Here is a 57,671-nt window from a genome sequence, read left to right as displayed (position 1 = left end):
CCAACACCGAACCGGTGGTGCGGTTGAATGTGGAATCGCGCGGTGATGTGCCGCTGATGGAAGCGCGAACACGAACTCTGCTGACGTTGCTGAACGAGTAATGTCGGATCTTCCCTTACCCCATTGCGGGTAAGGGGCAAATAACAGGAACAACGATGACAAATCTAAAAAAGCGCGAGCGAGCGAAAACCAATGCATCGTTAATCTCTATGGTGCAACGCTTTTCAGATATCACCATCATGTTTGCCGGGCTATGGCTGGTTTGCGAAGTGAGCGGACTGTCATTCCTCTACATGCACCTGTTGGTGGCGCTGATTACGCTGGTGGTGTTCCAGATGCTGGGCGGCATCACCGATTTTTATCGCTCATGGCGCGGTGTTCGGGCAGCGACAGAATTTGCTCTGTTGCTACAAAACTGGACCTTAAGCGTGATTTTCAGCGCAGGACTGGTGGCGTTCAACAATGATTTCGACACGCAACTGAAAATCTGGCTGGCGTGGTATGGGCTGACCAGTATCGGACTGGTGGTTTGCCGTTCGTGTATTCGCATTGGGGCGGGCTGGCTGCGTAATCATGGCTATAACAAGCGCATGGTCGCGGTGGCGGGGGATTTAGCCGCCGGGCAAATGCTGATGGAGAGCTTCCGTAACCAGCCGTGGTTAGGGTTTGAAGTGGTGGGCGTTTACCACGACCCGAAACCGGGCGGCGTTTCTAACGACTGGGCGGGTAACTTGCAACAGCTGGTCGAGGATGCAAAAGCGGGCAAGATTCATAACGTCTATATCGCGATGCAAATGTGCGACGGCGCGCGAGTGAAAAAACTGGTCCATCAATTGGCGGACACCACCTGTTCGGTGCTGCTGATCCCCGATGTCTTTACCTTCAACATTCTCCATTCACGTCTTGAAGAGATGAACGGCGTTCCGGTGGTGCCGCTTTACGACACGCCGCTTTCCGGGGTTAACCGCCTGCTCAAACGTGCGGAAGACATTGTGCTGGCGACGCTTATCCTGCTGCTGATCTCCCCGGTGCTGTGCTGCATTGCGCTGGCGGTGAAACTCAGTTCACCTGGGCCGGTTATTTTCCGCCAGACTCGCTATGGCATGGATGGCAAGCCGATCAAAGTGTGGAAGTTTCGTTCCATGAAAGTGATGGAGAACGACAAAGTAGTGACCCAGGCGACGCAGAACGATCCGCGCGTCACCAAAGTGGGGAACTTTCTGCGCCGCACCTCGCTGGATGAATTGCCGCAGTTTATCAATGTGCTGACCGGCGGGATGTCGATTGTCGGGCCACGTCCGCACGCGGTGGCGCATAACGAACAGTATCGCCAGCTCATTGAAGGCTACATGCTGCGCCATAAGGTGAAACCGGGCATTACCGGCTGGGCGCAGATTAACGGCTGGCGCGGCGAAACCGACACACTGGAGAAAATGGAAAAACGCGTCGAGTTCGACCTTGAGTACATCCGCGAATGGAGCGTCTGGTTCGATATCAAAATCGTTTTCCTGACGGTATTCAAAGGCTTCGTTAACAAAGCGGCATATTGATATGAGCTTACGTGAAAAAACCATCAGCGGCGCGAAGTGGTCGGCGATTGCCACGGTGATCATCATCGGCCTCGGGCTGGTGCAGATGACCGTGCTGGCGCGGATTATCGACAACCACCAGTTCGGTTTGCTTACCGTGTCGCTGGTGATCATCGCGCTGGCAGATACGCTTTCTGACTTCGGTATCGCTAACTCGATTATTCAGCGAAAAGAAATCAGCCACCTTGAACTCACCACGCTGTACTGGCTGAACGTCGGGCTGGGGCTTGTGGTGTGCGTGGCGGTGTTTTTGTTGAGTGATGCCATTGGTGACGTGCTGAATAACCCAGACCTGGCACCGTTGATTAAAACATTGTCGCTGGCGTTTGTGGTGATCCCCCACGGGCAACAATTTCGTGCGTTGATGCAGAAGGAGCTGGAGTTCAACAAAATCGGCATGATCGAAACCAGCGCGGTGCTGGCGGGCTTCACTTTTACGGTGGTTAGCGCCCATTTCTGGCCGCTGGCGATGACCGCGATCTTCGGTTATCTGGTCAATAGTGCGGTGAGAACGCTGCTGTTTGGCTACTTTGGTCGCAAAATTTATCGCCCCGGTCTGCATTTCTCGCTGGCGTCGGTGGCACCAAACTTACGTTTTGGTGCCTGGCTGACGGCGGACAGCATCATCAACTATCTCAACACCAACCTTTCAACGCTGGTGCTGGCGCGTATTCTCGGCGCGGGCGTGGCAGGGGGATACAACCTGGCGTACAACGTGGCCGTTGTGCCACCGATGAAGCTGAACCCAATCATCACCCGCGTGTTGTTTCCGGCATTCGCCAAAATTCAGGACGACACCGAAAAGCTGCGCGTTAACTTCTACAAGCTGCTGTCGGTAGTGGGGATTATCAACTTTCCGGCTCTGCTGGGGCTGATGGTGGTGTCGAATAACTTTGTACCGCTGGTCTTTGGTGAGAAGTGGAACAGCATTATTCCGGTGCTGCAATTGCTGTGTGTGGTGGGTCTGCTGCGCTCCGTAGGTAACCCGATTGGTTCGCTGCTGATGGCGAAAGCGCGGGTCGATATCAGCTTTAAATTCAACGTATTCAAAACATTTCTGTTTATTCCGGCGATTGTTATTGGTGGGCAGATGGCGGGCGCAATCGGCGTCACGCTCGGTTTCCTGCTGGTGCAGATTATCAACACCATTCTGAGTTACTTCGTGATGATTAAACCGGTTCTTGGTTCCAGTTATCGCCAGTACATCCTGAGTTTATGGCTGCCGTTTTATCTCTCGCTGCCGACGCTGGTGGTCAGTTATGCGCTGGGCATTGTGCTGAAAGGGCAACTGGCGCTGGGGATGCTACTGGCGGTGCAAATAGCCGCGGGCGTGCTGGCGTTTGTGGTGATGATTGTGCTGTCGCGCCATCCGCTGGTGGTGGAAGTGAAGCGCCAGTTTTGTCGCAGCGAAAAAATGAAAATGCTTTTACGGGCGGGGTGAGTTGTTGTTTTCGGTTCCGACAACGGTTGCCGGGGGCAGCGTAAAACGCCTTATCCATCCTACGGTTCTGTGCTCGGGACCTGTAGGCCTGATAAGACGCGTCAGCGTCGCATCAGGCACTGAATGCCGGATGCGGCGTGAACGCCTTATCCGGCCTACGGTTCTGTGCTCGGGTCTTGTAGGCCTGATAAGACGCGCCAGCGTCGCATCAGGCAAAAAACGGCAACGAACACAACAAACACAGCCTCACTTGGCATCAAATTTATGAGGAAAAAATGAAATTACTTATTTTGGGCAACCACACTTGCGGCAATCGTGGCGACAGCGCCATCTTGCGCGGCTTACTTGATGCCATCAACATCCTCAATCCACATACCGAAGTGGACGTGATGAGCCGCTATCCGGTCAGTTCTTCCTGGCTGCTCAACCGCCCGGTAATGGGTGATCCGCTGTTCCTGCAAATGAAACAACACAACAGCGCGGCGGGCGTTGTCGGGCGCGTTAAAAAAGTCCTCCGTCGCCGCTACCAGCATCAGGTACTGCTCTCGCGCGTCACCGACACTGGCAAGTTGCGTAATATCGCCATCGCCCAGGGATTCACTGACTTCGTGCGCCTGCTGTCAGGTTACGACGCCATTATTCAGGTCGGCGGATCGTTTTTTGTCGATCTCTACGGCGTGCCACAGTTTGAACATGCACTTTGCACGTTTATGGCGAAAAAGCCGCTGTTTATGATTGGTCACAGTGTTGGCCCGTTCCAGGATGAGCAATTTAACCAACTGGCGAACTATGTTTTTGGTCACTGTGACGCGCTGATCCTGCGCGAATCGGTCAGCCTTGATTTGATGAAACGCAGCAATATCACCACTGCAAAAGTGGAACATGGCGTCGATACTGCGTGGCTGGTCGATCACCACACCGAAGATTTCACCGCCAGCTATGCCGTCCAACACTGGCTGGACGTTGCCGCACAACAGAAAACGGTGGCAATTACCCTGCGCGAACTGGCACCGTTCGACAAACGTCTCGGCACCACTCAACAAGCGTATGAAAAAGCCTTTGCCGGGGTGGTCAATCGCATTCTCGACGAAGGCTATCAGGTTATTGCGCTCTCCACCTGTACGGGTATCGACAGCTATAACAAAGACGACCGCATGGTGGCGCTCAACCTGCGCCAGCACATCAGTGATCCTGCCCGTTATCACGTAGTGATGGATGAACTTAACGATCTGGAAATGGGCAAAATTCTCGGTGCCTGTGAACTCACCGTCGGTACGCGCCTGCACTCCGCCATTATCTCAATGAACTTTGCTACTCCGGCGATTGCCATCAACTATGAACATAAATCCGCCGGGATTATGCAGCAGCTGGGACTACCGGAGATGGCAATTGATATCCGTCATTTATTAGACGGCAGCCTGCAAGCGATGGTTGCGGATACCTTAGGCCAGCTTCCGGCGCTGAACGCACGACTTAACGAAGCCGTCAGTCGTGAACGTCAGACGGGAATGCAGATGGTGCAATCTGTGCTTGAGCGCATCGGGGAGGTGAAATGAAGGTCGGCTTCTTTTTACTGAAATTTCCGCTGTCGTCGGAAACCTTCGTCCTCAATCAAATTACCGCGTTTATTGATATGGGCTTTGAGGTGGAGATTGTCGCGCTGCAAAAAGGCGACACACAAAACACCCACGCGGCATGGACGAAATACAACCTTGCTGCCAGAACCCGCTGGTTACAGGATGAACCTACGGGCAAAGTGGCGAAGCTGCGCCACCGCGCCAGCCAGACCTTACGCGGCATTCATCGTAAAAATACCTGGCAGGCGCTCAACCTCAAACGCTATGGTGCCGAGTCGCGGAACCTGATTTTGTCTGCCATTTGCGGCCAGGTCGCAACACCGTTTCATGCCGATGTGTTCATCGCTCATTTTGGCCCTGCGGGGGTAACCGCAGCAAAACTACGGGAACTGGGTGTCATTCGCGGCAAAATTGCCACCATTTTCCACGGCATTGATATCTCCAGTCGGGAAGTGCTCAACCACTACACTCCCGAATATCAGCAACTGTTTCGCCGTGGCGACCTGATGTTACCGATAAGCGATCTGTGGGCCGGAAGGCTGCAAAAAATGGGCTGCCCGAGGGAAAAAATCGCCGTATCGCGCATGGGCGTAGATATGACGCGCTTTAGCCCGCGTCCCGTGAAAGCGCCCGCAACGCCGCTGGAGATTATTTCCGTCGCACGCTTAACCGAGAAAAAAGGCCTGCATGTGGCGATCGAAGCCTGCCGTCAGTTGAAAGAGCAGGGCGTGGCATTTCGCTATCGCATCCTCGGCATTGGCCCGTGGGAACGACGCCTGCGCACGCTCATCGAACAATATCAACTGGAAGATGTGGTAGAGATGCCGGGCTTTAAACCGAGCCATGAAGTGAAAGCGATGCTCGACGACGCGGATGTCTTCCTGTTGCCATCGATAACGGGTGCGGATGGCGATATGGAAGGTATTCCGGTGGCGCTAATGGAAGCAATGGCGGTCGGCATTCCGGTTGTTTCAACTCTGCATAGCGGAATACCAGAACTGGTTGAGGCCGATAAATCCGGCTGGCTGGTGCCTGAGAACGATGCTCGCGCACTGGCACAACGTCTGGCGGCGTTTAGCCAACTGGATACCGACGAACTGGCTCCGGTCGTCAAACGTGCGCGCGAAAAAGTCGAACACGATTTTAACCAGCAGGTGATTAATCGAGAACTCGCCAGCTTGCTGCAAGCTTTATAGAGGAGAACGTATGCCATTTAAAAAACTCTCCCGACGCACCTTCCTGACGGCAAGCTCGGCGCTTGCCTTCCTCCATACCCCTTTCGCCCGCGCGCTTCCCGCCCGACAAAGCGTTAACATTAACGACTACAACCCTCACGACTGGATCGCCTCATTTAAACAAGCCTTCAGCGAAGGGCAAACAGTCGTCGTGCCTGGCGGATTCGTTTGTGACAATATCAACACCGGCATCTTCATTCCTGCTGGCAAAACGTTACACATTCTTGGAAGCCTGCGCGGCAACGGCAGAGGGCGATTTGTCTTACAGGACGGCAGCCAGGTGACAGGGGAGAAGGGCGGCAGTATGCATAACATCACCCTGGATGTGCGTGGCTCTGACTGCACCATCAAAGGGCTGACTATGAGCGGCTTTGGCCCGGTAACGCAGATTTATATCGGCGGCAAAAACAAACGGGTCATGCGCAACCTGACCATCGATAACCTCACTGTCAGCCACGCTAATTACGCCATCTTACGCCAGGGATTTCATAACCAGATTATCGGTGCCAACATCACCAATTGTAAGTTCAGCGACTTACAGGGGGACGCTATTGAATGGAACGTGGCGATTAACGACAGTGATATTTTGATCTCCGACCACATCATCGAGCGCATCAACTGTACTAACGACAAAATCAACTGGGGCATCGGCATAGGTCTTTCGGGTAGTACCTACGATAACAACTACCCGGAAGACCAGGCAGTGAAAAACTTTGTCGTGGCGAATATCACGGGATCGGATTGTCGGCAGTTGATCCATGTTGAAAATGGTAAACATTTTGTTATTCGTAATATCAAAGCCCGCAATATCACGCCGGATTTCAGTAAGAAAGCAGGTATTGATAACGCCACAGTCGCTATTTACGGTTGTGACAATTTCGTGATTGATAATATTGAAATGATTAATAGCGCCGGGATGTTAATCGGCTATGGGGTAATTAAAGGCAAATATCTCTCGATACCGCAAAATTTCCGAGTGAATAATATTCAACTGGATAATACCCACCTTGCTTATAAATTGCGCGGCATCCAAATCTCTGCCGGGAATGCTGTCTCCTTTGTGGCACTGACTAACATTGAGATGAAGCGTGCCTCGTTGGAGTTACACAACAAACCGCAACACCTTTTTATGCGTAATATCAAAGTGATGCAGGAATCCTCTGTTGGACCAGCATTGAGCATGAACTTCGACATGCGTAAAGACGTTCGCGGCGTCTTTATGGCGAAAAAAGAAACACTGCTGTCACTTGCATATGTTCATGCGGTGAATGAAAAAGGGCAAAGCTCCGTCGATATCGACAGGATAAATCACCATATTGTTAATGTGGAAAAGATTAACTTTAGATTGCCGGAACGGAGGGAGTAGATTTGCGACAATTCCTGGAAAAATGGAGCCATACTTAGGAACAATGCTACTGCAATCCACAACGAAGCGGCGTAACATCACAAGTAATTCAGTAATCAATTCAGGGTAATTGATGCTGGCGAAAAAAATCGAACACGCTATAATTCAGCAACCATTTTACAGGTGGATGAAATAATGACGAATTTAAAAGCAGTTATTCCTGTAGCGGGTCTTGGGATGCATATGTTGCCTGCCACTAAGGCGATTCCCAAAGAGATGCTACCGATCGTCGACAAGCCAATGATTCAGTACATTGTTGACGAGATTGTGGCTGCAGGGATCAAAGAAATCCTCCTGGTAACTCACGCGTCCAAGAACGCGGTCGAAAACCACTTCGACACCTCTTATGAATTAGAATCTCTCCTTGAACTGCGCGTGAAGCGTCAACTACTGGCGGAAGTACAGTCCATTTGCCCGCCGGGTGTGACTATTATGAACGTGCGTCAGGGTGAACCTTTAGGTTTAGGCCACTCCATTTTATGTGCACGACCTGCCATTGGTGACAATCCGTTTGTCGTGGTACTGCCGGACGTTGTGATCGACGATGCCAGCGCCGACCCGCTGCGCTACAACCTTGCTGCCATGATTGCGCGCTTCAACGAAACGGGCCGCAGCCAGGTGCTGGCAAAACGTATGCCGGGTGACCTCTCTGAATACTCTGTCATCCAGACCAAAGAGCCGCTGGACCGCGAAGGTAAAGTCAGCCGCATTGTTGAATTCATCGAAAAACCGGATCAGCCGCAGACGCTGGACTCAGACATCATGGCCGTGGGCCGTTATGTGCTTTCTGCCGATATTTGGCCGGAACTGGAACGCACTCAGCCAGGTGCATGGGGACGTATCCAACTGACTGATGCCATTGCCGAACTGGCGAAAAAACAGTCTGTTGATGCCATGCTGATGACCGGCGACAGTTACGACTGTGGTAAAAAAATGGGTTATATGCAGGCATTTGTGAAGTATGGACTGCGCAACCTCAAAGAAGGGGCGAAGTTCCGTAAAGGGATTGAGAAGCTGTTAAGCGAATAATGAAAATCTGACCGGATGTAACGGTTGATAAGAAAATTGTAACGGCAGTGAAGATTCGTGGCGAAAGTAATTTGTTGCGAATATTCCTGCCGTTGTTTTATATAAACAATCAGAATAACAACGAGTTAGCAATAGGATTTTAGTCAAAGTTTTCCAGGATTTTCCTTGTTTCCAGAGCGGATTGGTAAGACAATTAGCGTTTGAATTTTTCGGGTTTAGCGCGAGTGGGTAACGCTCGTCACATCGTAGACATGCATGCAGTGCTCTGGTAGCTGTAAAGCCAGGGGCGGTAGCGTGGGTAATTAGATTGAGACAATCCGTTGAATGCGAGATTATTAGGTTCTGTTGTAATCCTTTAATCGTATTCAACTATAATTAAAGAGATAACAAAAGTGATTAAAAAGATAATGGTTGTTTTTGGTACAAGACCAGAAGCAATCAAAATGGCTCCTCTTGTGCATGAAATAAAAAAGAATCCCGAATTAGAACTGAAAGTATGTGTAACAGCGCAGCATCGTGAAATGTTGGATCAAGTTCTTGATTTGTTTAATATTAAACCAGATTACGATCTGAATCTTATGAAGACGGGTCAAACATTAAATGATATTACTTCCTCTATTTTAATTCACATCAAATCAATTCTAAAGAACTATAATCCTGATATTGTGCTTGTTCACGGTGATACAGCAACTACATTTGCAGTTAGCTTGGCTGCATATTATGAACAAATAGTCATTGGGCATATAGAGGCTGGGTTGCGGACAGGAAATATCTATTCACCTTGGCCAGAGGAAGCGAATCGTAAGTTAACATCAGTGTTAGCAGAATATCATTTCGCTCCAACGGAAACAGCAAAAATAAATTTATTAAGAGAAGGGTGTCCTGAGTATAAAATTACTGTTACTGGGAATACTGTTATTGATGCTCTACATATGGTAAAAGACAAAATAGATAAAAATTTAAGTCTTAGAGCAAAATTAGATAATCAATTTTCTTTTCTAAAGAACGATAAAAAAATAATTCTTGTCACAGGTCATCGTCGTGAAAGTTTTGGCAGAGGATTTGAAAACATTTGTGAAGCATTAGCATTAATTGCAAAAAATCATGACGATGTACAGATAGTTTATCCTGTACATATGAATCCTAATGTACAAGAACCTGTGAATAGAATTCTTTCGGGAATTGAAAATATTCACTTGATTGAACCGCAGCAGTACCTGCAGTTTATATATTTAATGGACCGTTCTTATCTGATTATAACTGATTCGGGAGGTATTCAGGAAGAAGCTCCATCTTTAGGTAAACCTGTTTTGGTTATGCGGGAAACCACAGAACGTCCCGAAGCTATTAAGGCGGGCACAGTTAAACTGGTCGGTGCGAATAAAGAAAACATCGTTCGCGAAGTAAATGAGCTGTTGGATTGCAAAGAAGCTTATAATGCAATGAGTTTTGCACATAACCCATATGGCAATGGTACATCATCTAAAATAATCATCTCTAAATTGATATCTTCATAAATTATGAAAATACTTGTTACTGGTGGCGCAGGATTTATTGGTTCTGCTGTAGTTCGTCACATTATAAAAAATACGCAGGATAGTGTTGTTAATGTCGATAAATTAACGTACGCCGGAAACCTGGAATCGCTTGCTGATGTTTCTGATTCTAAACGCTATGTTCTTGAACATGCAGATATTTGCGATGCAGCTGCAATGGCACGGATTTTTGCTCAGCATCAGGCGGATGCAGTGATGCACTTGGCTGCTGAAAGCCATGTGGATCGTTCCATTACAGGCCCTGCGACATTTATTGAAACCAATATAGTTGGTACTTATGTCCTTTTAGAAGCCGCTCGCAATTACTGGTCTGCTCTTGATAGCGACAAGAAAAATAGCTTCCGTTTTCATCATATTTCTACTGACGAAGTATATGGTGATTTGCCTCATCCAGATGAAGTAAATAATAACGAAGAATTACCCTTATTTACTGAGAGGACAGCTTACGCGCCAAGCAGCCCTTATTCCGCATCAAAAGCATCCAGCGATCATTTAGTCCGTGCGTGGAAACGTACCTATGGTTTACCGACCATTGTGACTAACTGTTCGAATAACTACGGTCCTTATCACTTTCCGGAAAAATTGATTCCACTAGTAATTCTTAATGCTCTGGAAGGTAAGGCATTGCCTATTTATGGTAAAGGGGATCAAATTCGCGACTGGCTGTATGTTGAAGATCATGCACGTGCGTTATATACCGTCGTAACCGAAGGTAAAGCGGGTGAAACTTATAACATTGGTGGACACAACGAAAAGAAAAACATCGATGTAGTGCTCACTATTTGTGATTTGTTGGATGAGATTGTACCGAAAGAGAAATCTTACCGCGAGCAAATTACTTATGTTGCCGATCGTCCGGGACACGATCGCCGTTATGCCATTGATGCTGAGAAGATTGGTCGCGAATTGGGATGGAAACCACAGGAAACGTTTGAGAGCGGGATTCGGAAGACAGTGGAATGGTACCTGTCCAATACAAAATGGGTTGATAATGTGAAAAGTGGTGCCTATCAATCGTGGATTGAACAGAACTATGAGGGCCGCCAGTAATGAATATTCTCCTTTTCGGCAAAACAGGGCAGGTAGGTTGGGAACTACAGCGTGCTCTGGCACCTTTGGGTAATTTGATTGCTCTTGATGTTCACTCCACTGATTATTGTGGTGATTTCAGCAACCCCGAAGGTGTGGCTGAAACCGTAAAAAAAATTCGTCCTGACGTTATTGTTAATGCTGCTGCTCATACCGCAGTAGATAAGGCTGAGTCAGAACCCAAATTTGCACAATTACTCAATGCGACAAGTGTTGAAGCGATTGCGAAAGCAGCCAATGAGGTCAGTGCCTGGGTTATTCACTACTCTACTGACTACGTATTTCCGGGAACAGGTGAAATACCATGGCAGGAGGCGGATGCAACCGCACCGCTGAACGTTTATGGAGAAACCAAGTTAGCCGGAGAAAAAGCATTACAAGAGCATTGTGCGAAGCACCTTATTTTTCGGACCAGCTGGGTCTATGCAGGTAAAGGAAATAACTTCGCCAAAACGATGTTGCGTCTGGCAAAAGAGCGCGAAGAACTAGCCGTTATTAATGATCAGTTTGGCGCGCCAACGGGCGCAGAGTTGCTAGCTGATTGTACGGCACATGCTATTCGTGTTGCATTAAATAAACCGGAAGTTGCAGGCTTGTACCATCTGGTTGCTAGTGGTACGACAACTTGGTATGAATATGCTTCTCTTATTTTTTCCGAGGCAAGAAAAGCAGGTATCCAATTGGCAATCAAAAAATTAAATGCTATTCCGACCACCTGCTATCCGACACCAGCACTGCGTCCTCTTAATTCCCGCTTAAATACGGAAAAATTTCAGCAATGTTTCGACTTGACATTACCTATGTGGAATATCGGTGTTAAACGAATGATTAACGAATTATTCACTATAGAGAAGATTTAACTTACTGGTGTTTTAAGATTAAAAAAACAATTCACCACATAAAGAGTATATAAATGACAATTCGTAAAGGTATTATTCTTGCTGGTGGTTCGGGTACTCGTCTGTATCCTGTAACCATGGCGGTAAGCAAACAGCTCTTGCCAATATATGATAAACCAATGATTTATTATCCGCTATCAACATTAATGTTAGCAGGGATTAGAGATATCTTAATTATAAGTACCCCACAAGACACGCCTCGCTTTGAACAATTATTAGGTGATGGTAGTCAATGGGGATTAAATCTTCAGTATAAAGTACAGCCAAGCCCAAATGGATTAGCTCAGGCGTTTATCATAGGCGAAGAGTTTATTGATGGTGACAGTTGTGCACTGATTCTTGGCGATAATATTTTTTATGGCCACGATTTGCCAAAACAGCTTGAAAATGCTGTAGCTAAAGATACGGGGGCAACGGTTTTTGCTTATCATGTGACTGACCCAGAGCGCTATGGTGTCGTTGAGTTTGATAAATCTGGGACAGCTATTAGCTTAGAAGAAAAACCATTAATACCTAAAAGTAACTATGCTGTTACTGGCCTATATTTTTACGATAGAGGCGTAGTAGAGATAGCTAAGAGTTTAAAACCATCAGTTCGTGGTGAATATGAAATAACAGATCTTAATCGAATCTACCTTGAGCAAGGTCGTCTTTCTGTAACGATGATGGGACGCGGTTATGCATGGCTGGATACCGGGACACATCAAAGTTTAATTGAAGCAAGTAACTTTATTTCTACAATCGAAGAACGTCAGGGGTTGAAAGTTTCTTGCCCGGAAGAAATTGCCTACAGAAAAGGTTTTATTGATGCGGAGCAGGTTAAACTCCTTGCGAAGCCGCTAAAAAAAAATACATATGGGAAATATTTATTGAATATGGTTAAAGAACTATGAGCATGAATGTTATAAAAACTGAAATTCCTGAAGTACTCATTATTGAGCCACAGATATTTAGTGACGAGCGTGGGTACTTTTTTGAAAGCTTCAATCAGAAGTTATTTGACGATGTTGTGAATCGCCACGTTGAATTTGTACAGGATAATCATTCAAGATCGAGTAAGGGAGTGCTTAGAGGCTTACATTATCAATTGCCACCGTTCGCGCAAGCGAAACTAGTTCGCTGTATTGTTGGCGAAGTATTTGATGTCGCTGTTGATATTCGAACTATGTCCCCTACGTTTGGGCATTGGGTTGGTGTACGGTTGTCAGCAGAAAATAAACGTCAACTTTGGATCCCAGAGGGTTTTGCTCATGGTTTTCTAACTTTAAGTGAAAATGCAGAGTTTGCATATAAAACAACGAACTTTTATTGTAAAGAAGCTGAGGCTGGTATAATCTGGAATGATCCACAAATTAATATTAAATGGCCAGAAAATAACATGGAATTCATTCTCTCGACTAAGGATGTAATCCTGCCATGCTTGACTGATGCTCGCCATTTCTAACATAAAAATGAATAAATCCATATTAATAACATTTGCCGGTGGCTTGTTATCTGCAGTATTAACTTTTTTTGTAAATATTATTGCAGCTAAATATCTAATAGTAAGAGAATTTACTCAGTTTGCAGTTTTTATCAACAGTACAGTCATACTTAGTGCTGTGTTTGAATTTGGTCTTTCTTCCTCATTAGTTGTGTTATACAAGAAGAAAGGCAGACATTACTGCGAAGTTCTTTCCTCACATGCAATATTTTTGATGTGTATATTATTTATTGTAATATCTCCTATCTTATATGCATATTGGAGTATTGGTGGTGTAATTTGTTTACTTGCTTCATTTTTGATTACAGTCCACAAAATATTAAATGTTTTTAATCAAATTGATGAGCTTTGGGGGCGATATTCATTTAACAATATACTTTGCAATTTCGTTAAGCTAAATTTTGTTCTGTTTGCTGTCATTCTTCATCCCGAAAATGTTATTTATGCATTGTGGGCTTTAGCTATTGCTTACATAGTCTCTATTATTTATATGATTTCTGGACGAAATATTAAGCTCAGACTCTATAAGGATGGTGTAAATTTTAGAACAGAGTTTAATTTACTGTTTAAGTTTTATCTCATTACTGCAATTGTCGCATTGTTAATGCGCGTTGATGTGCTTATTATTAATTATGTAGGGCTAAACGCAGCTGATTATTTTATAGCTAGTACATTATGTATGTTAATTCCCCTACTCAATTCATCTGTCACGTCAGTTTTGGTAAAAGTGGGTACGAATCATGTACGAAATAAACATAAGATTAGATTGATTATTTTTATAATATTAGGTTATCTTTTATGTTCAAAATATGTAATTACAATACTCTATGATGAGCAATATAAAGATGCCACAAACATTATGTACATTTTAGCTGTTGCGTATGCCATTGGCCTCTACTTTACCGACAAAGAAAGTGAGTTATATCATCAATCTAATAATAGATTACTCTATTTAAAAATATCCCAACTTTCCGTTCTTGCATTTGGTTCTTTCCCACTTCTATTTTACATGGGGGAAACAGGAATGGCATGTGCTGTCCTCTTGTCAAGACTTTCAGGCTGGGTTTATCTTATTACGATGTGCAAAAATGAACAAAAAAAATGAAATTACTCTATGGGGTTACTACGGCTTCAATAATCTCGGTGATGATGTAATGCTTGATGTCTGTCTTAAGGAGATTAAATCAACTAAAAAATATGAAACTATAAATGTATATGGTAACTATCAAGAAATAGACAAAATTGATGGTGTAGTTTTTCACCCATTAGCAGGGATAAAGAATAAGGTGGAGTTTCTGAAATCTATTCTTAAATCTGATAAATTAATATGGGGAGGGGGTACCTGTTTTTATAAAGATAATAACACTGGATATTCTGGTTTGTTTCTTCTATTCGTAATTTCTTTATTTTGTGTGTTGTTCCGTAAAAAGAATTTTTTCCTCGGTATTGGCTTAGGAAAATTAAATTCATCCTTATCTAGAGTATTGACCATAATAACTTTATCATTGAGCACATTATCAATATTTCGTGATGTAAATTCTTACAATAAAGCACTGAGTTTAGTAAACCCCAAAAAGGTTGGTTTTGGTGGTGATCTGGTATTATTATATGATATTTTAGAAAGAAGTAATAAGTTTTATGGAATAGAACGGAGATATATTTCTGTTTCGGGTCATTATGCCTATGCTAATGATGTTGGATATATTGAAAATTTCACGTGTGCAATAATTAAAATAGCTAAACATCATAACATTAAAGATATAGTTTTTGTTTCAATGCACCAAATGCCTGAAAGTAACGATCATATTTTTCATAAGAAATTAAAGACTAAGCTTCCTGATAATTTCAATTTATTATTTTCTGATTATGTTGATTCAGTTAACTTGCTTAAAAATTCTACCTTTCATATTGGCATGCGTTTGCACTCAATAGTATTCGCTTCGATCAATTCTGTACCTATTGTACCTTTTAGCTATTCGCCAAAGATAAACTCTTTCATCAATACTATGTTTCTTGACGCTAAAGTATTTGATGGTTATTCCAATATATTTAACTTGTCGATTGATGATCTTATTTGTAAAGAAATTAATAATGAAAACCTGAATGCTGAAAAAGACAGGGCATTAATCACTATAAAGCATGTATTATCTTTTTAGATAAATGGATGAAATATGACACTGAAAGACTGGCGTTATATAGTTTTTTGGGCGGTATTTTCCTTTGTATGGATTACCTTCTGTGCTGATAATGTATTAGGATTTATTATATCAGTATTAATGTTTGTTATATTGTTATGGTACGGGGTTTTCAGGAAGGAAACAATTTTACAAGTAATACTTCTGTTGCTATTTCTTATTCCAGAGTATCCTCGTGATATCTTATTTTTATATGATGCGCTTGATGCAAAAGAGATTTTTTATAATACGATTAATACTGTTAAGATTGGTCCTTTAACTCTTTATTATTGGGCAATGATAAGTTTACCAATAGTAATCATTGTTAAAAGTGGGCTTAAAATAAGTTATGCTTCGGGAGTCGCTGTTTCTATATTAATTGGTGTGATTATATATTTATTTCTTGTAACACTTGCCAGTTCGCAATCATTCAATTTATCAACTGCAATTACAAATGTAAAAATATATACTATATTATTATGTACATTCTTACTTCTGTCGAATTGGAAAGAACAGGAGTTAAAAGCTGTCTTAAATAACTTTCTAATTTTTTTGCCAGTTATTATTGGTCTTCGTGTGATATTATTTATCACATATGACTTTACGCTTGGAACACCTTCTTGGGATTATTTTACACAACCACTTATTACCGTTATTGCCTTTATATATTTGCTACAGAACAATAATAAGACCATTATCGAAAAATCATTAACATACCGTATTCTATTCTACATTTCTCTGTTTTCATTAAGCCGTGCATTAATTGCTATTGTCGTAATTTCTTTCATTGTGGCAATGTTTCTTTCAAAAAAGAGGGTGCTAAAAATGAAAGTACTCATTGAAGTCGTTCCTTTTATTACGATACTATGCTTTACAGTTCTGGTTACTAATCCTAATTTATATAATTTTTTACTCTGGAAAGTTTCAGATTTGAATGTTTTTGAAAGTAAAAAAGAAATTTCAGGTTCTGGAAAAGTAAGGCAATACGAAATACTTAATATACTCGATGGCACTGATAGTAGCGATAAAACTATTTTGATCGGGTTTGGGTTATCTGGTCACTTCAATTTTGATAAACACAAATTACCAATACAAGAAGCTTTAGACAGTAAAAGCTTCTCTGAAGTTGAACGATTAGAAAATAGATTTTATTTCCCACATTCATTTTTGGCTGCAAATCTTTTACGTGGAGGAATTCTCCTGACTTTAATTTATGTCTTCGTGCATCTAGCCCTTGCAATTCATTTTTATCGAAGGCGTGATTTCTATTTATCAATGCTTTCTATATTCTTAATTTATAATTCTTATGTCCGTGTTGAATATGCGATACTATTATCAATACTGATATTACTTGCCTTATTTACACACAAGGGACGTTCTATAAATATTGATATGATAAGGCAACAACCAAATGAGTAAAGTGACATTAATTTCAACTGTTTTTAATGAGGCTGGTTCAATCCAACGTTTTTGTGATTCTATATTGATTCAAACTGTTATTCCCGACGAAATAGTCATTGTTGATGGTGGCTCGACTGATGACACGGTATCTCTAATTCAGAATGCTTTAAGCTGCATTGGAAAACAATGTAGTCTAAATGTAATTGTTGATCCGCTTTGTTCCAAAAAATACTCAAGTGGGCCTATAGCTCGCGGCAGAAATGTTGCTATACAAAATGCATCCTATAACCAAATTCTTGTCACTGATGCTGGCTGCATAGTTGACAAAAATTGGGTTAAAAATATGAAAGCGTGTTTTGATTCAGGAGCTGAGATAGTTTCAGGAACGTATAAAGCTCGAGTTACGAATAAATTCCAAGCATATATTGCTGATGTTTTCTGTCCAGAGCTTCCCGAATATATATCCATAAAACAGTTTCTCCCAAGCTCCCGTTCTTTAGGCTTTACAAAGGATATATGGAAAAAGACGGGGGGATATCCAGAAGATTCATATACAGCAGAAGATACCGTATTTATTCTTCGCGCATTTGAATTGACTGACAAAATTAAAATAGCCTATGATGCATTTGTTTATTGGGATCTACCGAAAGATTTTTTTGAGTTTAAAACAAAACTAATTAGTTATGGTATTGGCGATGGATTTCATCGGTTGGATAAAAAAAAATATTTTTTAAGATTTGTAGCACTTGTTGCATTCCCATTAACGATCCTAATTATGCTTCTGAAAAGAAAAAAATTGATAGCACTACCAATGTATTATTATATGTTAAGAGGTTATTGCAAGGGCCTCAGGGGTAGAAGCTTATGAACATGATTCATGAAGAAAACTGTATTATTCCAGTTATTATGGCGGGTGGCTCAGGAGCTCGTTAGTGGCCCTTTCAAGGTCTGCTTATCCCAAGCAATTTTTGAAATTGATGAGTGATAAAATTTATTGCAAGATACACTAAGTAGACTAGTTGATATAACGTCCCGTAAAATTATAGTTATGAGTAATGAGGGCTATCGTTTTATTGTTACCGGGCAATTATAATATATTAACTATAATAATGTCGATATTTTACTCGAACCTGAAGCTAAAAATACAGCGCTAGCAATTGCATAATCCGCTTTTCATGCTTTAAGTTTTGATGCTGATGCAATTCTAATCGTTTGGGCCGCAGACCATTATATTAGTGATACGAATAAATTTACTTATATATTTAATAAGGGTATTAAAGTCGTATCTGAAGGATATATTGTAACATTCGGTGTATTATCTGATAAAGCTGAAACCGGTTACGGTTATATTCGTTCGGGAGATAAAATAGGCAGTAATCTCTATAAGATTGATTCATTTGTTGAAAAAAACTCTATTGAGAAAGCTACCCATTATCTTTTGAAGGGGCTTATCTATGTAACAGTGTAATGTTTGTATGCAAAGCATCTACTTATCTTAATGAGCTAAAGCGATATGCTCCGGACATATATTTTGCATGTGAACAATCAATTGCTAATTCAGCCATGGATATGGATTTTAACCGGGTTGATGGCAAGGTGTTTTCACAATCGCCACAAAATTCTATTGATTATGCAGGGATGGGGCATACTTCACTAAGTGCTGTTATACCCTTTGATTCTACATGGAGTGACATAGGTTTATGGTCAGGGAAAGATCACGTAACGCTGCTTTTTTGTACTAAATAATTCGCATTTTATGTTTAAAAATTGAGATATTCCTCATTACTTAAAGCTGTTTTTTATTACTTAGACATGATCAAATACTCCTTATATAATTAAGGAGAACAAAATGGAACTTAAAAAATTGATGGAGCATATTTCTATTATCCCCGATTACAGACAAGCCTGGAAAGTGGAACATAAATTATCGGATATTCTACTGTTGACTATTTGTGCCGTTATTTCTGGTGCAGAGGGTTGGGAAGATATAGAGGATTTTGGGGAAACTCATCTCGATTTTTTGAAGCAATATGGTGATTTTGAAAATGGTATTCCTGTTCACGATACCATTGCCAGAGTTGTATCCTGTATCAGTCCTGCAAAATTTCACGAGTGCTTTATTAACTGGATGCGTGACTGCCATTCTTCAGATGATAAAGACGTCATTGCAATTGATGGAAAAACGCTCCGGCACTCTTATGACAAGAGTCGCCGCAGGGGAGCGATTCATGTCATTAGTGCATTCTCAACAATGCACAGTCTGGTCATCGGACAGATCAGGACGGATGAGAAATCTAATGAGATTACAGCTATCCCAGAACTTCTTAACATGCTGGATATTAAAGGAAAAATCATCACAACTGATGCGATGGGTTGACAGAAAGATATTGCAGAGAAGATACAAAAACAGGGCGGTGATTATTTATTCGCGGTAAAAGGAAACCAGGGGCGGCTAAATAAAGCCTTCGAGGAAAAATTTCCGCTGAAAGAATTAAATAATCCAGAGCATGACAGTTACGCAATTAGTGAAAAGAGTCACGGCAGAGAAGAAATCCGTCTTCATATTGTTTGCGATGTCCCTGATGAACTTATTGATTTCACGTTTGAATGGAAAGGACTGAAAAAATTATGCGTGGCAGTCTCCTTTCGGTCAATAATAGCAGAACAAAAGAAAGAGCCCGAAATGACGGTCAGATATTATATCAGTTCTGCTGATTTAACCGCAGAGAAGTTCGCCACAGCAATCCGAAACCACTGGCATGTGGAGAATAAGCTGCACTGGCGTCTGGACGTGGTAATGAATGAAGACGACTGCAAAATAAGAAGAGGAAATGCAGCAGAATTATTTTCAGGGATACGGCACATTGCTATTAATATTTTGACGAATGATAAGGTATTCAAGGCAGGGTTAAGACGTAAGATGCGAAAAGCAGCCATGGACAGAAACTATCTCGCGTCAGTCCTTGCGGGGAGCGGGCTTTCGTAATCTTGCCCTGGAGAACCTCATAAGTTGATGAATAATCTTGATATATCAATAAATATGGGTAACAGAGATTATACTGATGATGTTAGATTGACCTTGGTTGATTCATCTATTATTCAAATTCGTTCATCAGTAAATACACCTGAATTAAGAATTTATTCAGAATCTTCTAGCCAAGAAAAGTCAATGTATTACGTTTTTTCGTGTATGTAACGATTAATAGATTTTGTTAAGTGCTGAATATTATCTGGGGTAAGAATCTATGCTGAAAGTTTTGTTTGTTTCTCGACCTACATTGTTTAGTGGGCCTGGAGGTGACACCATACAATTATTAAAGACAAAACAATATCTTGAGAATATTGGTGTGGAAATTGATATCTTCGATGGAAAGGATGTCGATATCAAGGAGTATGATTTGGTTCATTTCTTTAATCTAAGAAATCCGCAAGATATTCTTCATCTTGTTAGAAAAACAAAAAAATTTAATAAACCCATGGCGCTGTCAACTATATGGGGAACTTACTATGAATGTGATCAAAAGGCAAGGGTTGGGGTGCAGCGTTGGGTCGCTAATACTTTTCCTGAAAGTTTTGTTGAATATTTGAAAACTGCTGCGAGAATCTTTAAAAATAGAAATTTTCATGCAGGTACTATTGAATATATCTTAAAAGGGCATAAGTCCTCCCAAAAAGAAATAGCGTCTATTGTGGACGTATTGCTTCCAAATAGTCCAACGGAACTTGCTCGTGTTCGTCGCGATATGGGATTGTCCGGAAAAAGAGGAATATCTGTTGCTAACGCTGTTGATTTAAAAGTTTTTGATTACAATAAGGTTGATACCTCAAAATATCAACACTTCGAAGGATGCTTGCTGAGCGCTGCTCGAATCGAGATTAGAAAGTGTCAACTTGATCTTATCCGAGCTTGTCAAGGCTTACCCTATAAATTAGTCTTAGTTGGAAAGCCTAGTCCTAATAGTATACAGTACTATGAACAGTGTAAGAAAGAAGCCGGAGATAATGTTACGTTCATAGAGCATGTTTCGCAGGAAGAGTTAGCGGCCTTATACAAGGTAGCCAAAGCTCATGCATTAATTTCTTGGATGGAAACTCCGGGGCTTTCAACACTTGAAGCTGCCGTAATGAATTGTAATGTGCTCGTTACCGATCGCGGTGACACAGAATACTATTTCCAGAATATGGCTGTTTATTGTGAACCAGGGGATGTGGCATCTATTCGTACAGGTGTTATAAATGTTATGGAAAAGGAATTTAATGATGAACTGAAAAATCGAGTTGTTACCAATTTTACTTGGGAGCACACAGCTCAACAAACGCTCGAAGGCTATAAACTAGCAATTCAACTCCATCAGGAATGATTAATAGTATGAAGAAGATAGCAATTATTGGTACAGTAGGCATTCCTGCTTGTTATGGAGGTTTCGAATCTTTAGTTCAGAATCTCGTTGATTATCAATCTAGTGATGTTAGCTACACAGTATTTTGCTCATCAAAATCTTACCACTTAAAACAAAATACTTATAAATCAGCTCAACTCAAATACATACCTCTTAAGGCTAACGGTATTTCCAGTATACCTTATGATATTATTAGTTTAGTGCGTTGCCTTCGAATAAAATACGATGTGATTCTTATCTTGGGAGTTTCTGGATGCATGGTACTACCTTTGTTTCGTCTGTTTTCAAGGTCCCGGGTGGTTACAAATATAGATGGGCTGGAGTGGCGCCGTGATAAGTGGGGGAAGGTCACTAAAGCCTTTCTCAAATTTTCTGAAAGAATTGCTGTTAAGTTCTCTGATGTTATAATTGCAGATAACCAAGCTATCAGTGATTATGTGAAGTCTGAATACAACAAGGATAGTATTGTTATTGCCTATGGCGGTGAGCATGCAGTAATTAATGACGCTGTCATATCGGATGAAAAATCGGATTATTATCTTTCACTTTGTCGTATTGAGCCTGAAAATAATGTCTCTATGATTCTAGCTGCCTTTGCTAATTCGCGTTACAAACTTAAATTTGTTGGCAATTGGAATAATAGTGAGTATGGTCTTTTGTTGAAAGATAAATATAGTAAATTTGACAATATTGAAATCATTGATTCTATATATGACATTGAACAGCTATTTATACTTAGGAATATGTGTAAAGGATATATTCATGGGCATAGTGCTGGGGGAACTAATCCATCTCTAGTGGAAGCTATGCAATTTGGTATGGATATTTTCGCTTATGATTGTAGTTTTAATAGATACACAACAGAACAAAATGCACACTACTTTTCCAGTTCGTCGGAGCTATGCAAAATTATAGATGAAATGGAAATTGGTAATATCCCAAAAAATGGTAAAATCATGTCGGAAATTGCTCAATGTAGATACCAGTGGTCAATAATTAGTCGCATGTATGAAGATACCTATAAATAGTGTCTTTTAAAAGGCTGGCCTACCATCAATACTGCATCGTTCTTTCCTTAATTCGTATCTTCCGCTATCCATATTTATAGATCCTGAGTTAACATCAGTGAAAACAAGCGTGTATTAGTGCGCGGTGACCCCCCTGACAGGAGTAAACAATGTCAAAGCAACAGATCGGCGTCGTAGGTATGGCAGTGATGGGGCGCAACCTTGCGCTCAACATCGAAAGCCGTGGTTATACCGTCTCTATTTTCAACCGTTCCCGTGAGAAGACGGAAGAAGTGATTGCCGAAAATCCAGGCAAGAAACTGGTTCCTTACTATACGGTGAAAGAGTTTGTTGAATCTCTGGAAACGCCTCGTCGCATCCTGTTAATGGTGAAAGCAGGTGCAGGCACGGATGCTGCTATTGATTCCCTTAAGCCATACCTCGATAAAGGTGACATCATCATTGATGGTGGTAATACCTTCTTCCAGGACACCATTCGCCGTAATCGTGAGCTTTCTGCAGAAGGCTTTAACTTCATTGGTACCGGTGTTTCCGGAGGCGAAGAAGGTGCGTTGAAAGGTCCTTCCATTATGCCTGGTGGGCAGAAAGAAGCCTATGAGCTTGTTGCGCCGATCCTGACCAAAATCGCCGCAGTGGCTGAAGACGGTGAGCCATGCATTACCTATATCGGTGCCGATGGTGCAGGTCACTATGTGAAGATGGTTCACAACGGTATTGAATATGGTGATATGCAACTGATTGCTGAAGCCTATTCTCTGCTTAAAGGTGGCCTGAACCTAACCAACAAAGAACTAGCTCAGACCTTTACTGAGTGGAATAACAGTGAACTGAGCAGCTACCTGATCGACATCACCAAAGATATCTTCACCAAAAAAGATGAAGACGGTAACTACCTGGTTGATGTGATTCTGGATGAAGCGGCTAACAAAGGTACCGGTAAATGGACTAGCCAGAGTGCGCTGGATCTCGGCGAACCGCTGTCGCTGATTACCGAGTCTGTGTTTGCACGTTATATCTCTTCTCTGAAAGATCAGCGTGTAGCCGCGTCTAAAGTTCTCTCTGGCCCGCAAGCGCAGCCAGCAGGCGACAAAGGTGAGTTCATCGAAAAAGTTCGTCGTGCGCTGTATCTGGGTAAAATCGTTTCTTACGCTCAGGGCTTCTCTCAGCTGCGTGCTGCGTCTGAAGAGTACAACTGGGATCTGAACTACGGTGAAATCGCGAAGATTTTCCGTGCTGGCTGCATCATCCGTGCGCAGTTCCTGCAGAAAATCACCGATGCATATGCCGAAAATCCGCAGATCGCTAACCTGCTGTTGGCTCCGTACTTCAAGCAAATTGCCGATGACTACCAGCAGGCGCTGCGTGATGTCGTTGCTTATGCAGTACAGAACGGTATCCCGGTTCCTACCTTCGCCGCTGCGGTTGCTTATTATGATAGCTACCGTGCCGCTGTTTTGCCTGCGAACCTGATCCAGGCACAGCGTGACTATTTCGGTGCGCATACTTATAAGCGCATTGATAAAGAAGGTGTGTTCCATACCGAATGGCTGGATTAATCTGATTTAACCAACAATAAAATTGAGGCCCGGCGTATATTGCGTCGGGCTTTTTGTGCACAGAAAACCCCCAGCTAGGCTGGGGGTTCCGGAAAGCTTTCAGCTTTGAGCCAGTTATTAAAACCCCTTTTGATTTGTTAAAACACCTTGCGGTCTGGCAACTGCAAGTGTCAAACAAGAAATCAAAAGGGGGTCCCAATGGGGAACGAAAAGAGCTTAGCGCACACCCGATGGAACTGTAAATATCACATAGTTTTTGCGCCAAAATACCGAAGACAGGTGTTCTACAGAGAGAAGCGTAGAGCAATAGGCAGTAAAAGCTGTGTGAGTGGAAAAGCGTACGGATTCTGGAAGCTGAATGCTGTGCAGATCATATCCATATGCTTGTGGAGATCCCGCCCAAAATGAGCGTATCCGGGTTTATGGGATATCTGAAAGGGAAAAGCAGTCTGATGCTTTACGAGCAGTTTGGTGATTTGAAATTCAAATACAGGAACAGGGAGTTCTGGTGCAGAGGGTACTACGTCGATACAGTGGGTAAGAACACGGCGAATATACAGGATTACATAAAGCACCAGCTTGAAGAGGATAAAATGGGAGAGCAGTTATCGATTCCCTATCCGGGCAGCCCGTTTACGGGCCGTAAGTAACGAAGTTGGATGCAAATGTCAGATCGTGTGCGCCTGTTAGGGCGCGGCTGGTAAGAGAGCCTTATAGGCGCATTTGAAAAACCTCCGGCTATGCCGGAGGATATTTATTTGCCATTTATCTTATAGACTAAATTTCACTGCTTAATATTAACTTAATAAATATCAGCTATTCTTATAAAGAAAATCTGAATTGTTTTTCGTTGCGTTGACCATCGAACAACGTAGCGTTAAAACTTTTAGCTCTTATCAGGATGCTAAAAACATCATGATTCACAGTTAAGTTAATTCTGAGAGCATGAAATGAAAATCACCATTTCCGGTACTGGCTATGTAGGCTTGTCAAACGGGCTTCTAATCGCACAAAATCATGAGGTTGTGGCATTAGATATTTTACCGTCACGCGTTGCTATGCTGAATGATCGGATATCTCCTATTGTTGATAAGGAAATTCAGCAGTTTTTGCAATCAGATAAAATACACTTTAATGCCACATTAGATAAAAATGAAGCCTACTGGGATGCTGATTATGTCATCATCGCCACTCCAACAGACTATGATCCTAAAAATAATTATTTCAATACATCCAGTGTAGAATCAGTAATTAAAGACGTAGTTGAGATAAATCCTTATGCGGTTATGGTCATCAAATCAACGGTTCCCGTTGGTTTTACCGCAGCGATGCATAAGAAATATCGCACTGAAAATATTATATTCTCACCCGAATTCCTCCGCGAAGGTAAAGCCCTTTACGATAACCTTCATCCGTCACGTATTGTCATTGGTGAGCGTTCAGAACGCGCAGAACGTTTTGCTGCGTTGTTACAGGAAGGCGCGATTAAGCAAAATATCCCGACCCTGTTTACCGACTCCACTGAAGCAGAAGCGATTAAACTTTTTGCTAATACCTATCTGGCGATGCGCGTAGCGTACTTTAATGAGCTGGATAGCTATGCAGAAAGTTTAGGTCTGAATACTCGCCAGATTATCGAAGGCGTTTGTCTCGATCCGCGTATTGGCAACCATTACAACAATCCGTCGTTTGGTTATGGTGGTTATTGTCTGCCGAAAGATACCAAGCAGTTACTGGCGAACTACCAGTCTGTGCCGAATAACCTGATCTCGGCAATTGTCGATGCAAACCGCACGCGTAAAGATTTTATTGCCGATGCCATTTTGTCACGCAAGCCGCAAGTGGTGGGTATTTATCGTCTGATTATGAAGAGCGGTTCAGATAACTTCCGTGCGTCTTCCATTCAGGGGATTATGAAACGTATCAAGGCGAAAGGCGTTGAAGTTATCATTTACGAGCCGGTGATGAAAGAAGACTCATTCTTCAACTCTCGCCTGGAACGTGATCTCGCGACCTTCAAACAACAAGCCGACGTTATTATCTCCAACCGTATGGCAGAAGAACTTAAGGATGTGGCAGACAAAGTCTACACACGAGATCTCTTTGGCAGCGACTAATCTTCTTTGATCAGGGCGGTTTCGCCCTGATTGTCTTTTGTAACCCGTGCAATAATTCATTGTTTTTATCATTTATCCTATAGTATTCACTAAGATTATCACTACACTATGCAGACCTAAAATTATAACGTCCGTTAGGGTAATGATGAGAGTAGAAAATAATAATGTTTCTGGGCAAAACCTTGACCCGGAACAGATTGATTTGATTGATTTACTGGTGCAACTATGGCGTGGCAAGATGACAATCATCATTTCTGTCATTGTCGCTATTGCCCTGGCAATAGGATATCTGGTCGTTGCCAAAGAAAAATGGACTTCCACAGCTATCGTTACTCAACCTGATGTGGGGCAAATCGCTGGTTATAACAATGCCATAAATGTGATTTATGGTTCAGCCGCGCCGAAAGTGTCTGAGATCCAGTCGATTTTAATTGGTCGCTTCAGCACGACATTTTCTGCATTAGCAGAAACGCTTGATAATCAGGAAGAACCTGAAAAACTGACCATTGAACCTACTGTTAAAAATCAGTCATTACCTTTAGCGGTGTCTTATGTTGGGCAATCGCCTGAAGCTGCGCAGAAACAGCTGGCTCAATATATCCAGCAAGTTGACGACCAGGTAAATGAAGAACTTGAAAAAGATCTGAAAGACAACATCGCGCTGCGTATGAAAAACTTGCAGGATTCTCTGAAGACCCAGGAAGTGGTCGCTCAGGAGCAAAAAGAGCTGCGTATTCGTCAAATTCAGGAAGCGTTGCAGTATGCGAATCAGGCGCAGGTGACAAAGCCGCAGATTCAGCAGACACAGGACGTGACCCAGGATACCATGTTCCTTTTGGGGAGTGATGCACTGGAGTCGATGGTTAAGCACGAAGCGAGCCGTCCGTTGGTGTTCTCGTCAACCTACTATCAGACTCGTCAAAACCTGCTGGATATCGAAAGCTTAAAGGTTGATGATCTTGATATTCACGCTTACCGCTATGTGATGAAACCTACGTTACCCATTCGTCGTGATAGCCCTAAGAAGGCAATCACCTTGATTCTGGCGGTGCTGCTGGGTGGCATAGTCGGCGCTGGTATTGTGCTGGGGCGTAACGCGCTGCGTAATTACAACGCGAAGTGATTTTTTGAGCTAAAAGAAAGCGGGCAGGGTGGTCACACCGTGCCCGTTTTTTTGTCGGATGCGATGCCGGCGTATCTTATCCAGCTTACATATGTTGAGAAAATTTGTAGGCACGATAAACCTGCACACCGGGCAATGACGGATGAGTTGTTGCCGGAAGTGACAGCAACATCACATCCGCCTACCCCGCAACTCACTGATGCGCGTGCGCAGAATCACTATCACTGTTGTTAAATCCAGAATTTGAACCTGCAACAGCACCAGAAGGTGATACATTAAATCAGGCACCTCATTGGTTAGTATGTACCATTGCAAAACGGGGGTACTCACAGCGAACATGGCGTAATTTTGTACAAATCTGTTTTTTTTATCAGCAGATTATTTAGCAACCAGGCAAAAAATGTCATGCCTTTCTTCATTTTTACTTATATATCAATTGATTATAATTAATTGGTTTGGTAAATGTTTAATATGTGTATTATTTGAGTAATCCATTAATTAGTCGGCTTTTATATTTTTTTTTCCCAGCATGCAACGCTATAATCTTCGAAGATTTTTTTGTGGAATGTGCAGTGTAGAGGCATGAGTCGTTTATCCCACCATTCGCAACATAACGCCGTCGTCGTGTGCAAAGAGCTGTCAAGCCCGAACGCGCGCTGCTTCTCTGGCGGCGAATACGATGTCTCTTCTTATCTTTCCTCGTATCGTAAATGCCCCTTTCTGATGGTTGCCGGCATCGGTAAATCACTTGATTCGTTTTTGTTGATGGCGGTGAGAGCATGTGTTTTGCCCCGCGTAAATGAGAAGGTCCTGATGGTTAATCTGGCGGCAAATGTGGAAATTGTGGGGCGTTTCGTGGCCTGGTGAGGAACAGATACATATTAAAAGCAGAGATATGCCCTGAGACATATCTCTGCTTTTAGGTTTTCAGGATGCCCGTTCCGTAAGGATGGTTTTTGAGACCGCTGAGTGAAGGGGCTGCCGACATTCTGAAGCGAAAGAGGGTGGCGTTTAGCCTGGAGCACTACGCATTTTGGTTGCGATAGCCAATGGCGGTAGCGTACCTGAAAAAGGCCATTCAACCCGTTGGTCGATTGATTGATAGTAAAATAAAACAATTATTTATTTAAGGATTTCATTATGTTACTTCCTGTAATTATGGCTGGTGGTACCGGCAGTCGTCTCTGGCCGATGTCACGCGAGCTTTATCCGAAACAGTTCCTCCGCCTGTTCGGGCAGAACTCCATGCTGCAGGAAACCATCACCCGACTCTCGGGTCTGGAAATCCATGAACCGATGGTCATCTGTAACGAAGAGCATCGCTTCCTGGTGGCTGAACAGCTGCGCCAGCTCAATAAGCTGTCGAATAACATTATACTTGAGCCGGTCGGGCGCAACACCGCGCCGGCCATCGCACTGGCGGCCCTTCAGGCCACCCGCTACGGTGACGACCCGCTGATGCTGGTTCTCGCCGCCGACCACATCATCAATAACCAGTCGGCCTTCCACGACGCTATCCGGGTCGCCGAGCAGTATGCTGATGAAGGTCATCTGGTCACCTTCGGTATCGTGCCGAATGCCCCGGAAACTGGCTACGGTTACATTCAGCGCGGCATGGCGCTCACCGATAGTGCCCATTCCGCGTACCAGGTGGCCCGCTTTGTGGAGAAGCCGGACCGCGAGCGCGCCGAGGCTTACCTCGCCTCCGGGGAGTATTACTGGAACAGCGGCATGTTTATGTTCCGCGCCAAGAAATACCTCATCGAGCTGGCCAAATACCGTCCGGATATCCTGGAAACCTGCCAGGCTGCGGTGAATGCCGCCGATAATGGCAGCGATTTCATCAATATCCCACATGATATTTTCTGCGAGTGCCCGGATGAGTCCGTGGACTACGCCGTTATGGAGAAAACCGCTGATGCGGTGGTGGTCGGTCTCGATGCTGACTGGAGCGACGTTGGCTCCTGGTCCGCACTATGGGAGGTCAGCCCGAAAGACGATCAGGGCAACGTCCTTAGTGGCGACGCGTGGGTACACAACAGCGAAAACTGCTACATCAACAGCGACGAGAAGCTAGTGGCGGCCATTGGCGTAGAGAATCTGGTGATTGTCAGCACTAAGGACGCCGTGCTGGTGATGAATCGCGAGCGTTCCCAGGACGTGAAGAAGGCGGTCGAGTTCCTCAAGCAGAACCAGCGCAGCGAGTACAAGCGCCACCGTGAGATTTACCGCCCCTGGGGCCGCTGCGACGTGGTGGTCCAGACCCCGCGCTTCAACGTCAACCGCATCACGGTGAAACCAGGCGGTGCCTTCTCGATGCAGATGCACCACCATCGCGCCGAGCATTGGGTTATTCTCGCCGGCACCGGTCAGGTGACTGTCAACGGTAAGCAGTTCCTGTTGTCCGAGAACCAGTCCACCTTTATTCCGATTGGCGCCGAGCACTGCCTGGAAAACCCTGGCTGTATTCCGCTGGAAGTGCTGGAGATCCAGTCGGGGGCGTACCTTGGCGAGGACGACATTATTCGTATTAAAGACCAGTATGGTCGTTGCTAATTATTTTCGGGACAAGACGCAGAATGACACAGTTAACTTGTTTTAAAGCTTATGACATCCGTGGTGAACTGGGTGAGGAACTGAACGAGGACATAGCCTACCGTATCGGTCGCGCCTACGGCGAATTTCTGAAACCCGGGAAGATAGTGGTGGGGGGCGATGTGCGCCTCACAAGCGAGTCGCTGAAGCTGGCGCTGGCCCGCGGGTTAATGGATGCCGGTACCGACGTGCTGGACATCGGCCTGAGCGGTACCGAAGAGATTTACTTTGCCACCTTCCACCTTGGGGTAGATGGTGGCATCGAGGTGACAGCGAGCCACAATCCTATGAACTACAACGGCATGAAGCTGGTGCGCGCGAATGCGAAACCCATCAGCGGCGACACCGGCCTGCGGGATATCCAGCGCCTGGCGGAGGAAAATCAGTTCCCGCCAGTGAACCCGGCGCGTCGCGGGACCCTGAGCAAGATATCGGTACTGAAGGAGTATGTTGACCATCTGATGAGCTACGTGGACTTCGCGAACTTCACCCGTCCACTGAAGTTGGTGGTGAACTCCGGAAACGGGGCTGCGGGGCACGTGATTGATGAGGTGGAGAAACGCTTCGCGGCGGCTGGGGTGCCGGTAACCTTTATCAAGGTGCATCACCAGCCGGATGGCCATTTCCCTAACGGTATTCCGAATCCGCTGCTGCCGGAGTGCCGCCAGGATACCGCCGACGCTGTGCGCGAGCATCAGGCCGACATGGGGATTGCCTTTGACGGCGACTTCGATCGCTGCTTCCTGTTCGATGACGAGGCGTCGTTTATCGAGGGATATTACATTGTCGGCCTGCTGGCTGAGGCGTTCCTGCAGAAGCAGCCGGGAGCGAAAATCATTCACGACCCGCGCTTGACGTGGAACACGGTAGACATCGTGACCCGCAACGGTGGCCAGCCGGTGATGTCGAAGACGGGGCATGCGTTCATCAAGGAGCGGATGCGTCAGGAAGACGCTATCTACGGCGGGGAGATGAGTGCGCACCATTACTTCCGCGATTTCGCCTACTGCGATAGCGGGATGATCCCGTGGCTGCTGGTGGCGGAGCTGCTGTGTCTGAAGAACAGCTCGCTGAAATCGCTGGTGGCGGACCGCCAGAAGGCGTTCCCTGCGTCGGGAGAGATCAACCGCAAGCTAAGTAATGCTGCTGAGGCGATCGCCCGCATCCGGGCGCAGTATGAGCCGGCGGCTGCACACATCGACACAACGGACGGGATCAGTATTGAATACCCTGAATGGCGCTTTAACCTGCGCACGTCTAACACCGAGCCGGTGGTGCGTCTGAACGTTGAGTCCAGAGCTGATGTGGCGCTTATGAATGAAAAAACGACCGAGCTGTTACACCTGTTAAGCGGGGAATAAGGTGAGAGATTTACTAACGACGATTTATCGTTATCGGGGATTTATCTGGAGCAGTGTTAAACGTGATTTTCAGGCACGCTATCAAACTAGTATGCTGGGCGCACTATGGCTCGTTTTACAACCGCTCTCTATGATTCTGGTCTATACCCTGGTTTTTTCCGAGGTGATGAAGGCAAGAATGCCCGATAATACCGGGTCGTTTGCCTATAGTATTTATCTCTGTTCCGGGGTACTGACCTGGGGATTATTTACTGAGATGCTGGATAAAGGTCAGAGCGTATTTATTAACAATGCTAATCTGATCAAGAAACTCAGTTTTCCGAAAATCTGTCTGCCGATCATCGTGACGTTATCGGCGGTGCTAAATTTCGCGATTATTTTCAGTCTGTTTCTAATTTTTATCATTGTCACCGGTAACTTCCCCGGCTGGCTCTTTCTCTCGGTGATACCGGTCCTGCTTTTGCAGATCCTGTTTGCCGGTGGGCTGGGGATGATCCTTGGTGTCATGAACGTCTTTTTCAGGGATGTGGGGCAACTGGTTGGCGTTGCGCTGCAATTCTGGTTTTGGTTCACACCCATTGTTTATGTACTGAATTCATTACCTGCATGGGCAAAAAATCTGATGATGTATAACCCGATGACTCGGATCATGCAATCTTATCAGTCCATCTTCGCCTATCATCTGGCCCCCAACTGGTATTCGCTATGGCCAGTATTGGCTCTCGCCATTATTTTCTGCGTCATCGGTTTCAGGATGTTCCGCAAGCATGCGGCGGATATGGTGGATGAATTATAATGAGTTATATCAGAGTAAATAATGTCGGTAAGGCGTATCGCCAGTATCACTCAAAGACCGGGAGACTGATCGAATGGTTATCCCCTCTGAATACCAAACGCCATAATTTGAAATGGATCCTCCGCGATATTAATTTCGAAGTCGCTCCGGGCGAGGCTGTCGGTATTATCGGTATCAACGGTGCAGGCAAGAGTACCCTGCTTAAACTCATAACCGGGACGTCCAGGCCGACGACTGGAGAAATTGAAATCTCCGGACGTGTCGCTGCATTACTCGAATTGGGGATGGGGTTTCATTCTGATTTCACTGGTCGGCAGAATGTTTATATGTCTGGGCAACTGTTGGGGTTATCGTCAGAGAAAATAACTGAACTGATGCCGCAAATTGAAGAGTTTGCTGAGATTGGGGACTATATCGATCAACCTGTGCGCGTCTACTCCAGTGGGATGCAAGTTCGATTAGCTTTTAGTGTAGCGACGGCTATCCGTCCTGATGTGCTAATTATCGATGAGGCATTATCTGTTGGGGATGCATATTTCCAGCATAAAAGCTTTGAGCGTATTCGAAAATTTCGTCAGGAAGGGACCACGCTGTTGCTGGTATCCCATGATAAACAAGCGATCCAAAGCATTTGCGACCGGGCCATTTTATTGAATAAAGGCCAAATTGAAATGGAAGGTGAACCTGAAGCAGTGATGGATTATTACAATGCTCTTCTGGCCGATAAACAAAATCAGTCCATTAAACAAGTTGAGCATAATGGTAAAACGCAAACTGTTTCAGGCACTGGTGAGGTGACTATCTCTGAGGTTCATCTTCTCGATGAACAGGGCAATGTGACTGAATTTGTTTCGGTAGGGCATCGTGTCAGCTTGCAGGTCAACGTTGAGGTCAAGGACGATATTCCTGAGCTTGTTGTCGGATATATGATTAAGGATCGACTTGGGCAGCCGATTTTCGGGACCAATACGTACCATCTCAATCAGACACTCACCTCCCTGAAAAAAGGAGAAAAGCGTTCGTTCTTATTTTCTTTCGATGCGAGATTGGGGGTTGGCTCCTATTCTGTCGCTGTCGCGTTGCATACTTCCAGTACGCACCTCGGCAAAAACTATGAATGGCGCGATCTGGCCGTGGTATTCAACGTCGTTAACACGGAACAACAAGAGTTTGTCGGCGTGTCCTGGTTGCCGCCTGAACTGGAGATTTCTTAATGGGTTCGTCGTTTTATCGTTCATTTGAAGAACGACACAGAGGTTCGGTTGAAGAAATCAAGCGCCGCTTGAGTTTTTATTTACCTTTTCTTGCAGGTCTGAAGGACATTTATCCTGATGGCGTGATTGCGGATATTGGTTGCGGACGTGGCGAATGGTTGGAGATCCTGACTGAAAATGGCATTGCGAACATCGGCGTCGATCTCGATGATGGCATGCTGGCGCGCGCCAGGGAGGCCGGACTGAATGTGCAGAAAATGGATTGTCTGCAGTTTTTGCAAAGTCAGGCGGATCAGAGCCTGATAGCGTTGACCGGTTTTCATATTGCTGAGCATTTGCCGTTTGAGGTCCTGCAGCAACTCGCCATGCATACCCTACGGGTGCTGAAACCAGGTGGTTTGCTGATCCTCGAAACGCCGAACCCGGAGAATGTAAGCGTCGGCACCTGTTCATTTTATATGGATCCAACGCATAATCATCCTCTGCCACCGCCACTGCTTGAGTTTTTACCTATTCATTATGGTTTTACCCGAGCAATTACCGTTCGTCTGCAGGAAAAAGAGGTTCTTCAATCTCCGGATGCAGCCGTTAATTTGGTCGATGTACTCAAAGGGGTGAGCCCCGACTACAGCATCATTGCTCAGAAAGCAGCGCCAACAGATATTCTTGAACGCTTTGACACCCTGTTTACCCAGCAGTACGGTCTGACGCTGGATGCTCTGAGCAACCGTTACGATGCGATTTTGCGCCAACAGTTTTCGTCCGTTGTCTCACGGCTGGAGACGTTGAACCAAACCTATATGCAACAGATAAGCCAAATGTCAGAGACTATTCAGACGTTGCAAGGTGAGGTTGACGATCTGAGTCATGTCATCGATCAGAACCATCAGCTTCATCAGCAAATGGCGGATTTACATAACAGTCGTTCATGGCGTATTACTCAACCACTACGCTGGTTGTCTTTGCAACGTCAATTATTACGTCAGGAAGGGGCTAAAGTGCGAGCCCGTAGGGCTGGGAAAAAAATATTGCGCAAAGGGATGGCGCTCTCGCTGGTCTTTTTCCATCGTTACCCTAAGTCTAAGGTTTATCTGTTTAAGGTTCTGAGAAAAACTGGCTGCTATACATTGCTACAACGTTTGTTCCAACGCGTAATGCTGGTGCAATCTGACACGATGATGATGCAGTCCAGAAGATATGATGTGGGTACTGAAGAAATGACAAGTCGCGCGATGAGTATTTATAACGAATTAAAAAATAAAAATACGGAGAAATAACGATGCGTATTGTCATAGATTTACAAGGCGCACAGACGGAAAGCCGCTTTCGTGGCATCGGTCGTTATAGTATCGCAATCGCCAGAGGCATAATCAGAAATAACAGCCGGCATGAGATTTTCATCGCGCTATCCGCCATGCTGGATGAGTCGATTGCAGATATTAAGGCGCAATTTGCCGATCTCCTGCCGGCAGAAAATATAGTCGTATGGCATGCCGTAGGCCCTGTTCGTGCGATGGACCAAGGTAATGAATGGCGTCGGGAGAGCGCAGAACTGATTCGGGAAGCGTTTCTTGAATCATTGTGTCCAGATGTCGTTTTCATTACGAGTTTGTTTGAAGGTCATGTCGACGATGCGGCTACATCGGTACACAAATTTAGTCGTCAGTATAAAGTAGCCGTACTGCACCACGATCTTATCCCCCTCGTGCAGGCGGAAACCTATCTGCAGGACGATGTATACAAACCCTACTATTTACAGAAAGTTGAGTGGTTAAAAAACGCTGACCTTTTGTTGACTAACTCTGCTTATACCGCACAGGAAGCGATCGAGCATCTGCATTTACAGGGCGATCATGTGCAGAATATTGCAGCCGCAGTCGATTCTCAGTTTTGTATGGCGGAGGTGGCAGCGAGCGAAAAAGAGACCGTCATTGGCCATTACGGTATTCAGCGCGAGTTCATGTTGTATGCGCCCGGAGGATTTGACTCAAGGAAAAACTTTAAACGGTTGATTGAGGCCTATGCCGGGCTCAGTGATGCCTTACGTCGCAGTCATCAACTGGTCATCGTCAGTAAGCTTTCCATCGGTGATCGTCAGTATCTGGAATCCCTTGCGTCAGGTAATGGTTTACAGCAGGGCGAACTGGTACTCACTGGTTATGTGCCGGAAGATGAGCTGATCCAGCTCTATCGCCTATGTAAGCTGTTCATCTTTGCTTCACTACATGAAGGTTTTGGCTTGCCGGTTCTGGAAGCAATGTCGTGCGGTGCGCCGGTGATTGGCTCAAATGTCACCAGTATTCCTGAAGTCATCGGTAATCCTGAGGCATTATTCGACCCGTATTCTGTCTCTTCCATGAGGGATAAGATCGCGCAATGTTTGACTGATGATACCTTCCTCGCGCGTCTGAAAGAAATGGCGCAGCAGCAAGCGCGTAATTTCTCTTGGGATAAAGCTGCGGTGACTGCTCTGGAAGCTTTCGAAAAGATCGCGGTAGAAGACACCGGTACTGCGCAGGTTTTGCCTGAAGCTTTGATTCAGAAGATCCTTGCTATCTCACAAGGGCAGCCAGATGACCGCGATCTGCGCTTGTGCGCAACGGCCATTGATTACAATCTGAAAACGGCAGAACTTTATCAAATCGACGATAAATCGCTGAACTGGCGTGTGGAAGGCCCATTCGATAGCTCATATAGTCTGGCGTTGGTCAACCGCGAATTTGCCCGGGCACTCTCAGCCGATGGTGTAGAGGTTTTATTGCATTCCACTGAAGGACCAGGTGATTTTGCCCCAGATGCCTCGTTTATGGCACAGTCGGAAAATAGTGATCTTCTGGCATTTTATAATCAATGTCAGACCCGCAAGAGTAACGAAAAGATAGATATTATTAGCAGAAATATCTATCCACCGCGGGTTACCAAAATGGATGCCAAAGTAAAATTCCTTCATTGTTATGCTTGGGAAGAAACGGGCTTTCCGCAACCGTGGATCAATGAATTTAATCGGGAACTTGACGGAGTGCTGTGTACTTCGGAACATGTTCGTAAAATACTGATTGATAACGGACTGAATGTGCCCGCATTTGTTGTTGGCAATGGCTGTGACCATTGGCTCAATATCCCAGCCGAGACGACAAAAGATGTGGATCACGGAACATTCCGTTTCCTGCACGTCTCTTCTTGTTTCCCACGCAAAGGGATACAGGCAATGCTTCAGGCTTGGGGGAAGGCGTTCACTCGTCGTGACAATGTTATCTTAATCATTAAGACTTTTAACAATCCGCACAATGAAATTGACGCATGGCTGGCTCAGGCCCAGGCTCAATTCATAGACTATCCCAAAGTTGAAGTGATCAAAGAGGATATGTCAGCCACCGAGCTTAAAGGGCTTTATGAAAGCTGTGATGTTTTGGTTGCTCCAGGTTGCGCTGAAGGCTTTGGTTTACCTATTGCTGAAGCAATGCTGAGTGGGCTACCGGCTATCGTCACCAATTGGAGCGGGCAACTTGATTTTGTTAATTCTCAAAATTCATGGCTGGTTGACTATCAGTTCACTCGGGTAAAAACGCACTTTGGTCTGTTTTCCTCAGCCTGGGCCAGTGTGGATATTGACAACTTAACAGATGCATTAAAAGCGGCAGCCTCAACCGATAAATCAGTGCTGCGTGACATGGCCAATGATGGTCGCGAGCTTCTTCTGCAGCAGTTTACCTGGAAAGCGGTGGCTGATCGTTCTTGCCAGGCGGTCAAGACTCTGCGTGCGCATATTGATATTGCACAGCATCGGGCGCGCATTGGCTGGGTGACGACCTGGAACACGAAATGTGGGATCGCAACCTATTCCCAGCATCTGGTGGAAAGCGCACCTCATGGCGCGGATGTTGTTTTTGCTCCCCAGGTCAGCGCTGGCGATCTTGTGTGTGCAGACGAAGAGTTTGTACTTCGCAACTGGATTGTAGGTAAAGAGAGCAACTATCTGGAAAACCTCCAGCCACACATTGATGCTCTGAGACTCGATGTCATTGTGATCCAATTCAACTATGGATTCTTTAATCATCGAGAACTGTCGGCGTTTATTCGTCGCCAGCATGACGCCGGTCGTTCAGTTGTTATGACGATGCACTCAACTGTGGATCCGCTGGAAAAAGAGCCGAGCTGGAATTTCCGTCTTGCTGAAATGAAAGAGGCGCTGGCACTTTGCGACCGGTTGTTGGTGCATTCGATTGCCGATATGAACCGCCTTAAAGATTTAGGCTTAACTGCGAATGTTGCTTTATTCCCGCACGGTGTTATCAACTACTCCGCAGCGAGCGTCACACGTCAACAGCAGTCTTTACCGCTAATTGCGAGCTATGGCTTCTGCTTACCGCATAAGGGCCTGATGGAACTAGTAGAATCCGTCCATAGACTCAAGCAAGCCGGTAAACCGGTTCGTTTACGACTGGTGAACGCAGAGTATCCTGTTGGGGAGTCACGCGATCTGGTGGCAGAGCTTAAAGCTGCTGCTCAGCGGTTAGGTGTTACCGATCTGATTGAGATGCATAATGATTTCCTACCTGATGCGGAGAGTCTGCGGTTGCTTTCAGAAGCCGATCTTCTGATTTTTGCTTATCAGAATACTGGGGAGTCTGCTAGCGGGGCGGTACGTTATGGTATGGCGACTCAAAAACCTGTTGCGGTAACGCCCCTGGCGATATTTGATGATTTGGACGATGCCGTCTTTAAATTTGATGGATGCAGCGTCGATGATATCAGTCAGGGGATTGACCGGATCCTGAATTCCATCCGTGAACAGAACTCTTGGGCAACCAGGACTCAACAACGTGCCGATGCATGGCGGGAACAACATGATTATCAAGCTGTTTCACGCCGTCTGGTTAATATGTGTCAAGGCTTAGCTAAAGCTAAATATTTTAAATAAAAATATCTCTCTTGTATTTTTTGCCTTTGAATACAAGAGGGGTTAGATAATGTGTCATTTATTATGAAAATTATTTTTGCTACTGAGCCAATTAAATACCCATTAACGGGCATCGGTCGGTATTCCCTGGAGCTGGTTAAGCGGCTGGCGGTCGCCCGCGAAATTGAAGAATTAAAGCTATTTCACGGTGCGTCGTTTATAGAACAGATCCCTTTGGTGGAGAATAAAAGCGATACCAAAGCCAGCAATCATGGTCGTCTGTCGGCGTTTCTACGCCGACAGACGCTGTTGATTGAGGCTTATCGCTTGCTGCATCCGCGGCGCCAGGCGTGGGCATTGCGCGACTATAAGGATTATATCTACCATGGCCCCAATTTTTATCTGCCGCATAAACTGGAACGCGCCGTGACCACGTTTCATGACATATCCATTTTTACCTGCCCGGAATATCATCCAAAAGATCGGGTTCGCTATATGGAGAAGTCCCTGCATGAGAGTCTGGATTCGGCAAAGCTGATCCTGACCGTTTCTGATTTCTCGCGCAGTGAAATTATCCGCTTGTTCAACTATCCGGAGGAGCGGATCGTAACCACCAAGCTAGCCTGCAGCAGTGACTATATCCCACGCAGCCCGGCAGAGTGTCTGCCGGTACTGCAGAAATATCAGCTGGCGTGGCAGGCCTACGCGCTATATATCGGCACTATGGAGCCACGTAAAAATATCCGAGGCCTGCTGCATGCCTATCAGCTGCTACCGATGGAGATCCGCATGCGCTATCCGCTAATCCTTAGCGGCTATCGCGGCTGGGAAGACGATGTGCTGTGGCAGTTAGTCGAGCTCGGTACTCGGGAAGGCTGGATCCGTTACCTCGGATATGTTCCGGATGAAGACCTGCCGTATCTGTACGCAGCGGCCAGAGTCTTTGTTTATCCCTCCTTCTACGAGGGATTCGGTTTACCTATTCTTGAAGCGATGTCTTGCGGTGTGCCGGTAGTATGCTCCAATGTCACCTCTTTGCCTGAGGTTGTTGGCGATGCCGGCCTCGTTGCCGATCCTAATGATATAGACGCGATTAGCGCGCAAATTTTGCAGAGCCTGCAAGATGATAGCTGGCGGGAAATCGCCACCGCGCGCGGTCTTGCTCAGGCGAAACAGTTTTCGTGGGAGAACTGTGCGACACAGACCATTAACGCCTATAAATTACTCTAAGGGTGTCAGTTGAGAGTTCTACACGTCTATAAGACTTACTATCCCGATACCTACGGCGGTATTGAGCAGGTAATTTATCAGCTAAGTCAGGGCTGCGCCCGCCGGGGAATCGCAGCCGATGTTTTCACTTTTAGCCCGGACAAAGATACAGGTCCTGTCGCTTACGAAGATCATCGGGTCATTTATAATAAACAGCTTTTTGAAATTGCCTCCACGCCGTTTTCGCTGAAAGCGTTAAAGCGTTTTAAGCTGATTAAAGATGACTACGATATCATCAACTACCATTTTCCGTTTCCCTTTATGGATATGCTGCATCTTTCGGCGCGGCCTGACGCCAGGACTGTGGTGACCTATCACTCTGATATAGTGAAACAAAAACGGTTAATGAAGCTGTACCAGCCGCTGCAGGAGCGATTTCTCAGCGGCGTAGATTGCATCGTTGCCTCGTCGCCCAATTATGTGGCTTCCAGCCAGACCCTGAAAAAATATCTGGATAAAACGGTGGTGATCCCGTTTGGTCTGGAACAGCAGGACGTGCAGCACGATCCGCAGAGGGTCGCGCACTGGCGGGAAACTGTCGGCGATAAGTTCTTTCTCTTCGTCGGCACTTTCCGCTACTACAAAGGGCTGCATATTCTGATGGATGCCGCTGAGCGTAGCCGACTGCCAGTGGTGGTTGTAGGGGGCGGGCCGCTGGAATCGGAAGTGCGGCGTGAAGCGCAGCAGCGCGGGCTGAGCAATGTGATGTTTACCGGCATGCTCAACGACGAAGATAAGTACATTCTCTTCCAGCTCTGCCGGGGCGTGGTATTCCCCTCGCATCTGCGCTCTGAGGCGTTTGGTATTACGTTATTGGAAGGCGCACGCTTCGCAAGGCCACTGATCTCTTGTGAGATTGGTACAGGTACCTCTTTCATTAACCAGGACAAAGTGAGTGGTTGCGTGATTCCGCCGAATGATAGCCAGGCGCTGGTGGAGGCGATGAATGAGCTCTGGAATAACGAGGAAACCTCCAACCGCTATGGCGAAAACTCGCGTCGTCGTTTTGAAGAGATGTTTACTGCCGACCATATGATTGACGCCTATGTCAATCTCTACACTACATTGCTGGAAAGCAAATCCTGAGAGATGCTACCCCCGCCGTTGCTGCGGGGGCCAACGCGTTAATGCCGATTCTTCAGATTATCAATCACTTCTCCGAGATCCAGCCCTTGATCCTGCAACAACACCAGCAGGTGATACATCAAATCAGATGCCTCGTTGGTCAGTTCAAAGCGGTCATGTACTGTCGCTGCCAGTGCGGTTTCCACCCCTTCTTCACCCACTTTCTGCGCAATGCGTTTGGTGCCGCTGGCATACAGTTTGGCGGTGTAGGAGGTTTCCGGGTCGGCTGATTTGCGTTCGGCGAGCAGTTGTTCCAGTTGATACAGAAACAGCCACTGGTGAGCAGTTTCGCCGAAGCAGCTGCTGGTGCCTTTATGGCAGGTTGGTCCGATAGGATTCGCCAGTACCAGTAGCGTGTCGTTGTCGCAGTCCGGCGCAATATTTACTACGTTGAGGAAATTGCCCGACGTTTCGCCTTTGGTCCACAGTCGCTGTTTAGTGCGCGAGAAGAAAGTGACTTTGCCGCTTTCGATGGTTTTGTCTAAGGCTTCCGGGTTCATATAGCCCAGCATTAACACTTCGCCGGATACCGCGTGTTGCACAATCACCGGCATAAGTCCGTCGGTTTTTTCCCAGTCCAGTTCGCGGCGTTGTTGTTCTGTTAACATATCCTGATCTCCACGCCCTGTGTTGCCAGGTACGCTTTTAATTCACCAATATTGATTATTTGTTTGTGGAATACGGAAGCTGCCAGCGCACCGTCAACGTCGGCATCGCGGAAAGCTTCGAGGAAGTGTTCCATGGTGCCCGCGCCACCGGAGGCAATTAGCGGGACGTGGCAAACTTCACGCACTTTTTTCAGTTGTTCGAGGTCGTAACCGTTACGCACGCCGTCCTGATTCATCATGTTGAGGACGATTTCTCCGGCACCGCGTTTTTGCACTTCCTGTACCCAGTCGAGCGTTTCCCACTGAGTGACGCGGGTGCGGCTTTCGTCGCCGGTATATTGATTCACATGATATTTACCGGTTTCGCCGTCGTACCAGGTATCAATACCGACCACAATACACTGCACGCCAAAGCGATCCGCCAGGCGAGTAATTAACGTCGGGTCCGCCAGCGCAGGGGAGTTGATGGAAATTTTATCCGCGCCAAAGGAAAGAATTTTGGCGGCGTCATCCAGCGATTTAATCCCACCCGCCACACAGAACGGAATGTCGATCACTTCCGCCACGCGAGATACCCAGCTTTTATCTACCACACGGCCATCGCTGGAAGCGGTGATATCGTAGAACACCAGTTCGTCTGCACCTTCTTCAGCGTAGCGTTTTGCCAGCGGCACGATATCGCCAATGATTTCATGGTTGCGAAACTGTACGCCTTTCACCACCTGACCATCACGAACGTCGAGACATGGGATTATGCGTTTTGCCAGCATGCGATGGCCTCCTTCACGGTGAATTTACCTTCCAGTAATGCACGACCAACTATTACGCCGCGAACGCCAGTACCACGCAGGGCAGCAACATCGTTAATGTCGCCAATGCCGCCGGATGACTGAAATGCCACCTGCGGATATCTGGCACACACTTCTTCATATAAAGAGACGTTAGAACCTGCCAGCGTGCCGTCACGCGAGATATCGGTACACAGCACATGTTTCAGGCCGACGGGCAGATAGGTTTCCACCAGTTGTTCCAGTGAAACGCCCGAGTTCTCTTGCCAGCCGCTGACTGCCACCTGCTTGTTGCCTTGCTCGTCAATACGGACATCCAGCGCCAGCACTAAGGCATCGGCACCGAAGCGTTCAAACCAGCCTTTCACCATTTCTGGTGATTTCACCGCGGTGGAGCCGACCACCACGCGCGCAACGCCCGCTTCCAGTAACGCCGCCACATCTTCTTCGCTACGCACGCCGCCGCCAACCTGCACCGGTACGTTAACGCCCGCCACCAGGGTTTTAATCAGCGGGATTTGACGTTTAGCCGGATCTTTTGCCCCGGTCAGATCCACCAGATGCAGCACTTCGGCACCCTGCGCGGCGTAATCCTGTAAGCGCGGCAGCGGGTCGTTACCGTAATCGCGCTGTTTGCCGTAATCGCCCTGATGGAGACGCACCACGGTGCCGTCGATTAAATCTAATGCCGGAATAATCATCACATCTCCAGGAAGTTTTTCAGCAACTTAGCGCCAGCGGCACCAGAACGCTCCGGGTGGAACTGCACGCCGTAGAAGTTATCTTTTTGTACCGCCGCGGTGAACGGTTCGCCGTAATTACACTGGGCAATGGTCCACGGATTGACCGGCATTGCGTAACTGTGAACAAAGTAAAAGTATGCGCCGTCTTCAATCCCCTGAAACAGGCGGTTGCCTGCCTGCGGGTAAACGCGGTTCCAGCCCATATGCGGCAGCGGCAGACCAAAGTCGGTCATTTTCGGCACGTCTTCGTCGATGATGCCCAGTAAATCGACGCCGTTGCTCTCTTCGCTGCGCCGCCCCAGCAGTTGCATCCCTAAGCAGATGCCCAGCACCGGTTGGGTACAGGCTTTGATGAGATCAAACAGCTCGCGCTCACGCACCTGATCCATCGCTGCTTGTGCGGTGCCAACGCCGGGTAAAAACAGTTTATCGGCCAGCAACACCACGTCCGGGTCACGGCTGACTTTGGGGTCATAACCGTGGCGCGCAATGGCAGACTTCACCGAGTTCAGATTGGCGCAGCCGGTATCAAGGATCACCACGTTCATTACAGCACTCCTTTTGACGAGGGCAGGGTGTCGCCTTCCACGCGGATGGCCTGGCACAGGGTGCGACCAAAGGCTTTGAACAGGCTCTCTACACGGTGATGATCGTTTTTACCTTTGGTTTTCAGGTGTAGCGTTACGCCCATGGTGTAAGAGAGCGAACGGAAGAAGTGCTCGATCATCTCGGTGCTGAGATCGCCCACGCGCTGGTAGGTAAATTCAGCTTTATATTCCAGGTGCGGGCGACCAGAGATATCCAGCGCGCAGCGGGCAAGGCATTCGTCCATCGGCAGTACAAAACCAAAGCGGCAAATACCGCGTTTGTCGCCAAGGGCGATTTTTAACGCTTCGCCCAGCGCCAGGCCGGTATCTTCGACGGTGTGGTGATCGTCGATATAGAGGTCGCCTTTGACGTTGATTTCCATACGGAAACCGCCGTGGGTGGCGATCTGATCCAGCATATGATCAAAGAAGCCAACGCCGGTGTTAATCTTGCTGCCACCTTCGCGATCCAGCCACACCTGGACGTCAATTTGCGTCTCTTTGGTGTTGCGCACTACATGGGCGTAACGGTCTCGTTTAGTGAGCTGCTCGCCAATCATTGGCCAGTTCAGGGTTTCGCGGTCGTAGCGTAAACCATTAATGCCCATGTTTTCCGCCAGCTGAATATCGGTCGCGCGATCGCCAATCACATAACTATTGGCACGATCCATCGCTTGCTCAGCCAGATAACGCTCCACCAGTTTTACTTTCGGCTTACGGCAGTCGCACTCATCGGCGGGCAGGTGCGGACAAATCAGCACTTCATCAAACTGCACGCCTTGCGAGGTGAAGATCTGCATCATCAGGTTGTGCGGGCCATCGAAATCCACCTGCGGGAAACTTTGTGTTCCCAGACCATCCTGATTGGTGATCATCACCAGCTTGTAGCCCGCTTTTTGCAGCTTCAGCAGCTGCGGGATCACGCCCGGTTCAAAGGCGAGTTTGTCAAAACGGTCCACCTGAAAATCACTCGGCGGTTCGCTAATCAGGGTTCCATCGCGATCGATAAAAAGATACTTCTGACTCATCAAACTTGCTCCGCACGTAAGGCGTCAATGACGCGCTGGCTTTCTTCACGGGTTCCGACGGTAATTCGTAGGCAGCCGCTTAAAGAGGGTTGTTTATTCTGATCACGTAAGATAATGCCCTGATCCCACAAAGATTTAAACACTGCGCTGGAGGCTTTAAAGCGTGCCAGAATGTAGTTGGTTTCGGAGTCGAAAACCTGCTCCACGATGGGGATCTCTTTCAGTGCGGCAATCAGGTATTCGCGTTCTGCAATAATTTGCGCTACCCGTTCGCGCATGGCGACGATCCCCTGCGGGCTTAACGCCTGGGCCGCAATGTCGGCAACCGGCGTCGAGAGCGGGTAGGGGGCGATCACTTTCATCAGCAGGTTGATGACTTCTTCGTTTGCCAGCGTAAATCCGCAACGAAGCCCCGCCAGAGCAAAAGCTTTCGACAGTGTGCGCAAAATAGCCAGGTGCGGATATTCCGCCAGCCAGCCAGCCAGCGATGCCTGTGGGCAAAACTCGATATAGGCTTCATCGGCAACCACAATCGCCTTACCGCGCGTTAACTCCAGCAGAGTGCGAAAATCCTGCGGGTTGATCAGTTGCCCGGTCGGGTTGTTGGGGCTGCAAACATAGACCACTTTTACGCCGTCCAGCTTGTCGGAAATGCCCTGTAAGTCCAGTTGCCAGTTTTCCAGCGTCGGCACAGTGCGGCACTCGACGCCAATGGTTTCAGCGCTGACGCTGTACATGCCGTACGTTGGCGGGCAGTAGAGGATGGCGTCTTTACCCGGTTCGCAAAAAGCGCGAATCAGTAGTTCAATACCTTCGTCCGCGCCACGGCTGACCAGCACCTGTTCCGGTTTTACGCCTGCATATTGCGCGTAATTTTCAATCACCGCTTTCGGCTGGCATTCCGGGTAGCGGTTGAGCGTTTGCTGAGTAAGCTGAAACTCCACGGCTGTGGGATATTCGTTGGCGTTCAGCCAGACGTCGCCATTACCGCCCAGACGACGCGCCGACTGATACGGCGTCAGGTTGCGGACGTTTTCACGCGCTAAATCGGTAATAGTCACGGTGCTCATGCTTGCTCCTTAAGGGCGTTAACACGCAAAGTAACGGCATTTTTGTGGGCGGTCAGGCGCTCGGCGGCGGCCAGTGTTTCAATGGTCGAAGCCAGCGCGGAGAAACCTACTTTCGACAGTTCCTGCACGGTCATCCGCTTCTGGAAATCCGCCAGTCCGAGGCTGGAACAGGTGGCGGTGTAGCCGTAAGTCGGTAGAACGTGGTTGGTGCCGGAGGCGTAATCACCTGCCGATTCCGGTGACCAGTCACCAAGAAATACCGAACCGGCACTGGTAATGCCATCGACCAGTTCGCGGGCGTTGCGGGTCTGAATGATCAGGTGCTCCGGGCCGTACTGGTTGGAGATCTCTACGCACTGTGCTAAATCGTTGGTCACGATTAGGCGGCTGGCGTTCAGTGCCTGGCGGGCGGTTTCGGCACGCGGCAGTTCTGCCAACTGGCGTTCGACGGCCTCGGCAACGCGACGCGCCATATCAGCAGCGGGCGTCAGTAAAATCACCTGTGAGTCCGGGCCGTGTTCAGCCTGAGAAAGCAAATCAGAAGCCACGAAATCTGGCGTAGCGCCGCTGTCAGCAATCACCAGCACTTCCGACGGGCCTGCGGGCATATCGATCGCCGCACCGTCCAGACGCTGGCTCACCTGACGTTTCGCTTCGGTGACAAAGGCGTTACCCGGCCCGAAGATTTTGTCCACTTTCGGCACAGATTCAGTACCAAACGCCAGTGCGGCAATGGCCTGTGCGCCGCCGACGTTAAACACGTCCTGTACACCGCACAGCTGCGCCGCATAAAGGATCTCATCGGCAATCGGCGGCGGTGAGCACAGCACCACTTTTTTACAGCCCGCAATACGCGCCGGAGTTGCCAGCATTAATACCGTTGAGAAGAGCGGGGCGGAGCCGCCAGGAATATACAACCCAACTGAAGCGACTGGGCGCGTGACCTGCTGGCAACGTACGCCTGGCTGAGTTTCAACATCTACCGGCGGTAGTTTTTGCGCAGTGTGGAAGGTTTCAATATTCTTTACTGCCACCGCCATCGCCTGTTTTAGCTCGTCGCTCAGGCGTCCGCTGGCGGCGGCAATTTCCTCAGCAGACACCTTCAGTGCGGTAACCGTGGTTTTATCAAACTTCGCGCTGTATTCCCGCAGGGCCTCATCGCCGCGTGCTTTCACGTTATCGAGAATATCGTTAACAGTGCGGGTAATGCTTTCAGAGGCGGAAATCGCCGGGCGCATTAACAGCTGGCGTTGTTGCTCCGCAGTACAGCTATTCCAGTCAATGATTGTGTTAAAGCTCATGGCGATCACTCCATCATCTTCTCAATCGGCAGGACCAGGATTGAACTGGCACCCAGCGCTTTCAGTTTTTCCATGGTTTCCCAGAACAGGGTTTCGCTGCTGACCATGTGCATCGCTACGCGTTGTTGGTCACCCGCCAGCGGCAGAATAGTTGGGCGTTCGGCACCTGGCAGCAGGGCGATGACTTCATCCAGACGTTCGGTCGGTGCGTGCATCATGATGTATTTTGATTCGCGCGCCTGGATCACACCCTGAATACGGGTCAGCAGTTTGTCGATCAGTTGCTGTTTGGATTCTTCCATTTCGCCATCGCGTTGTATCAGGCAGGCTTTCGAGCGATAGATAACTTCGACTTCGCGCAGGCCGTTAGCTTCCAGCGTGGCACCGGTGGAAACCAGATCGCAAATCGCATCCGCCAGTCCGGCACGCGGGGCGACTTCAACAGAACCGTTCAGTAAGCAGGATTTAAAAGAGATACCTTTCTGGTCGAGATAACGCTTGAGCAGGTGAGGATAAGAGGTGGCGATACGTTTACCGTTTAAGGAGAGCGGGCCATCCCAGGCTTCATCAACCGGCGTTGCCAGTGAAAGTCGGCAGCCGCCGAAATCCAGACGACGCAGGGTAAAGTAGCGTGGATCTTCACCCTGGGCGCGGCGGTTAAGCAGCTCTTCTTCCAGCACGTTTTCGCCGATAATCCCGAGGTCAACCACGCCGTCCATTACCAGACCGGGAATGTCGTCGTCACGCACGCGCAGAATATCAATCGGCATGTTTTCTGCCATCGCGATCAGGCGCTGGGTGTGAAGATTGATTTTAATGCCACAGCGCGCCAGCAATTCGCGTGAGTCATCACTTAAACGGCCGGATTTCTGCATAGCTATGCGTAAACGAGTGTTGTCTGTCATTTTCTTATTCCTCTTTAAACCTGTCTGAACCGTTATCAACCGCGCAATAAAAAAGCCCCCGGAAGGTGATCTTCCGGGGGCTTTCTCATGCGTTCATGCACCACTGGAAGATCTGAATGTCTTCCAGCACACATCGCCTGAAAGACTAGTCAGGATGATGGTGATGATGGTGGTGTTTAAATTGAACGCGTGTCATAAAAGTCTCTGTGAATGTTTATTCAACTGATGTCTTTTAACCTAAACCACTTTCACGTTAGAAAGCAAGGGCTTTTTTATATATTTTATGGCGATGGATTTGTTTAATGAATGAGCGGGGAAAGGAGGGGGCTAAGAGGACTGTCCTCTAAGCTGACGGCACCAAAAATAGCGAAGCCTGGATTTTCGTCTCACTGACAATACCTTGATCTACAAACTAATTAATAAATAGTTAATTAACGCCCATCATTGTACAATGAACTGTACAAAAGAGGAGATTGACATGCGTACAATTAGCTACAGCGAAGCGCGTCAGAATTTGTCGGCAACAATGATGAAAGCCGTTGAAGATCATGCCCCGATCCTTATTACTCGTCAGAATGGAGAGGCTTGTGTTCTGATGTCACTCGAAGAATACAACTCGCTGGAAGAGACGGCTTATCTACTGCGTTCCCCCGCTAACGCCCGGAGATTGATGGACTCAATCGATAGCCTGAAATCAGGCAAAGGAACAGAAAAGGACATTATTGAGTGAAACTAATCTGGTCTGAGGAATCATGGGATGATTATCTGTACTGGCAGGAAACAGATAAGCGAATTGTTAAAAAGATCAATGAACTTATCAAAGATACCCGCAGAACGCCATTTGAAGGTAAGGGGAAGCCAGAACCCCTGAAACATAATTTGTCAGGTTTCTGGTCCCGACGCATTACAGAGGAGCACCGTCTGGTATACGCGGTTACCGACGATTCACTGCTCATTGCAGCATGTCGTTATCATTATTGAACAGATTCATTCATAGAATGAATTGTCAGTTTTGATACGCTAGCGTAGCCTTATAGATCTAAGGTGTATCAGGAGATAACGGATGAAAAAGGTCGCAATTGTCGGGTTAGGGTGGTTAGGCATGCCGCTGGCGATGTCACTTTCAGCGCGAGGCTGGCAAGTCACCGGGAGTAAAACCACACAAGATGGTGTCGAAGCGGCCCGAATGAGTGGCATTGATAGCTATCTGCTTCGCATGGAGCCTGAGTTAGTTTGCGATTCTGACGATCTGGATGCCCTGATGGATGCCGACGCGCTGGTCATTACGCTTCCGGCACGTCGTAGCGGCCCCGGCGATGAGTTCTATTTACAAGCGGTACAAGAGTTAGTGGATAGCGCGCTGGCCCATCGTATTCCCCGAATTATTTTTACCAGCTCAACGTCTGTCTATGGCGACGCGCAAGGCACGGTGAAAGAAACCACCCCGCGTAATCCGGTAACCAACAGTGGACGAGTATTAGAAGAACTCGAAGACTGGCTGCACAATTTACCCGGTACTTCGGTCGATATTCTGCGTCTTGCGGGGCTGGTCGGACCGGGACGTCATCCCGGACGCTTCTTTGCCGGAAAAACCGCGCCTGATGGTGAACATGGTGTTAATTTAGTCCATTTAGAAGATGTTATTGGCGCTATCACTCTGTTGTTACAGGCACCTAAAGGCGGACACATCTATAATATATGTGCGCCAGCTCACCCTGCGCGTAATGTTTTCTATCCGCAGATGGCCCGTTTACTGGGGCTGGAACCTCCGCAGTTCAGAAATAGTCTGGACAGCGGCAAAGGTAAGATTATTGATGGCAGTCGGATTTGTAATGAACTGGGGTTTGAATACCAGTATCCCGATCCGCTGGTAATGCCGCTGGAGTAAACGATCACGCCAGCAGGACGCCGCATACACTGCAAGGGGGCGTGTATGAAACCACTGCTGGATGTGTTGATGATCCTCGATGCCTTAGAAAAAGAAGGCAGTTTTGCGGCGGCGTCGGCCAAACTCTACAAGACGCCGTCCGCTCTGAGTTACACCGTTCACAAGCTGGAAAGCGACCTTAATATTCAATTGCTTGATCGTAGCGGACACCGCGCTAAATTCACCCGCACCGGAAAAATGTTATTAGAGAAAGGGCGGGAAGTTCTGCATACCGTGCGGGAACTGGAAAAGCAGGCGATCAAACTGCATGAAGGCTGGGAAAACGAGCTGGTGATTGGCGTGGACGACACGTTTCCTTTTTCTCTGCTTGCGCCACTGATTGAAGCTTTTTATCAACATCATAGCGTGACGCGCCTGAAGTTTATCAATGGCGTACTCGGTGGTTCCTGGGATGCCCTGACTCAGGGGCGAGCGGATATTATTGTTGGCGCGATGCATGAGCCACCATCTTCCAGTGAGTTTGGTTTCTCGCGGTTGGGCGATCTGGAACAAGTCTTTGCGGTCGCGCCTCATCATCCGTTAGCCATGGAAGAAGAGCCGTTAAATCGTCGTATTATTAAGCGATATCGGGCGATTGTGGTGGGGGATACCGCGCAGGCAGGCGCTTCGACGGCCTCACAACTTCTCGACGAACAAGAAGCCATTACCGTTTTCGATTTTAAAACCAAGCTGGAGCTGCAAATTAGCGGCCTCGGCTGTGGCTATTTACCCCGTTATCTGGCGCAACGTTTTCTCGATAGTGGCGCGTTAATCGAGAAGAAAGTGGTCGCCCAAACTCTCTTTGAACCCGTCTGGATTGGCTGGAACGAACAGACCGCAGGGCTTGCCAGCGGCTGGTGGCGGGATGAAATTTTAGCAAATAGTGCGATCGCCGGTGTTTATGCAAAATCTGATGACGGAAAATCAGCCATTTAAAGAAAAATTATTATGACAAGCCTCTCATTCTCTTGTCATTTCCCCCCCATTTAGGCACAATGCGCCGCTGTCAAAAAATGACTAAAAACCGACGTTTCATCAGCGTCGGTTATTTTTTGCTTCAAACCAATCATTCATACCAAGAGGCCGGGCTTCGTACCGGATAGATATTTACTAAAAATCGACAGTTGTTGTCGCTGAGGAATCCAAAAAAATGGGGCAATTTTTTGCTTACGCGACGGTTATCACCGTAAAGGAGAATGACCATGTCGCATAACGTTACTCCAAACACCTCTCGCGTGGAATTGCGTAAAACGCTTACGTTAGTTCCGGTTGTAATGATGGGTCTTGCCTATATGCAGCCGATGACGCTGTTTGATACTTTTGGTATCGTTTCAGGCCTCACGGATGGTCATGTGCCGACAGCCTATGCGTTCGCATTGATTGCGATCCTGTTTACGGCTCTGAGCTACGGGAAGCTGGTTCGCCGCTATCCTTCTGCTGGCTCTGCATACACTTACGCCCAGAAATCCATTAGCCCGACTGTCGGCTTTATGGTGGGTTGGTCTTCTCTGCTCGACTATCTGTTCGCGCCGATGATCAACATTCTGCTGGCGAAAATCTATTTTGAAGCTCTGGTGCCTTCCATCCCATCGTGGATGTTTGTGGTGGCGTTGGTGGCCTTCATGACCGCCTTTAACCTGCGTAGTCTGAAATCCGTAGCGAACTTCAACACTGTAATCGTCGTGTTGCAGGTGGTGCTGATCGCGGTGATTCTGGGCATGGTTGTTTATGGCGTATTTGAAGGTGAAGGCGCTGGTACGCTGGCGAGCACTCGTCCATTCTGGTCTGGCGATGCGCATGTTATCCCGATGATTACCGGGGCGACAATCCTGTGCTTCTCCTTTACCGGCTTTGACGGCATCAGCAACCTGTCGGAAGAAACCAAAGATGCAGAGCGCGTGATCCCGCGTGCGATTTTCCTGACCGCGCTGATTGGCGGCATGATCTTCATCTTTGCAACTTACTTCCTGCAGCTGTACTTCCCGGATATCTCTCGCTTTAAAGATCCGGATGCGTCACAGCCTGAAATCATGCTGTATGTTGCAGGTAAAGCATTCCAGGTTGGTGCGCTGATCTTCTCCACCATTACCGTACTGGCGTCCGGTATGGCGGCGCACGCAGGCGTAGCGCGTCTGATGTACGTAATGGGTCGTGACGGCGTGTTCCCGAAAAGCTTCTTCGGTTATGTACACCCGAAATGGCGTACTCCGGCGATGAACATCATCCTGGTTGGCGCGATTGCCTTGCTGGCAATCAACTTCGACCTGGTAATGGCTACAGCGCTGATCAACTTTGGTGCGTTGGTGGCGTTCACCTTCGTTAACCTGTCGGTCATCTCGCAGTTCTGGATCCGTGAGAAGCGTAACAAGACGCTGAAAGATCACTTCCAGTATCTGTTCCTGCCGATGTGTGGTGCGCTGACCGTTGGTGCGCTGTGGGTTAACCTGGAAGAAAGCTCAATGGTTCTGGGTCTGATCTGGGCGGCTATCGGTCTGATTTACCTGGCTTGCGTCACCAAGAGTTTCCGTAACCCGGTTCCGCAGTACGAAGACGTAGCGTAATCATCTTTTGTAATAATAAACCGGAGTCGAATGAATATTGGGCTCCGGTTTTTTTATTCTTTTTTATCGATATCCTCATTAATAACCATTTGTTCTAATTTAGAGAATTTGGTTATTGGTCTGCATTCCACCAGTCATGAATAATTTCCCTATTAACATTCATCTGGTTAATTAATTTATGTTTTCAATGATATTAAGCGGGCTAATTTGTGGTGCTCTGCTGGGATTTGTCATGCAGCGTGGGCGTTTTTGCCTGACAGGTGGTTTTCGCGATATGTATATCGTGAAAAATAATCGCATGTTTTACGCCTTGCTGATTGCAATTTCGGTACAAAGCGTGGGGGTTTTTGCGTTAATTCAGGCGGGCCTACTGACTTACGAAGCCGGGGCGTTCCCGTGGCTTGGTACTGTTATAGGTGGGTATATCTTCGGGCTGGGAATTGTTCTGGCGGGTGGATGTGCCACCGGGACCTGGTATCGCGCGGGTGAGGGATTGATCGGCAGTTGGATCGCGCTTTTCACTTATATGGTGATGAGTGCGGTGATGCGTTCTCCACATGCCAGTGGTTTAAATCAAACCTTGCAGCACTACAGTACTGAACATAACTCTATTGCTGAGACTTTTAATTTGTCTGTGTGGCCGTTGGTTGCCGTTTTGCTGGTGATAACGCTCTGGGTGGTGATGAAAGAGTTGAAGAAGCCAAAACTCAAAGTCGCGACCTTACCGCCGCGCCGAACCGGGATCGCTCATATTCTGTTTGAAAAACGCTGGCATCCCTTTGTCACTGCTGTACTCATCGGTTTGATTGCGCTTTTAGCCTGGCCCCTGAGTGAAGCAACCGGACGCATGTTTGGGTTAGGAATCACTTCCCCAACGGCCAATATTCTGCAATTTCTGGTCGCGGGTGACGTGAAATACATTAACTGGGGCGTTTTCCTGGTGTTAGGGATCTTCGTGGGGTCATTTATTGCAGCCAAAGCGAGCCGTGAGTTCCGCGTTCGCGCAGCTGATGCACAAACAACATTACGTAGCGGGTTAGGTGGTGTACTGATGGGCTTCGGTGCCAGTATTGCAGGTGGTTGCTCTATCGGTAATGGACTGGTTATGACTGCAATGATGACCTGGCAGGGCTGGATTGGCCTTGTATTTATGATTCTCGGAGTCTGGACTGCGTCCTGGCTTGTGTATGTTCGACCGCAGCGTAAGGCGCAACTGGCAACTGCTGCGGCAAATTAAGTAAGGTGTAAAGATGGCGATTAAAAAGCTGGATGTGGTGACGCAGGTCTGTCCGTTTCCACTCATAGAAGCAAAAGCAGCACTGGCAGAAATGGCCAGCGGCGATGAGTTGGTAATTGAGTTTGATTGCACCCAGGCAACAGAAGCAATCCCACAATGGGCGGCAGAAGAAGGACATGCCATCACCGATTATCAGCAGATTGGCGATGCTGCGTGGAGCATCACCGTTCAAAAAGCCTGACCCAACATTGTCCTCCGCCGTATCAGCGGCGGAGGCTTCAAACTAGACGATCTCTTCCGCGTACTGCCAAAGCGCTTTTAACAGCGCCACTTTTTCTTTATCGTCGGCATACTGCTGCGCCAGCATCTGAATCTCTTCTGCATAGCCTTGTAAAAACTCGGGTGTGAATACCTGGCGGCGGTGCTCCAGCCAGCGTTGCTGCTCGGCATAATCCAGCGTCCCCGGGAAGTTGCGCGCCCGATAATTGAACAACAGTTTTTCAATTCGTTTATCAACAAAAGTGATATCCAGTGCCGGTAAATTACGTGGCTCGGTTTCCAGCACAATTTTCATTGCTGCGCGATCGGCGTCACTGAAAAAGCCGTTATAAAGCTGTGCATCCACGTTATCTGAAGGCGTAAACGGTTCGGCTTCCGCGAATATCGCCACCACTTTTTCGCGCACTTGCGGATTTTCACGCAGAATTTTTAGGTTATCGAGGCAATGCTGACGATTAATTCCCAGTCGGTCGGCATCTTCCGGGCGTAGCGTATTCGCCTGGGCCAGCACCGGACATTTATTGATATGCACCAGCTTAACCGGAACGGCGGCGTTATCGCCAAGATCGGTTTTTGCGGTATATAAACGCTCGCGCAATGTGTCGCTATCCAGTTCCAGTAATGGCGAAATGTCTCCTGCCAAATCCACCATAATTACGGCATTGCGATTTTCTGGATGCCACGCCAGCGGTGCCACCCAGCTGGTATTGCCGCGCCATGCCCCAAACATTCCGGAAACGTGAACCAGGGGTTTCATCTGCGGAACATCAATCAACGCCATCAGTTTGTGTTTATTACGATGGGTAAAGAGATAATCAAACAGGCGTGGCTGACGCGTTTTTACCAGTTTCGCCATCGCAATAGTGGCGTACACATCAGCCATCGCATCGTGGGCGTTGCTATGTTCAATACCATTCGCTTTGGTTAAATGCTCAAGGCGAAAGCTCGGTAGACCGTCATCATTTTCAGGCCAGTTTATTCCTTCCGGGCGCAGGGCATAACAGGCACGCATAACATCCAGTAAATCCCAGCGCGAGTTATCATGCTGCCAGCTCCAGGCGTAAGGATCGTAGAAATTACGATAAAAAACGTTGCGTGTGACTTCGTCGTCGAAACGCACATTGTTGTAGCCCAGAATACAGGTCTTCGGTACGGTAAAAAGCGAGTGAATACGGGCGGCAAACGTGGCTTCGTTTTCTCCTTTCGCCCGTGCTTCCTGCGGGGTAATACCGGTAATTAATACTGCTCCAGGCTGGGGTAAATAGTCATCCGCGGGCTTGCAGTAAAAGACTTCGGGTTCGCCGATGACATTGAATTCGTTATCAGTGCGAATGGCTGCGAACTGTGCAGGGCGATCTAACGCGGGGTGCGTTCCAAAGGTTTCGTAATCGTGAAACAAAAAGGTAGATTGTTGCTTACCGTCATTCATCATTAGGTTAAATCCGTTATTTCTGCTGTCTGCCAGAGTATCAAATATCACCGTGCTAATCAGCTTTAGCGCGACAATTTGGCAGCGAGTGACAACAGATCATGTCAGATAAAAATGAGATAGTAGTCACATTTTCTTGCACTTTATTCCAGCCAGTTCATAAGTATTTCCGTAAAAAGAACAGCTATTTGAAACACCTGAGGGTTTGCTGTTGAAACGCCGTCTTATTATTGCTGCTTCTTTGTTCGTTTTTAATTTATCGTCTGGTTTTGCGGCGGAAAACATTCCTTTTTCACCTCAGCCTCCAGAGATTCATGCCGGGTCCTGGGTATTGATGGATTACACCACCGGTCAGATTCTCACCGCGGGTAATGAGCATCAACAGCGCAATCCCGCCAGCCTGACAAAGCTGATGACGGGCTATGTCGTGGATCGCGCTATCGATAGTCATCGCATTACGCCAGACGATATTGTCACCGTGGGGCGTGATGCGTGGGCGAAAGATAATCCGGTGTTTGTCGGTTCTTCACTGATGTTTTTGAAAGAGGGCGATCGCGTATCGGTACGTGATTTAAGCCGAGGTTTAATTGTGGATTCCGGAAATGACGCGTGTGTTGCTCTGGCTGACTATATTGCCGGTGGGCAACGGCAGTTTGTTGAAATGATGAACAACTATGCCGAGAAGCTGCATCTCAAGGATACGCATTTTGAAACAGTGCATGGTCTGGATGCACCTGGCCAGCATAGCTCGGCTTATGATTTAGCCGTGCTTTCTCGCGCTATCATCCACGGCGAGCCCGAGTTTTATCATATGTACAGTGAGAAAAGCCTCACCTGGAACGGTATCACCCAGCAAAACCGTAACGGGTTATTGTGGGATAAGACCATGAATGTTGACGGCCTGAAAACGGGCCATACTTCTGGTGCCGGGTTTAATCTTATTGCTTCGGCTGTAGACGGGCAGCGTCGCCTCATTGCAGTGGTAATGGGTGCTGACAGCGCAAAAGGTCGTGAGGAAGAGGCAAAAAAATTACTGCGTTGGGGGCAACAAAACTTTACTACGGTGCAAATTTTGCACCGTAGGAAAAAGGTCGGTACGGAACGCATCTGGTATGGTGATAAAGAAAATATCGCCCTGGGAACGGAACAAGAGTTCTGGATGGTGCTACCGAAAGCCGAAATTCCACATATCAAAGCCAAATATACCCTTAATGGTAAAGAGCTCACCGCGCCAATTAGCGCCCATCAGCGGGTAGGGGAAATTGAACTTTACGACCGTGATAAACAGGTGGCGCACTGGCCGCTGGTTACCCTGGAATCTGTCGGGGAAGGCAGCATGTTTTCTCGCCTGAGTGATTATTTCCACCATAAGGCCTGACCTTTCTTTTGCAGCAGACTGGCAGGAGTGCGAGTCTGCTCGCATAATCAACACTCATTCCTTGTGGTTTTAATATTGCAACTATACTGTATATAAAAACAGTAATAATGGAGGCGTCATGAACTACGAGATTAAGCAGGAAGATAAACGTACCGTTGCAGGTTTCCATCTCGTTGGCCCGTGGGAACAGACGGTAAAGAAAGGTTTTGAGCAGTTGATGATGTGGGTAGATAGCAAAAATATTGTGCCGAAGGAGTGGGTTGCTGTCTATTACGACAATCCGGATGAAACACCCGCCGAAAAATTACGCTGCGACACCGTCGTGACGGTACCGAATAACTTTACGCTCCCCGAAAACAGTGAGGGCGTCATTCTGACAGAAATTTCAGGTGGTCAATATGCGGTGGCGGTGGCTCGTGTAGTCGGTGATGATTTTGCTAAACCCTGGTATCAGTTCTTTAATAGCCTCTTGCAGGACAGTGCTTATGAAATGTTACCAAAGCCCTGCTTCGAGGTTTACTTGAACAATGGCGCGGAAGATGGGTACTGGGATATCGAAATGTATGTTGCGGTGCAGCCAAAACATCACTAATTCATCTCAGGGCGGTGTGTTGACGCGAAGACCACTCTTTTTTTGAAAGCGAAAAGAGTAAGATGCGCCTTTCAATTTTTTCGCTCCTGCCGGGAAATTACACTGTTCCCGGTTTGTCCGTCGGATAATTCAGAGGCGCGCCTTCTGGCCGACAGATGAGTTATGAGCGCTTTTAATCTTCATTACGGAGTTTCTGCGTGCGTGCCGATAAGTCATTAAGCCCGTTTGAAATCCGGGTATACCGCCATTACCGCATTGTGCATGGTACTCGGGTCGCGCTGGCATTCCTGCTCACTTTTCTCATTATCCGCCTGTTTACTATCCCGGAAAGCACCTGGCCGCTGGTCACCATGGTGGTGATTATGGGGCCAATCTCGTTCTGGGGGAACGTTGTCCCTCGCGCATTCGAACGTATTGGCGGTACGGTGTTGGGGTCGATTTTAGGTCTTATCGCTCTGCAACTGGAGTTAATCTCGTTACCGCTGATGTTAGTCTGGTGCGCGGCGGCTATGTTTCTTTGCGGTTGGCTGGCGCTGGGCAAGAAACCGTATCAAGGTTTATTGATTGGGGTGACGCTGGCAATTGTTGTTGGTTCCCCGACAGGTGAAATTAATACGGCGTTATGGCGAAGCGGCGATGTGATCCTCGGCTCTTTACTGGCAATGTTGTTTACCGGTATCTGGCCACAACGGGCGTTCATCCACTGGCGCATTCAACTGGCAAAAAGTCTGACCGAGTATAATCGGGTCTTGTATTATCCCTCCAGTGCAGAGAAAATCGGCCAGTTTTCTCTGCCTGCAGTCCGCATGCCGTATCGGGCCTTGGGTTCTAACCTGTTGCGTAGATTTATGCAGCGGACTGCCTTTCTCCCAAAGT

51 protein-coding genes, 4 pseudogenes and 1 other annotated feature (1 of these 56 running past the window's edge) are annotated in these 57,671 nt (G+C 47.0%); of the genes and pseudogenes, 44 read left to right on the top strand and 11 right to left on the bottom strand.

The window, feature by feature from the left end:
• The 24 genes and pseudogenes from cpsG to wzzB form a co-directional block, all read left to right on the top strand.
• Nucleotides 1-101, top strand: partial view of a colanic acid biosynthesis phosphomannomutase CpsG gene (cpsG, locus tag ACJHXA_RS03765; RefSeq protein WP_029397740.1) — the end only. 1,270 nt of this gene lie to the left of the window's left edge; 101 of the gene's 1,371 nt are visible here — the last part of the coding sequence; the start codon falls outside the window, past its left edge; the stop codon is at nucleotides 99-101.
• Between the two features lie 54 nt (nucleotides 102-155).
• Entirely contained in the window at nucleotides 156-1,550 is a 1,395-nt protein-coding gene (wcaJ, locus tag ACJHXA_RS03760) for an undecaprenyl-phosphate glucose phosphotransferase (protein WP_000183130.1), read from the top strand.
• A 1-nt stretch (nucleotide 1,551) separates the two neighbouring features.
• Nucleotides 1,552-3,030, top strand: a complete 1,479-nt coding sequence (wzxC, locus tag ACJHXA_RS03755) for a colanic acid undecaprenyl disphosphate flippase WzxC (protein WP_032191945.1) — start codon at nucleotides 1,552-1,554, stop codon at nucleotides 3,028-3,030.
• A 275-nt stretch (nucleotides 3,031-3,305) separates the two neighbouring features.
• Nucleotides 3,306-4,586, top strand: coding sequence for a colanic acid biosynthesis pyruvyl transferase WcaK (gene wcaK, locus ACJHXA_RS03750; protein WP_032191943.1), 1,281 nt, complete (start codon nucleotides 3,306-3,308; stop codon nucleotides 4,584-4,586).
• Nucleotides 4,583-5,803 carry a colanic acid biosynthesis glycosyltransferase WcaL gene (wcaL, locus tag ACJHXA_RS03745; protein WP_032259850.1) on the top strand — a complete coding sequence of 407 codons (1,221 nt, stop codon included), beginning with the start codon at nucleotides 4,583-4,585 and terminating at the stop codon, nucleotides 5,801-5,803. Before wcaK ends, wcaL begins: the two co-directional genes overlap by 4 nt.
• A 10-nt stretch (nucleotides 5,804-5,813) precedes the next feature.
• A complete protein-coding gene (gene wcaM, locus ACJHXA_RS03740) occupies nucleotides 5,814-7,208 on the top strand; it encodes a colanic acid biosynthesis protein WcaM (RefSeq protein WP_103756703.1) in 1,395 nt (464 codons plus the stop codon).
• Between the two features lie 174 nt (nucleotides 7,209-7,382).
• A complete protein-coding gene (gene galF / locus ACJHXA_RS03735; RefSeq protein WP_000183032.1) occupies nucleotides 7,383-8,276 on the top strand; it encodes a UTP--glucose-1-phosphate uridylyltransferase GalF in 894 nt (297 codons plus the stop codon).
• Nucleotides 8,277-8,683: 407 nt separating this feature from the next.
• Nucleotides 8,684-9,793 carry a non-hydrolyzing UDP-N-acetylglucosamine 2-epimerase gene (wecB, locus tag ACJHXA_RS03730; protein ID WP_072745518.1) on the top strand — a complete coding sequence of 370 codons (1,110 nt, stop codon included), beginning with the start codon at nucleotides 8,684-8,686 and terminating at the stop codon, nucleotides 9,791-9,793.
• 3 nt (nucleotides 9,794-9,796) lie between these two features.
• Complete coding sequence (gene rfbB, locus ACJHXA_RS03725) at nucleotides 9,797-10,882, top strand: dTDP-glucose 4,6-dehydratase (RefSeq protein WP_112864584.1); 1,086 nt, start codon at nucleotides 9,797-9,799, stop codon at nucleotides 10,880-10,882.
• Nucleotides 10,882-11,781, top strand: a complete 900-nt coding sequence (rfbD, locus tag ACJHXA_RS03720) for a dTDP-4-dehydrorhamnose reductase (protein WP_033553776.1) — start codon at nucleotides 10,882-10,884, stop codon at nucleotides 11,779-11,781. Before rfbB ends, rfbD begins: the two co-directional genes overlap by 1 nt.
• A 53-nt stretch (nucleotides 11,782-11,834) precedes the next feature.
• Nucleotides 11,835-12,713 (top strand): glucose-1-phosphate thymidylyltransferase RfbA, encoded by an 879-nt coding sequence (gene rfbA, locus ACJHXA_RS03715; protein WP_103756980.1) that lies wholly within the window; start codon nucleotides 11,835-11,837, stop codon nucleotides 12,711-12,713.
• A gap of 2 nt (nucleotides 12,714-12,715) precedes the next feature.
• Nucleotides 12,716-13,264, top strand: coding sequence for a dTDP-4-dehydrorhamnose 3,5-epimerase (rfbC, locus tag ACJHXA_RS03710; RefSeq protein WP_033553773.1), 549 nt, complete (start codon nucleotides 12,716-12,718; stop codon nucleotides 13,262-13,264).
• The gene (locus tag ACJHXA_RS03705) at nucleotides 13,248-14,408 is read left to right on the top strand and encodes a lipopolysaccharide biosynthesis protein (protein WP_033553772.1); all 1,161 of its coding nucleotides are present in this window, start codon (nucleotides 13,248-13,250) and stop codon (nucleotides 14,406-14,408) included. Before rfbC ends, ACJHXA_RS03705 begins: the two co-directional genes overlap by 17 nt.
• Nucleotides 14,392-15,459, top strand: coding sequence for a polysaccharide pyruvyl transferase family protein (locus ACJHXA_RS03700; protein ID WP_096841652.1), 1,068 nt, complete (start codon nucleotides 14,392-14,394; stop codon nucleotides 15,457-15,459). Before ACJHXA_RS03705 ends, ACJHXA_RS03700 begins: the two co-directional genes overlap by 17 nt.
• Before the next feature lie 15 nt (nucleotides 15,460-15,474).
• On the top strand, nucleotides 15,475-16,896 hold the full coding sequence (locus ACJHXA_RS03695; protein ID WP_097403872.1) for a hypothetical protein: 1,422 nt from the start codon (nucleotides 15,475-15,477) through the stop codon (nucleotides 16,894-16,896).
• A complete protein-coding gene (locus ACJHXA_RS03690; protein ID WP_097403870.1) occupies nucleotides 16,889-17,746 on the top strand; it encodes a glycosyltransferase in 858 nt (285 codons plus the stop codon). The genes ACJHXA_RS03695 and ACJHXA_RS03690 overlap by 8 nt, the downstream gene beginning before the upstream one ends.
• Before the next feature lie 333 nt (nucleotides 17,747-18,079).
• Nucleotides 18,080-18,624 (top strand): annotated as a pseudogene (locus ACJHXA_RS03685) (sugar phosphate nucleotidyltransferase).
• A 103-nt stretch (nucleotides 18,625-18,727) separates the two neighbouring features.
• Nucleotides 18,728-19,864: pseudogene (locus ACJHXA_RS03680) on the top strand (ISAs1-like element ISEc1 family transposase).
• Nucleotides 19,865-20,123: 259 nt separating this feature from the next.
• Nucleotides 20,124-21,239: a glycosyltransferase family 4 protein gene (locus ACJHXA_RS03675; protein ID WP_197718114.1), complete on the top strand. Its 1,116-nt coding sequence runs from the start codon at nucleotides 20,124-20,126 to the stop codon at nucleotides 21,237-21,239.
• Between the two features lie 8 nt (nucleotides 21,240-21,247).
• Complete coding sequence (locus ACJHXA_RS03670) at nucleotides 21,248-22,306, top strand: DUF1972 domain-containing protein (protein ID WP_033554412.1); 1,059 nt, start codon at nucleotides 21,248-21,250, stop codon at nucleotides 22,304-22,306.
• A gap of 149 nt (nucleotides 22,307-22,455) precedes the next feature.
• Nucleotides 22,456-23,862, top strand: coding sequence for an NADP-dependent phosphogluconate dehydrogenase (gene gndA, locus ACJHXA_RS03665; protein WP_033554411.1), 1,407 nt, complete (start codon nucleotides 22,456-22,458; stop codon nucleotides 23,860-23,862).
• A gap of 198 nt (nucleotides 23,863-24,060) precedes the next feature.
• Nucleotides 24,061-24,512, top strand: a pseudogene (tnpA, locus tag ACJHXA_RS03660) (IS200/IS605 family transposase).
• A 300-nt stretch (nucleotides 24,513-24,812) separates the two neighbouring features.
• A complete protein-coding gene (ugd, locus tag ACJHXA_RS03655; RefSeq protein WP_000704890.1) occupies nucleotides 24,813-25,979 on the top strand; it encodes a UDP-glucose 6-dehydrogenase in 1,167 nt (388 codons plus the stop codon).
• A gap of 145 nt (nucleotides 25,980-26,124) precedes the next feature.
• On the top strand, nucleotides 26,125-27,102 hold the full coding sequence (gene wzzB / locus ACJHXA_RS03650) for an LPS O-antigen chain length determinant protein WzzB (RefSeq protein ID WP_001308750.1): 978 nt from the start codon (nucleotides 26,125-26,127) through the stop codon (nucleotides 27,100-27,102).
• A 171-nt stretch (nucleotides 27,103-27,273) separates the two neighbouring features.
• On the opposite strand, the pseudogene ACJHXA_RS03645 reads toward wzzB, so the two are convergent.
• Nucleotides 27,274-27,405 (bottom strand): annotated as a pseudogene (locus ACJHXA_RS03645) (hypothetical protein); the annotation flags it as partial.
• A gap of 279 nt (nucleotides 27,406-27,684) precedes the next feature.
• On the opposite strand from ACJHXA_RS03645, the gene ACJHXA_RS03640 reads away from it, so the two are divergent.
• The 9 genes from ACJHXA_RS03640 to wbdC all read left to right on the top strand — a co-directional run bounded on the left by ACJHXA_RS03640 (nucleotide 27,685) and on the right by wbdC (nucleotide 40,323).
• Nucleotides 27,685-27,969 carry a hypothetical protein gene (locus ACJHXA_RS03640; RefSeq protein ID WP_048230346.1) on the top strand — a complete coding sequence of 95 codons (285 nt, stop codon included), beginning with the start codon at nucleotides 27,685-27,687 and terminating at the stop codon, nucleotides 27,967-27,969.
• A 273-nt stretch (nucleotides 27,970-28,242) separates the two neighbouring features.
• On the top strand, nucleotides 28,243-29,658 hold the full coding sequence (locus ACJHXA_RS03635) for a mannose-1-phosphate guanylyltransferase/mannose-6-phosphate isomerase (RefSeq protein ID WP_000926399.1): 1,416 nt from the start codon (nucleotides 28,243-28,245) through the stop codon (nucleotides 29,656-29,658).
• A gap of 23 nt (nucleotides 29,659-29,681) precedes the next feature.
• On the top strand, nucleotides 29,682-31,058 hold the full coding sequence (gene rfbK / locus ACJHXA_RS03630) for an O9 family phosphomannomutase RfbK (protein WP_048230345.1): 1,377 nt from the start codon (nucleotides 29,682-29,684) through the stop codon (nucleotides 31,056-31,058).
• Between the two features lies 1 nt (nucleotide 31,059).
• Nucleotides 31,060-31,854, top strand: a complete 795-nt coding sequence (gene wzm, locus ACJHXA_RS03625) for an O8 family O-antigen export ABC transporter permease subunit (protein ID WP_001308747.1) — start codon at nucleotides 31,060-31,062, stop codon at nucleotides 31,852-31,854.
• The gene (wzt, locus tag ACJHXA_RS03620) at nucleotides 31,854-33,068 is read left to right on the top strand and encodes an O8 family O-antigen export ABC transporter ATP-binding subunit (RefSeq protein WP_021545657.1); all 1,215 of its coding nucleotides are present in this window, start codon (nucleotides 31,854-31,856) and stop codon (nucleotides 33,066-33,068) included. The genes wzm and wzt overlap by 1 nt, the downstream gene beginning before the upstream one ends.
• Nucleotides 33,068-34,345: a class I SAM-dependent methyltransferase gene (locus ACJHXA_RS03615; protein ID WP_001742958.1), complete on the top strand. Its 1,278-nt coding sequence runs from the start codon at nucleotides 33,068-33,070 to the stop codon at nucleotides 34,343-34,345. Before wzt ends, ACJHXA_RS03615 begins: the two co-directional genes overlap by 1 nt.
• A 2-nt stretch (nucleotides 34,346-34,347) precedes the next feature.
• Entirely contained in the window at nucleotides 34,348-37,989 is a 3,642-nt protein-coding gene (locus ACJHXA_RS03610; RefSeq protein WP_097403773.1) for a glycosyltransferase, read from the top strand.
• 63 nt (nucleotides 37,990-38,052) lie between these two features.
• Complete coding sequence (locus ACJHXA_RS03605) at nucleotides 38,053-39,198, top strand: glycosyltransferase family 4 protein (RefSeq protein WP_000691215.1); 1,146 nt, start codon at nucleotides 38,053-38,055, stop codon at nucleotides 39,196-39,198.
• Nucleotides 39,199-39,207: 9 nt separating this feature from the next.
• Nucleotides 39,208-40,323, top strand: coding sequence for an N-acetyl-alpha-D-glucosaminyl-diphospho-ditrans,octacis-undecaprenol 3-alpha-mannosyltransferase WbdC (gene wbdC / locus ACJHXA_RS03600; protein WP_001264404.1), 1,116 nt, complete (start codon nucleotides 39,208-39,210; stop codon nucleotides 40,321-40,323).
• A gap of 38 nt (nucleotides 40,324-40,361) precedes the next feature.
• Here wbdC and hisIE read toward each other — a convergent pair whose 3' ends face one another.
• The 9 genes from hisIE to hisL all read right to left on the bottom strand — a co-directional run bounded on the left by hisIE (nucleotide 40,362) and on the right by hisL (nucleotide 47,588).
• A complete protein-coding gene (hisIE, locus tag ACJHXA_RS03595) occupies nucleotides 40,362-40,970 on the bottom strand; it encodes a bifunctional phosphoribosyl-AMP cyclohydrolase/phosphoribosyl-ATP diphosphatase HisIE (protein ID WP_000954878.1) in 609 nt (202 codons plus the stop codon).
• Nucleotides 40,964-41,740 carry an imidazole glycerol phosphate synthase subunit HisF gene (gene hisF / locus ACJHXA_RS03590; RefSeq protein WP_000880161.1) on the bottom strand — a complete coding sequence of 259 codons (777 nt, stop codon included), beginning with the start codon at nucleotides 41,738-41,740 and terminating at the stop codon, nucleotides 40,964-40,966. The genes hisIE and hisF overlap by 7 nt, the downstream gene beginning before the upstream one ends.
• On the bottom strand, nucleotides 41,722-42,459 hold the full coding sequence (hisA, locus tag ACJHXA_RS03585) for a 1-(5-phosphoribosyl)-5-[(5-phosphoribosylamino)methylideneamino]imidazole-4-carboxamide isomerase (protein ID WP_000586449.1): 738 nt from the start codon (nucleotides 42,457-42,459) through the stop codon (nucleotides 41,722-41,724). The genes hisF and hisA overlap by 19 nt, the downstream gene beginning before the upstream one ends.
• Entirely contained in the window at nucleotides 42,459-43,049 is a 591-nt protein-coding gene (gene hisH / locus ACJHXA_RS03580) for an imidazole glycerol phosphate synthase subunit HisH (RefSeq protein ID WP_032248772.1), read from the bottom strand. The genes hisA and hisH overlap by 1 nt, the downstream gene beginning before the upstream one ends.
• Entirely contained in the window at nucleotides 43,049-44,116 is a 1,068-nt protein-coding gene (hisB, locus tag ACJHXA_RS03575) for a bifunctional histidinol-phosphatase/imidazoleglycerol-phosphate dehydratase HisB (RefSeq protein ID WP_032248774.1), read from the bottom strand. Before hisB ends, hisH begins: the two co-directional genes overlap by 1 nt.
• Nucleotides 44,116-45,186 carry a histidinol-phosphate transaminase gene (gene hisC / locus ACJHXA_RS03570; RefSeq protein ID WP_032248775.1) on the bottom strand — a complete coding sequence of 357 codons (1,071 nt, stop codon included), beginning with the start codon at nucleotides 45,184-45,186 and terminating at the stop codon, nucleotides 44,116-44,118. The genes hisB and hisC overlap by 1 nt, the downstream gene beginning before the upstream one ends.
• Nucleotides 45,183-46,487, bottom strand: a complete 1,305-nt coding sequence (hisD, locus tag ACJHXA_RS03565; protein WP_001572810.1) for a histidinol dehydrogenase — start codon at nucleotides 46,485-46,487, stop codon at nucleotides 45,183-45,185. Before hisD ends, hisC begins: the two co-directional genes overlap by 4 nt.
• A gap of 5 nt (nucleotides 46,488-46,492) precedes the next feature.
• Nucleotides 46,493-47,392: an ATP phosphoribosyltransferase gene (gene hisG / locus ACJHXA_RS03560; protein ID WP_000131782.1), complete on the bottom strand. Its 900-nt coding sequence runs from the start codon at nucleotides 47,390-47,392 to the stop codon at nucleotides 46,493-46,495.
• 46 nt (nucleotides 47,393-47,438) lie between these two features.
• Nucleotides 47,439-47,562 (bottom strand) — a sequence feature (His leader region).
• On the bottom strand, nucleotides 47,538-47,588 hold the full coding sequence (gene hisL, locus ACJHXA_RS03555; RefSeq protein ID WP_001364200.1) for a his operon leader peptide: 51 nt from the start codon (nucleotides 47,586-47,588) through the stop codon (nucleotides 47,538-47,540). It overlaps the preceding feature by 25 nt.
• A gap of 282 nt (nucleotides 47,589-47,870) precedes the next feature.
• Here hisL and yefM point away from each other — a divergent pair, with 282 nt between their 5' ends.
• The 8 genes from yefM (at nucleotide 47,871) to tsuB (ending at nucleotide 53,358) form a co-directional block, all read left to right on the top strand.
• Entirely contained in the window at nucleotides 47,871-48,122 is a 252-nt protein-coding gene (yefM, locus tag ACJHXA_RS03550) for a YoeB-YefM toxin-antitoxin system antitoxin YefM (protein ID WP_001259255.1), read from the top strand.
• A complete protein-coding gene (gene yoeB / locus ACJHXA_RS03545) occupies nucleotides 48,119-48,373 on the top strand; it encodes a type II toxin-antitoxin system mRNA interferase toxin YoeB (RefSeq protein WP_000767829.1) in 255 nt (84 codons plus the stop codon). The genes yefM and yoeB overlap by 4 nt, the downstream gene beginning before the upstream one ends.
• 82 nt (nucleotides 48,374-48,455) lie before the next feature.
• Nucleotides 48,456-49,280 carry an SDR family oxidoreductase gene (locus tag ACJHXA_RS03540; RefSeq protein WP_000754737.1) on the top strand — a complete coding sequence of 275 codons (825 nt, stop codon included), beginning with the start codon at nucleotides 48,456-48,458 and terminating at the stop codon, nucleotides 49,278-49,280.
• 45 nt (nucleotides 49,281-49,325) lie between these two features.
• Entirely contained in the window at nucleotides 49,326-50,255 is a 930-nt protein-coding gene (locus tag ACJHXA_RS03535; RefSeq protein ID WP_000803360.1) for a LysR substrate-binding domain-containing protein, read from the top strand.
• A gap of 214 nt (nucleotides 50,256-50,469) precedes the next feature.
• Nucleotides 50,470-50,532, top strand: a complete 63-nt coding sequence (gene yoeI, locus ACJHXA_RS03530; RefSeq protein WP_010723108.1) for a membrane protein YoeI — start codon at nucleotides 50,470-50,472, stop codon at nucleotides 50,530-50,532.
• Complete coding sequence (gene plaP, locus ACJHXA_RS03525) at nucleotides 50,522-51,880, top strand: putrescine/proton symporter PlaP (protein WP_000019197.1); 1,359 nt, start codon at nucleotides 50,522-50,524, stop codon at nucleotides 51,878-51,880. Before yoeI ends, plaP begins: the two co-directional genes overlap by 11 nt.
• 178 nt (nucleotides 51,881-52,058) lie before the next feature.
• On the top strand, nucleotides 52,059-53,117 hold the full coding sequence (tsuA, locus tag ACJHXA_RS03520; RefSeq protein WP_034169328.1) for a thiosulfate utilization transporter TsuA/YeeE: 1,059 nt from the start codon (nucleotides 52,059-52,061) through the stop codon (nucleotides 53,115-53,117).
• 13 nt (nucleotides 53,118-53,130) lie between these two features.
• Nucleotides 53,131-53,358 carry a thiosulfate utilization sulfurtransferase TsuB/YeeD gene (gene tsuB / locus ACJHXA_RS03515; RefSeq protein WP_000985273.1) on the top strand — a complete coding sequence of 76 codons (228 nt, stop codon included), beginning with the start codon at nucleotides 53,131-53,133 and terminating at the stop codon, nucleotides 53,356-53,358.
• A gap of 42 nt (nucleotides 53,359-53,400) precedes the next feature.
• Here the strand turns inward: tsuB and sbcB are convergent, their stop codons facing one another.
• Entirely contained in the window at nucleotides 53,401-54,828 is a 1,428-nt protein-coding gene (gene sbcB, locus ACJHXA_RS03510) for an exodeoxyribonuclease I (RefSeq protein ID WP_000980570.1), read from the bottom strand.
• Nucleotides 54,829-55,036: 208 nt separating this feature from the next.
• Here sbcB and dacD point away from each other — a divergent pair, with 208 nt between their 5' ends.
• The 3 genes from dacD to ACJHXA_RS03495 all read left to right on the top strand — a co-directional run.
• Entirely contained in the window at nucleotides 55,037-56,203 is a 1,167-nt protein-coding gene (gene dacD, locus ACJHXA_RS03505; RefSeq protein ID WP_001320295.1) for a serine-type D-Ala-D-Ala carboxypeptidase DacD, read from the top strand.
• 118 nt (nucleotides 56,204-56,321) lie between these two features.
• Nucleotides 56,322-56,795: a DNA gyrase inhibitor SbmC gene (gene sbmC / locus ACJHXA_RS03500; RefSeq protein ID WP_001105393.1), complete on the top strand. Its 474-nt coding sequence runs from the start codon at nucleotides 56,322-56,324 to the stop codon at nucleotides 56,793-56,795.
• 197 nt (nucleotides 56,796-56,992) lie between these two features.
• Nucleotides 56,993-57,671, top strand: a 679-nt coding sequence (locus ACJHXA_RS03495) for an FUSC family protein (protein WP_001200903.1), incomplete at its 3' end; no start/stop codon positions are given.

The organism is Escherichia sp. WS33, from assembly GCF_046486385.1.
Lineage (GTDB): Bacteria > Pseudomonadota > Gammaproteobacteria > Enterobacterales > Enterobacteriaceae > ECMA0423.
This window is presented reverse-complemented; position numbering and strand designations above follow the sequence as displayed.

Coding starts and splice junctions, on each gene's coding strand:
- ACJHXA_RS03675 (WP_197718114.1), top strand. CDS start 20,124: ATGCTGAAAGTTTTGTTTGTTTCTCGACCTACATTGTTTAGTGGGCCT.
- wecB (WP_072745518.1), top strand. CDS start 8,684: ATGGTTGTTTTTGGTACAAGACCAGAAGCAATCAAAATGGCTCCTCTT.
- plaP (WP_000019197.1), top strand. CDS start 50,522: ATGTCGCATAACGTTACTCCAAACACCTCTCGCGTGGAATTGCGTAAA.
- rfbD (WP_033553776.1), top strand. CDS start 10,882: ATGAATATTCTCCTTTTCGGCAAAACAGGGCAGGTAGGTTGGGAACTA.
- wzxC (WP_032191945.1), top strand. CDS start 1,552: ATGAGCTTACGTGAAAAAACCATCAGCGGCGCGAAGTGGTCGGCGATT.
- hisG (WP_000131782.1), bottom strand. CDS start 47,392: ATGACAGACAACACTCGTTTACGCATAGCTATGCAGAAATCCGGCCGT.
- wcaM (WP_103756703.1), top strand. CDS start 5,814: ATGCCATTTAAAAAACTCTCCCGACGCACCTTCCTGACGGCAAGCTCG.
- hisIE (WP_000954878.1), bottom strand. CDS start 40,970: ATGTTAACAGAACAACAACGCCGCGAACTGGACTGGGAAAAAACCGAC.
- wzt (WP_021545657.1), top strand. CDS start 31,854: ATGAGTTATATCAGAGTAAATAATGTCGGTAAGGCGTATCGCCAGTAT.
- wcaK (WP_032191943.1), top strand. CDS start 3,306: ATGAAATTACTTATTTTGGGCAACCACACTTGCGGCAATCGTGGCGAC.
- rfbA (WP_103756980.1), top strand. CDS start 11,835: ATGACAATTCGTAAAGGTATTATTCTTGCTGGTGGTTCGGGTACTCGT.
- ACJHXA_RS03705 (WP_033553772.1), top strand. CDS start 13,248: ATGCTCGCCATTTCTAACATAAAAATGAATAAATCCATATTAATAACA.
- yefM (WP_001259255.1), top strand. CDS start 47,871: ATGCGTACAATTAGCTACAGCGAAGCGCGTCAGAATTTGTCGGCAACA.
- ACJHXA_RS03610 (WP_097403773.1), top strand. CDS start 34,348: ATGCGTATTGTCATAGATTTACAAGGCGCACAGACGGAAAGCCGCTTT.
- tsuA (WP_034169328.1), top strand. CDS start 52,059: ATGTTTTCAATGATATTAAGCGGGCTAATTTGTGGTGCTCTGCTGGGA.
- hisB (WP_032248774.1), bottom strand. CDS start 44,116: ATGAGTCAGAAGTATCTTTTTATCGATCGCGATGGAACCCTGATTAGC.
- ACJHXA_RS03540 (WP_000754737.1), top strand. CDS start 48,456: ATGAAAAAGGTCGCAATTGTCGGGTTAGGGTGGTTAGGCATGCCGCTG.
- hisH (WP_032248772.1), bottom strand. CDS start 43,049: ATGAACGTGGTGATCCTTGATACCGGCTGCGCCAATCTGAACTCGGTG.
- ACJHXA_RS03690 (WP_097403870.1), top strand. CDS start 16,889: ATGAGTAAAGTGACATTAATTTCAACTGTTTTTAATGAGGCTGGTTCA.
- ACJHXA_RS03670 (WP_033554412.1), top strand. CDS start 21,248: ATGAAGAAGATAGCAATTATTGGTACAGTAGGCATTCCTGCTTGTTAT.
- rfbB (WP_112864584.1), top strand. CDS start 9,797: ATGAAAATACTTGTTACTGGTGGCGCAGGATTTATTGGTTCTGCTGTA.
- rfbK (WP_048230345.1), top strand. CDS start 29,682: ATGACACAGTTAACTTGTTTTAAAGCTTATGACATCCGTGGTGAACTG.
- ugd (WP_000704890.1), top strand. CDS start 24,813: ATGAAAATCACCATTTCCGGTACTGGCTATGTAGGCTTGTCAAACGGG.
- ACJHXA_RS03640 (WP_048230346.1), top strand. CDS start 27,685: ATGAGTCGTTTATCCCACCATTCGCAACATAACGCCGTCGTCGTGTGC.
- hisD (WP_001572810.1), bottom strand. CDS start 46,487: ATGAGCTTTAACACAATCATTGACTGGAATAGCTGTACTGCGGAGCAA.
- ACJHXA_RS03605 (WP_000691215.1), top strand. CDS start 38,053: ATGAAAATTATTTTTGCTACTGAGCCAATTAAATACCCATTAACGGGC.
- hisC (WP_032248775.1), bottom strand. CDS start 45,186: ATGAGCACCGTGACTATTACCGATTTAGCGCGTGAAAACGTCCGCAAC.
- hisF (WP_000880161.1), bottom strand. CDS start 41,740: ATGCTGGCAAAACGCATAATCCCATGTCTCGACGTTCGTGATGGTCAG.
- wcaJ (WP_000183130.1), top strand. CDS start 156: ATGACAAATCTAAAAAAGCGCGAGCGAGCGAAAACCAATGCATCGTTA.
- gndA (WP_033554411.1), top strand. CDS start 22,456: ATGTCAAAGCAACAGATCGGCGTCGTAGGTATGGCAGTGATGGGGCGC.
- ACJHXA_RS03535 (WP_000803360.1), top strand. CDS start 49,326: ATGAAACCACTGCTGGATGTGTTGATGATCCTCGATGCCTTAGAAAAA.
- sbcB (WP_000980570.1), bottom strand. CDS start 54,828: ATGATGAATGACGGTAAGCAACAATCTACCTTTTTGTTTCACGATTAC.
- tsuB (WP_000985273.1), top strand. CDS start 53,131: ATGGCGATTAAAAAGCTGGATGTGGTGACGCAGGTCTGTCCGTTTCCA.
- ACJHXA_RS03695 (WP_097403872.1), top strand. CDS start 15,475: ATGACACTGAAAGACTGGCGTTATATAGTTTTTTGGGCGGTATTTTCC.
- wcaL (WP_032259850.1), top strand. CDS start 4,583: ATGAAGGTCGGCTTCTTTTTACTGAAATTTCCGCTGTCGTCGGAAACC.
- hisA (WP_000586449.1), bottom strand. CDS start 42,459: ATGATTATTCCGGCATTAGATTTAATCGACGGCACCGTGGTGCGTCTC.
- ACJHXA_RS03635 (WP_000926399.1), top strand. CDS start 28,243: ATGTTACTTCCTGTAATTATGGCTGGTGGTACCGGCAGTCGTCTCTGG.
- wzzB (WP_001308750.1), top strand. CDS start 26,125: ATGAGAGTAGAAAATAATAATGTTTCTGGGCAAAACCTTGACCCGGAA.
- galF (WP_000183032.1), top strand. CDS start 7,383: ATGACGAATTTAAAAGCAGTTATTCCTGTAGCGGGTCTTGGGATGCAT.
- ACJHXA_RS03615 (WP_001742958.1), top strand. CDS start 33,068: ATGGGTTCGTCGTTTTATCGTTCATTTGAAGAACGACACAGAGGTTCG.
- sbmC (WP_001105393.1), top strand. CDS start 56,322: ATGAACTACGAGATTAAGCAGGAAGATAAACGTACCGTTGCAGGTTTC.
- ACJHXA_RS03700 (WP_096841652.1), top strand. CDS start 14,392: ATGAACAAAAAAAATGAAATTACTCTATGGGGTTACTACGGCTTCAAT.
- rfbC (WP_033553773.1), top strand. CDS start 12,716: ATGAATGTTATAAAAACTGAAATTCCTGAAGTACTCATTATTGAGCCA.